Annotated in this window: 44 protein-coding genes and 2 tRNA genes (1 of these 46 running past the window's edge); 14 read left to right on the top strand and 32 right to left on the bottom strand. The window is 33.9% G+C overall.

Annotated elements, in window-relative coordinates:
* On the top strand, positions 1-295 hold the 3' portion of the coding sequence (locus VP395_RS15040) for a hypothetical protein (RefSeq protein ID WP_346242885.1). The gene continues 275 nt to the left of window position 1, outside the view; the window shows 295 of its 570 coding nt (coding positions 276-570); its start codon lies off the left edge, out of view; its stop codon occupies positions 293-295.
* 10 nt (positions 296-305) lie between these two features.
* Here the strand turns inward: VP395_RS15040 and VP395_RS15035 are convergent, their stop codons facing one another.
* Positions 306-1,346, bottom strand: a complete 1,041-nt coding sequence (locus VP395_RS15035) for a LacI family DNA-binding transcriptional regulator (protein WP_346242849.1) — start codon at positions 1,344-1,346, stop codon at positions 306-308.
* A gap of 269 nt (positions 1,347-1,615) precedes the next feature.
* Between VP395_RS15035 and VP395_RS15030 the strand changes: the two genes are divergently transcribed.
* Both VP395_RS15030 and galB read left to right on the top strand, forming a co-directional pair.
* Entirely contained in the window at positions 1,616-3,250 is a 1,635-nt protein-coding gene (locus VP395_RS15030) for a glycoside hydrolase family 43 protein (protein WP_346242848.1), read from the top strand.
* Between the two features lie 13 nt (positions 3,251-3,263).
* The gene (gene galB, locus VP395_RS15025) at positions 3,264-5,987 is read left to right on the top strand and encodes a beta-galactosidase GalB (protein ID WP_346242847.1); all 2,724 of its coding nucleotides are present in this window, start codon (positions 3,264-3,266) and stop codon (positions 5,985-5,987) included.
* Between the two features lie 364 nt (positions 5,988-6,351).
* Here galB and VP395_RS15020 read toward each other — a convergent pair.
* The 15 genes from VP395_RS15020 to mraZ all read right to left on the bottom strand — a co-directional run bounded on the left by VP395_RS15020 (position 6,352) and on the right by mraZ (position 22,761).
* Positions 6,352-6,425, bottom strand: a tRNA-Arg gene (locus tag VP395_RS15020).
* Between the two features lie 37 nt (positions 6,426-6,462).
* Positions 6,463-6,912 (bottom strand): GatB/YqeY domain-containing protein, encoded by a 450-nt coding sequence (locus VP395_RS15015; RefSeq protein ID WP_346242846.1) that lies wholly within the window; start codon positions 6,910-6,912, stop codon positions 6,463-6,465.
* A 169-nt stretch (positions 6,913-7,081) separates the two neighbouring features.
* Positions 7,082-9,082: a cell division protein FtsZ gene (gene ftsZ, locus VP395_RS15010; RefSeq protein WP_346242845.1), complete on the bottom strand. Its 2,001-nt coding sequence runs from the start codon at positions 9,080-9,082 to the stop codon at positions 7,082-7,084.
* 54 nt (positions 9,083-9,136) lie between these two features.
* Entirely contained in the window at positions 9,137-10,447 is a 1,311-nt protein-coding gene (gene ftsA / locus VP395_RS15005; RefSeq protein WP_346242844.1) for a cell division protein FtsA, read from the bottom strand.
* Between the two features lie 3 nt (positions 10,448-10,450).
* Positions 10,451-11,170 carry a cell division protein FtsQ/DivIB gene (locus tag VP395_RS15000; protein WP_346242843.1) on the bottom strand — a complete coding sequence of 240 codons (720 nt, stop codon included), beginning with the start codon at positions 11,168-11,170 and terminating at the stop codon, positions 10,451-10,453.
* Positions 11,160-12,512, bottom strand: a complete 1,353-nt coding sequence (murC, locus tag VP395_RS14995) for a UDP-N-acetylmuramate--L-alanine ligase (RefSeq protein WP_346242842.1) — start codon at positions 12,510-12,512, stop codon at positions 11,160-11,162. Before murC ends, VP395_RS15000 begins: the two co-directional genes overlap by 11 nt.
* Positions 12,509-13,609, bottom strand: a complete 1,101-nt coding sequence (gene murG, locus VP395_RS14990; protein ID WP_346242841.1) for an undecaprenyldiphospho-muramoylpentapeptide beta-N-acetylglucosaminyltransferase — start codon at positions 13,607-13,609, stop codon at positions 12,509-12,511. Before murG ends, murC begins: the two co-directional genes overlap by 4 nt.
* A complete protein-coding gene (locus tag VP395_RS14985; RefSeq protein ID WP_346242840.1) occupies positions 13,610-14,803 on the bottom strand; it encodes an FtsW/RodA/SpoVE family cell cycle protein in 1,194 nt (397 codons plus the stop codon).
* 69 nt (positions 14,804-14,872) lie between these two features.
* Positions 14,873-16,210 (bottom strand): UDP-N-acetylmuramoyl-L-alanine--D-glutamate ligase, encoded by a 1,338-nt coding sequence (gene murD / locus VP395_RS14980; RefSeq protein ID WP_346242839.1) that lies wholly within the window; start codon positions 16,208-16,210, stop codon positions 14,873-14,875.
* 49 nt (positions 16,211-16,259) lie between these two features.
* Positions 16,260-17,501, bottom strand: a complete 1,242-nt coding sequence (mraY, locus tag VP395_RS14975) for a phospho-N-acetylmuramoyl-pentapeptide-transferase (RefSeq protein ID WP_346242838.1) — start codon at positions 17,499-17,501, stop codon at positions 16,260-16,262.
* A gap of 64 nt (positions 17,502-17,565) precedes the next feature.
* A complete protein-coding gene (locus VP395_RS14970; protein WP_346242837.1) occupies positions 17,566-19,029 on the bottom strand; it encodes a UDP-N-acetylmuramoyl-L-alanyl-D-glutamate--2,6-diaminopimelate ligase in 1,464 nt (487 codons plus the stop codon).
* On the bottom strand, positions 19,026-20,987 hold the full coding sequence (locus tag VP395_RS14965) for a penicillin-binding protein (RefSeq protein ID WP_346242884.1): 1,962 nt from the start codon (positions 20,985-20,987) through the stop codon (positions 19,026-19,028). The genes VP395_RS14970 and VP395_RS14965 overlap by 4 nt, the downstream gene beginning before the upstream one ends.
* Positions 20,988-21,050: 63 nt before the next feature.
* On the bottom strand, positions 21,051-21,368 hold the full coding sequence (locus VP395_RS14960) for an FtsL-like putative cell division protein (RefSeq protein WP_346242836.1): 318 nt from the start codon (positions 21,366-21,368) through the stop codon (positions 21,051-21,053).
* A 39-nt stretch (positions 21,369-21,407) separates the two neighbouring features.
* Entirely contained in the window at positions 21,408-22,316 is a 909-nt protein-coding gene (gene rsmH, locus VP395_RS14955) for a 16S rRNA (cytosine(1402)-N(4))-methyltransferase RsmH (protein ID WP_346242835.1), read from the bottom strand.
* Positions 22,291-22,761 (bottom strand): division/cell wall cluster transcriptional repressor MraZ, encoded by a 471-nt coding sequence (gene mraZ / locus VP395_RS14950; RefSeq protein WP_346242834.1) that lies wholly within the window; start codon positions 22,759-22,761, stop codon positions 22,291-22,293. The genes rsmH and mraZ overlap by 26 nt, the downstream gene beginning before the upstream one ends.
* Positions 22,762-23,053: 292 nt before the next feature.
* Here mraZ and VP395_RS14945 point away from each other — a divergent pair, with 292 nt between their 5' ends.
* From VP395_RS14945 to VP395_RS14935, 3 genes are all read left to right on the top strand, one after another.
* Positions 23,054-23,818 carry an alpha/beta fold hydrolase gene (locus VP395_RS14945; RefSeq protein ID WP_346242833.1) on the top strand — a complete coding sequence of 255 codons (765 nt, stop codon included), beginning with the start codon at positions 23,054-23,056 and terminating at the stop codon, positions 23,816-23,818.
* A 64-nt stretch (positions 23,819-23,882) separates the two neighbouring features.
* Positions 23,883-24,494 (top strand): ribosome biogenesis GTP-binding protein YihA/YsxC, encoded by a 612-nt coding sequence (yihA, locus tag VP395_RS14940; RefSeq protein WP_346242832.1) that lies wholly within the window; start codon positions 23,883-23,885, stop codon positions 24,492-24,494.
* A gap of 61 nt (positions 24,495-24,555) precedes the next feature.
* Positions 24,556-24,984, top strand: coding sequence for a hypothetical protein (locus tag VP395_RS14935; RefSeq protein WP_346242831.1), 429 nt, complete (start codon positions 24,556-24,558; stop codon positions 24,982-24,984).
* A gap of 174 nt (positions 24,985-25,158) precedes the next feature.
* Here VP395_RS14935 and VP395_RS14930 read toward each other — a convergent pair whose 3' ends face one another.
* Positions 25,159-26,253, bottom strand: a complete 1,095-nt coding sequence (locus VP395_RS14930) for an ABC transporter permease (RefSeq protein ID WP_346242830.1) — start codon at positions 26,251-26,253, stop codon at positions 25,159-25,161.
* Between the two features lie 7 nt (positions 26,254-26,260).
* On the bottom strand, positions 26,261-28,399 hold the full coding sequence (locus VP395_RS14925) for a carboxy terminal-processing peptidase (RefSeq protein WP_346242883.1): 2,139 nt from the start codon (positions 28,397-28,399) through the stop codon (positions 26,261-26,263).
* A 176-nt stretch (positions 28,400-28,575) separates the two neighbouring features.
* Here VP395_RS14925 and surE point away from each other — a divergent pair, with 176 nt between their 5' ends.
* From surE to VP395_RS14900, 5 genes are all read left to right on the top strand, one after another.
* Positions 28,576-29,349, top strand: coding sequence for a 5'/3'-nucleotidase SurE (gene surE / locus VP395_RS14920; protein WP_346242829.1), 774 nt, complete (start codon positions 28,576-28,578; stop codon positions 29,347-29,349).
* The gene (locus VP395_RS14915) at positions 29,346-29,630 is read left to right on the top strand and encodes a hypothetical protein (protein ID WP_346242828.1); all 285 of its coding nucleotides are present in this window, start codon (positions 29,346-29,348) and stop codon (positions 29,628-29,630) included. Before surE ends, VP395_RS14915 begins: the two co-directional genes overlap by 4 nt.
* 132 nt (positions 29,631-29,762) lie before the next feature.
* On the top strand, positions 29,763-30,878 hold the full coding sequence (gene lpxB / locus VP395_RS14910; protein WP_346242827.1) for a lipid-A-disaccharide synthase: 1,116 nt from the start codon (positions 29,763-29,765) through the stop codon (positions 30,876-30,878).
* Entirely contained in the window at positions 30,875-31,462 is a 588-nt protein-coding gene (locus VP395_RS14905; RefSeq protein ID WP_346242826.1) for a C40 family peptidase, read from the top strand. Before lpxB ends, VP395_RS14905 begins: the two co-directional genes overlap by 4 nt.
* Before the next feature lie 24 nt (positions 31,463-31,486).
* Positions 31,487-33,526 (top strand): ComEC/Rec2 family competence protein, encoded by a 2,040-nt coding sequence (locus VP395_RS14900; protein ID WP_346242825.1) that lies wholly within the window; start codon positions 31,487-31,489, stop codon positions 33,524-33,526.
* Between the two features lie 121 nt (positions 33,527-33,647).
* Here VP395_RS14900 and VP395_RS14895 read toward each other — a convergent pair whose 3' ends face one another.
* The 3 genes from VP395_RS14895 to VP395_RS14885 all read right to left on the bottom strand — a co-directional run bounded on the left by VP395_RS14895 (position 33,648) and on the right by VP395_RS14885 (position 37,574).
* A complete protein-coding gene (locus tag VP395_RS14895) occupies positions 33,648-34,196 on the bottom strand; it encodes a thioredoxin family protein (RefSeq protein ID WP_346242824.1) in 549 nt (182 codons plus the stop codon).
* Between the two features lie 88 nt (positions 34,197-34,284).
* The gene (locus VP395_RS14890) at positions 34,285-36,027 is read right to left on the bottom strand and encodes a peptide MFS transporter (protein ID WP_346242823.1); all 1,743 of its coding nucleotides are present in this window, start codon (positions 36,025-36,027) and stop codon (positions 34,285-34,287) included.
* Between the two features lie 5 nt (positions 36,028-36,032).
* Complete coding sequence (locus VP395_RS14885) at positions 36,033-37,574, bottom strand: peptide MFS transporter (protein WP_346242822.1); 1,542 nt, start codon at positions 37,572-37,574, stop codon at positions 36,033-36,035.
* 214 nt (positions 37,575-37,788) lie between these two features.
* Here VP395_RS14885 and VP395_RS14880 point away from each other — a divergent pair, with 214 nt between their 5' ends.
* Together VP395_RS14880 and VP395_RS14875 are read left to right on the top strand one after the other, a co-directional pair.
* Complete coding sequence (locus VP395_RS14880) at positions 37,789-39,117, top strand: hydroxymethylglutaryl-CoA reductase, degradative (RefSeq protein WP_346242821.1); 1,329 nt, start codon at positions 37,789-37,791, stop codon at positions 39,115-39,117.
* A 3-nt stretch (positions 39,118-39,120) separates the two neighbouring features.
* Complete coding sequence (locus tag VP395_RS14875) at positions 39,121-40,059, top strand: GYDIA family GHMP kinase (protein WP_346242820.1); 939 nt, start codon at positions 39,121-39,123, stop codon at positions 40,057-40,059.
* A 290-nt stretch (positions 40,060-40,349) separates the two neighbouring features.
* On the opposite strand, the gene VP395_RS14870 is transcribed toward VP395_RS14875, so the two are convergent.
* From VP395_RS14870 to VP395_RS14825, 10 genes are all read right to left on the bottom strand, one after another.
* Positions 40,350-42,131, bottom strand: a complete 1,782-nt coding sequence (locus VP395_RS14870) for an L-fucose isomerase (protein ID WP_346242819.1) — start codon at positions 42,129-42,131, stop codon at positions 40,350-40,352.
* Positions 42,132-42,158: 27 nt separating this feature from the next.
* A complete protein-coding gene (locus tag VP395_RS14865; RefSeq protein WP_346242818.1) occupies positions 42,159-43,637 on the bottom strand; it encodes a sodium:solute symporter family protein in 1,479 nt (492 codons plus the stop codon).
* A gap of 91 nt (positions 43,638-43,728) precedes the next feature.
* Positions 43,729-44,667: a dihydrodipicolinate synthase family protein gene (locus VP395_RS14860; protein WP_346242817.1), complete on the bottom strand. Its 939-nt coding sequence runs from the start codon at positions 44,665-44,667 to the stop codon at positions 43,729-43,731.
* Between the two features lie 223 nt (positions 44,668-44,890).
* Positions 44,891-47,020, bottom strand: a complete 2,130-nt coding sequence (locus VP395_RS14855) for a peptidylprolyl isomerase (RefSeq protein ID WP_346242816.1) — start codon at positions 47,018-47,020, stop codon at positions 44,891-44,893.
* Positions 47,021-47,233: 213 nt separating this feature from the next.
* Complete coding sequence (locus tag VP395_RS14850) at positions 47,234-48,523, bottom strand: hemolysin family protein (RefSeq protein WP_346242815.1); 1,290 nt, start codon at positions 48,521-48,523, stop codon at positions 47,234-47,236.
* Positions 48,524-48,718: a hypothetical protein gene (locus VP395_RS14845; protein ID WP_346242814.1), complete on the bottom strand. Its 195-nt coding sequence runs from the start codon at positions 48,716-48,718 to the stop codon at positions 48,524-48,526.
* Between the two features lie 157 nt (positions 48,719-48,875).
* A complete protein-coding gene (gene lptC, locus VP395_RS14840) occupies positions 48,876-49,430 on the bottom strand; it encodes an LPS export ABC transporter periplasmic protein LptC (RefSeq protein ID WP_346242813.1) in 555 nt (184 codons plus the stop codon).
* Positions 49,430-50,812: a tetratricopeptide repeat protein gene (locus tag VP395_RS14835; protein ID WP_346242812.1), complete on the bottom strand. Its 1,383-nt coding sequence runs from the start codon at positions 50,810-50,812 to the stop codon at positions 49,430-49,432. The genes lptC and VP395_RS14835 overlap by 1 nt, the downstream gene beginning before the upstream one ends.
* Positions 50,813-50,830: 18 nt before the next feature.
* A complete protein-coding gene (bamG, locus tag VP395_RS14830) occupies positions 50,831-52,144 on the bottom strand; it encodes a BamG family beta-barrel-assembly machinery protein (RefSeq protein WP_346242811.1) in 1,314 nt (437 codons plus the stop codon).
* Complete coding sequence (locus VP395_RS14825) at positions 52,141-52,872, bottom strand: type III pantothenate kinase (protein WP_346242810.1); 732 nt, start codon at positions 52,870-52,872, stop codon at positions 52,141-52,143. Before VP395_RS14825 ends, bamG begins: the two co-directional genes overlap by 4 nt.
* Positions 52,873-53,054: 182 nt before the next feature.
* On the opposite strand from VP395_RS14825, the gene VP395_RS14820 reads away from it, so the two are divergent.
* A tRNA-Phe gene (locus VP395_RS14820) sits at positions 53,055-53,127 on the top strand.
* Between the two features lie 507 nt (positions 53,128-53,634).
* Here VP395_RS14820 and VP395_RS14815 read toward each other — a convergent pair.
* Positions 53,635-57,342, bottom strand: coding sequence for an Eco57I restriction-modification methylase domain-containing protein (locus tag VP395_RS14815; RefSeq protein ID WP_346242809.1), 3,708 nt, complete (start codon positions 57,340-57,342; stop codon positions 53,635-53,637).
* Between the last annotated feature and the right edge of the window lie 329 nt (positions 57,343-57,671).

Genomic DNA, 57,671 nt, shown 5'->3' with positions numbered 1-57,671 from the left:
AAGTCATTCAGAAAATATAACAGTAAAATCTGGAGAAGGGTTTAGTTTAGATGCAAGTGGCTCTACCGATCCAGATGGCGACAGTCTTTCATTTCTGTGGTTTAACTACCCAGAGGCTGGAACTTATAATAAAGAAATAAAAATTAATGGAGCAGAAAATGCTCATGGCGCATACATTACAGCGCCAGTTGTTGATAAAAAAGAAACCGCTCATTTTATTTTAAAGCTTACAGATAAAGGTACTCCTGCATTAACAAGATACAAAAGAACAATTGTTACTATTTTTCCAAAATAACAAAAAAAAGTTATTCTGTTTTATTTCTCATGGAAGACTCACGAACTAAAACCTCAGTATTTAAAAAAGTTATTTCTTTAGCATCCTCCCCTTTTTTAGGGTGCTTTAAATGTTTTAAAATAATTTCAGCAGAAGCTTGCCCCATTTTTTCTGCAGGGTGTGTGATGGTTGATAAATTGGGGTCTATAATATTTGAAATAGGATCATTATTAAAACCTATAACAGCTAATTCTTCAGGTACTTTTATACCTCTTTTTTTGGCACATTGTATAGCGCTTACACCCAAAATATCACCGGGTGCAAAAATACCATCTGGAGGGTTTTTCATATCGAGAAGCTTATTTGTTGCATTTTCAGCTTCTTCATAAGTTACGGCTTTCAACTTAATTATAAGATTTTCGTCAATTGCAAGATTTGCCTCTTTTAAAGCATCTAAGTACCCTTTCTTTCTTTCAAAATAGATACTAAATTCAGAACCCGCTGTTAAATGTGCAATTCTAGTACAACCCTGAGAAATAAGATGTTTGGTTGCCTTATAGCCTGCGGCATAATTATCAATAACCACTCGAAAAGTACTAAAATGTTTTGGAACCCTATCAACAAAAACTAATGGCGTATTACTTTCTATAAATAACTGAAAATGCGAAGTGTCTTGAGTTTCCATTGCTAATGAACAAATAATCCCACTTACCCTATTATTGTATAACGACTGTGTTAAATTCACTTCTTGCTCGTAAGAATCATGAGATTGCATAATAACCACATTATATCCTGCTTTTTGGCAAGCTATTTCTATACCACTAATTAAGGAAGAAAGGAAAGGCTGTGTAATAGTAGGCAATAAAACTCCAATAGTTTTGGTCTTTTTACTACGTAAACTGGCAGCCAAATTATTAGGTCTGTACCCCATCTCTTTAGCCGTTTGCTTAACCTTTTCAATAGTTTTTTTTCCTATACTATGATGGTCTTTTAACGCTCTTGATATTGTAGAAGTTGCAAGTCCTAGCTTTTCAGCTATGTGATAAATAGTAACTTCAGTATGATCCTTCATATACTCCAGTAATTTTTGTTACAGTTCAATTCTTGTCATTAGCATCTTTTAGTATTCAAATAGTATTCTAAAACAGAACTTAAAAACACTAAAAGCATTGTAAATAAATTCAAATATACAGTTTTAAAATAAATTATATTTTTATATTTAGACTCCAATTAAAATAAAAAAAAGACATGTCTAGTTATAATTTAAAATTTATATTTTTATTATCATTATCAATTTCTATTTCTTGTAATAAAAAAATTTCCAATAAAAAGCAACCGATTGTGTTTGAAAAATACGCTGCTTTTGATTGGTTTAACTATGAAGGAGTGGATGATGTTTTTAATAATAATTTAAAAGCAGACAATACCTATTTAAACCCTATACTATCAGGGTTTTATCCGGATCCTAGTATTTGTTCTGCAAATGATAAATTTTATTTAATAACTTCAACCTTTACCTATTTCCCTGGCATTCCTGTTTTTGAAAGCACCGATTTAGTAAATTGGAAACAAATAGGGCATGTAATTACTAGAAAAGAGCAGGCGGATTTTTCTGGGCAACCTGTTTCAGGAGGTATGTTTGCACCCACCATTCGATATAACAATGGTACTTTTTATGTTATTTGTACCAATGTAAGCGGTGGCGGAAATTTCATTGTTACTTCACAAAACCCTGCTGGCCCTTGGTCAGACCCAATAGTTATCCCTGGAGTTGACGGTATAGATCCTGACATATTCTTTGACGAAGATGGTAAAGTTTACATAACACACAATGGTCCACCACCAAACAACATTACAATACATGACGGGCATAGAGCTATTTATATGTTTGAGTACGATTTAAAAAATCGGAAAATTTCCAGTGAATCAAAACTTATAGTGAACGGTGGTACCGATATGGCTAAAAAACCAGTTTGGATAGAAGCGCCCCATATTATAAAAAAAGATGGTTATTATTATTTAATCTGTGCAGAAGGCGGAACCGCATATAATCATTCTGAAGTGGTTTTTAGAAGTAAAAATATTTATGGCCCTTATATCAGTTATGAAAACAACCCAATAATGACGCAACGTCATTTACCCCCTAATAGAAACAATGAAATTACAACCACAGGTCATGCCGATTTTGTAGAACTGGCTAATGGCGACTGGTGGGCCGTTTTTTTAGGCTGCAGACCCTATGGAGACGATTTGTACAATATAGGTCGCGAAACTTTTTTAATGCCTGTGGAATGGACAGATGGCTGGCCAACTATTGCAGGTGGAAATAATGCTATACCCGTAGTTAATAAAAAACCAAACCTTCCTATAGCAAAAGAAAATATAGAACCTACAACAGGAAATTTTATTTCGCATGATGACTTTAAAGATAATAAGCTAGACTATAAATGGAATTTCATAAGAACTCCATTAGAAAAATGGTATGAATTGGATGGAGAGTATCTATATATTAAACCCCGAAAGGAAACAATCCACACGCAAACAAACTTCTCATTTATTGGAAGAAGACAACAACATATGCAATTTGAGGCTTCAACTAAAGTTTCTTATCATTTAACCGATACCCATCAAACAGTTGGTTTAGTTGCTTTTCAGAATGAAAACCATTATTTATTAATTGGAAAGCGATTGGATTCCAAAGGAAATGATGAAGTTTTTTTAGAAGAAAACGCTTCAACCTTAAATGAAGGAAAACCAAGTATTATTGCCAGACAAACTTTAAAAGAAAACAATACCGATTTATACTTAAAAATCGAAGGCAATAAAGGATACTACAATTTTTATTATAAAACTTCAGAAAAAGCCTCTTGGGTTTTGTTAATTGATAACATTGATGCATCCATTTTAAGCACAAAAATTGCCAAAGGATTTGTTGGAACTTATTTGGCAATGTATACCTCATTGAATCATTTTTAAATTTCACTTAAACATGAAAAAAAATATAATAATTATTATTATTTTCCTTAGTATAGTATCGTGCAACAAAACACAAACTGCTCATGTAGAAACAAGTACCAGACAGCGGAATTCTATTAATAACAATTGGAAATTTTATAAATATGAAAACCAATCTGAAGCCGATAGCCTGTTTTATGATATACGTCCAGAAATAATAAATGTAGACGACACTAAAGAAGCTGATACCCCTGCTACAGAAGCTGCAAAAATTGAAGCTTCTAAAAAAGCACTTAAACATTACATTTTACCTTCATCTAACGCTTTTATAAAAGATGTATCTAAACATCATAAACGTCCAGCCGGAGAACCTGGAATAAACTTCCCTTTTGTGCAATCAAACTTTGATGACAATACTTGGGAAAACATAGATTTACCCCACGATTGGGCTATTAAGGGGCCTTTTCAAGAGGGTCCAAATGCTGAAGTTGGTGGTGGTATGGGACGTTTACCAAGTAATGGAATTGCTTGGTATCGAAGAAAAATAGACATCACAAAAACAGATAAAAACAAATCCATTTATTTAGATATTGATGGTGCCATGTCTTACTCTATCGTTTGGTTAAATGGCTATTTGGTTGGTGGGTGGCCTTACGGTTACAACTCATTCAGGTTAGATTTAACACCTTATATTAATTTTGAAGGAGAGAATCAGTTAGCTATTAGGTTGGATAACCCAAACCACTCTGCCCGTTGGTATCCTGGTGGAGGAATCTATCGGAATGTGTGGTTAACAAAAACCAACAAAATTCATGTTTCCCATTGGGGAACTAAAGTTACAACTACTAATGTTTCTATTAAATCTGCTAAAGTTAACTTTAAAGTTACAGTGGAAAACAATTCAAATTCAGATTCAGAAATTGAAACAATTACAAAAATTCATAATTTCAACTCTGGAAAAATTGGAGATAGTGTTGCTATTATTGAAAAATCCAATACTATAATTTCCGCAGGAAGTAGTAAAACCATAAATGGTTCCGTATCTATCGAAAACCCACAACTTTGGGGACCTCCTCCATCACAAACTCCCAACCTATATAAAGCAGTTACTTCCATTATGCAAAATGGTATTATTATAGACGAATATGAAACCATTTTTGGTATTCGAGACATAAAGCTAGACCCCAATCAAGGAATATTGGTAAATAACGAATTAATTAAAATAAAGGGCGTTAACGAACATCACGATTTAGGTGCTATTGGAGCTGCATTTAACGTACGTGCTGCAGAACGAAAATTGGAAATTTTAAAAGAAATGGGCGTTAATGCTATTCGAATGGCGCACAACCCTCCTGCCCCAGAATTATTGGAGCTAACTGATAAAATGGGATTTTTAGTAATTGATGAAATATTCGATTCGTGGGAACGCAAAAAAACACCACATGATTTTCATTTGATTTTCCCTGATTGGTATGAAGCCGATGCCAGAGCTATGGTACGCAGAGACAAAAACCATCCTTCCATAATTATTTGGAGTTATGGCAATGAAGTTGGAGAACAATACACCGATGAAGCAGGGGCTGCCATTGGTAAAGCACTATCTGATATTGTCAAGGAAGAAGACCCAACCAGACCTACTACCAGTGCCATGAATTGGGCTAAATCGGATATGCCTTTCCCTGAAGTTATGGATATTATCAGCTTTAATTATCAAGGTGAAGGGATTCGTCAAGATCCAATTTTTGATAATGTTAAAGATAGAATCAAAACAAAACCACAATACGAACCGTATCATAAAAAATTCCCAAACAAAGTGATTCTTAGCAGCGAAACGGCTTCTGCCGCTAGTAGTCGTGGCGTGTATTTATTTCCGGTTTCAGATTTGACAAGTTCACCAATTCGAGATGGGATGGGAGGCGATTCTAAAATAAAACAAGTTAGTTCATATGAGCTTTATGCTGTTGATTTTGGATCTAGTGCCGACAAGGTATTTGCTTCGCTTGACAAACATCCATATTCTGCTGGCGAATTTGTTTGGACAGGTTTCGATTACCTTGGCGAACCTACTCCTTATTACAATTCGCGAAGCTCCTATAATGGAATTATCGATTTAGCAGGATTCCCTAAAGACCGCTATTATTTATACCAATCTAAATGGCGTCCAAACTTTCCAATGGTTCATATTTTACCTCATTGGAATTGGCCAAATCGCATTGGAAAAATTACACCTGTACATGTATTTACCTCTGGAGATGAAGCCGAACTTTTCCTTAATGGAACCTCTTTAGGAAGAAAGAAAAAAGGCAAATTCGAATATCGTTTACGTTGGGACAATGTTAAATACCAAACAGGAGAATTAAAAGTTATTGCCTATAAAAACGGAAAAGAATGGGCTAAAAACACAGTTAAAACCACGCAAGAAGCTTCAAATATAGTAGCAAATGCAGATAGATATATGATTGATGCAGATGGTAAGGATTTATCGTATATAACAGTAAAAACAACTGATGAAGAGGGGTTGGTTGTGCCAACAGCTAATAATTTAATTGAATTTAGTATTGAAGGTCCTGGTGAGATTATTGCTACCGATAATGGAGATGCTTCAGATTTAATGGCTTTTAATTCAAAAATAAGGCATGCATTTAATGGACTATGTTTGGCTATTGTTCGACCTAAAAAAGGTGTAAAAGGAAATATTATTGTTACTATAAAATCAGCAGGTTTAAAGCAAGCCCAAGTACATATTGAAAGTAAATAATCAGCTTTTTTCATTAATAGTTTAATCATTATTTTTGATAAAAGCTTTTAAAGTTTTAAACAAACATAAAGCAAAAGTGCCAATTAATTTAAAACCATAAGTTTATCTAAACTAATAGGCCTATATATGAAGAACTAGTTCATTTACTGATTGATTAATGATTTTTCTTAAATAGCCTAAAAACCATCTTTATAAAATGTAATATTCTCATTTATTTGCGGCAGAATCACCAATGGTATTTTAAATTATTTAAAAAAATTTGTTATTTAATTGTAAAACCTAACTTGAACAAAGCATAAATAATGAATTCAAATAAAAAAAGCCTTTTAAATCACTCATAACAAGTTATTTAAAAGGCTATTCGTGACCGCGGAGGGATTCGAACCCCCAACCCTCAGAGCCGAAATCTGATATTCTATCCAATTGAACTACGCAGCCATTAATTTCTGCCAAAGCAGAAATCTAATTTGTTTTTTTAAGACAATTTAGCCTTAACAATATTCGAAATGGTTTTACCATCGGCTTTCCCTGCAAGCTCTTGACTTACAATGCCCATAACTTTCCCCATATCTTTCATACCTTCAGCCCCTATTTTTCTAATAGTATCTATAACAACTTGAGCAATGGCTTCCTCACTCATAGCTTCTGGTAAAAACCGATTAATTACCTCGGCTTCTGCTAATTCTGGTGCTGCTAAATCTTCACGCCCTTGTTCTAAATAAATGGCAGCACTGTCTTTGCGTTGTTTTACTAACTTTTGAAGTATTTTAAGCTCTTGTTCTTCTGTTAATTCTTCTTTTGCTCCAGTTTCTGTTTGTGCCAAAAGAATGGCCGATTTAACTGCTCTTAAAGCGGTTAAAGCGGTTTGGTCTTTGGCTTTCATAGCTTCCTTTAAAGCCGTCATGATATCTTCTTGTAAACTCATAGTAGTTTTTATTTGATGCGAAGATAAAAAATAGAATCCTATTTGACAGGGATTTTATTAATAGGTTTTGAGTAAAAAAAAATGATGCTTCTGCTTTCCCATAAATTAAAAAACCCGAAAAGCTGAGGGTAACTTTTCGGGTTCACAATGAAGTAAGGTTAACTGTACTTTAATCTACATTATCATGTAAAAACGAGTTATTGCTTCTTATTTGTATATCGTCATTATCATCAAATCCAACGCTAGATCTAGAAAAATCTGTTTCAGAAGAGTGTTTTGCCTCATCTAAACTAACACCTTGACGCTTGTATGCAGGTTCTCTTTCTATATCATCAATTTTTGCATTGTTGAATTTATAATTGAAGTCTTTCATTTTACGTCTGCGCTCTTCAGCACGTTCTTTCAGTAATTCTGAAATAGGACTGTTCATCGGGTCTAATTCTTCATCTGCATTTTCTTCTTTAACAGGAGCTTTAACAACTTTCTTTTCGAATACTATTTCCTGATCGAATTCTTCTATCAATTCCTTAGTTTCAACTTGTTTTTTATTCATTGAAGATTCAACTTCAATATAATCTTCTAAAGCATAGCGTACATCACCTTTTTCATTTGTTTCGTTAACTGGTATTAACTCTACATAATCATTTACAGAAATTTTCTTAATAGTATCGTCAAATTCAAACGACAACAAATCATCTTCTTCATTTTTAACTTTGTCGTTAGAAGATAATGGTAAATCAAAGGTTAATGTTATTTGTTTTTCTTCTTCAATATAATCTGAAACCACTTCTATATCGGTAATATCTTTGTCTGCTTTAGACATTCTAGTAACCGGTTTAATAATAAAATCATCATCTTCCTGAACGTTTGCACTTATCTCTTCATAAACAACTTTTATGTTTTTTATAAGTTCTGATGTTGGAATTAAATCGATATTATTTTCAACTGAAGGTTTGCTTATTTTCTCTTCTTTTGCAATTGGTTTTTCAAACTTAATAGGTTCTTCTTCTTCTTCAATATCAAAATCTAAAGTATGTTTTACAATTGTTGGCTCTTTCTTATCTTTTAACTCGATAATTGGCGCTATAATTACAGGTTCTTTTTCTTTAGATCTTAAATCTAAATCTTCACTTCCCAATGAATGTACTACCTTTTTTGCTTCTGTATTAGAGATCTCATCTTGTTGTTCAATATTGAAACCTGTAGCGATGATGGTTACGGCGATAGATTCTTCTAAGCTTTCATCTTCACCAACCCCCATAATAATATTAGCACCATGACCTGCTTCACTTTGAATATGGTCGTTAATTTCACCTATTTCATCAATAGTAATTTCGTGAGTTCCTGAAACTATTAGCAGCAATACATTTTTAGCTCCAGTAATTTTGTTATCGTTTAATAATGGTGAATCTAAGGCTTTACGGATAGCATCTTGTGCACGACTTTTGCCTGATGCCAATGCAGAGCCCATGATTGCTGTCCCACTATTACTTAATACGGTTTTAGCATCACGTAAATCGATATTTTGAGTGTAATGGTGTGTAATAACTTCGGCTATACCACGAGCAGCTGTAGATAGCACTTCATCCGCTTTTGAAAATCCTGCTTTAAAACCAAGGTTTCCATAAACTTCACGAAGTTTGTTATTATTTATTACGATTAATGAATCGACTACATTTCTTAAATTTTCGATACCAATTTGCGCTTGTTCAATACGCATTTTGCCTTCAAATTGAAATGGCATGGTTACGATACCTACCGTTAAAATATCTAAATCTTTGGCCATTTTAGCGATAATAGGTGCTGCACCTGTACCGGTACCACCACCCATACCAGCGGTAATGAAAACCATTTTAGTATTGGTGTCTAGCATATTTGAAATATCCTCGAAACTTTCTACTGCAGATTGCTCTCCAACATGTGGGTTTGCTCCTGCCCCTAAACCTTCAGTTAAATTTAAACCTAACTGAATTTTGTTTGGTACGCCACTATTTTGAAGTGCTTGTGCATCTGTATTGCAGATGTAAAAATCGACTCCTTTAATGCCTTGTTGGAACATGTGGTTAATGGCATTGCTACCTCCACCGCCAACACCAATAACTTTAATGACATTTGATTGGTTTTTAGGTAAATCAAATGCGATACTTGCGAATTCTTTTTTGCTGCTCATAAATTCTGTTTTACTGGTATTATACTTTAATTATTACTTTTATCCTTTGGATTATCACTCTGCGTTGTCTAAAAAATCTTTAACACGCTCTGTTAATTTGTCCAGAAAAGAACGACGTTCTTTTACTGGTTTTTCTTTAATTTCTTCAGTTGGTTTTTCTTCTGCCGCCTCTTGCTTTATCTCTTGTTGTTCTATTTTTTTGCGTTCGTTGCGTTTTAAACCATCTAAAACCAAACCTACAGCAGTGGCGTATAATGGGCTTGTAACATCCTCATCACTGTCACCTGCTAAATGTTCGTTCGGGTAACCTATTCTGGTGTCCATGCCAGTTATATATTCTACTAACTGTTTTAAATGTTTTAATTGACTACCACCGCCTGTTAAAACAATACCAGCAATTAATTTTTTCTTTTGCTCTTCGTGTCCGTAGTTTTTAATTTCCACATACACTTGCTCAATAATTTCAACAATACGTGCATGAATTATTTTAGAGAGATTTTTAAGGGTTATCTCTTTTGGTTCTCTGCCACGTAAACCAGGAATAGACACAATTTCATTTTCCTTATTTTCCCCTGGCCATGCAGATCCAAATTTTATCTTCAATAATTCGGCTTGTTTTTCTATAATGGAACAACCTTCTTTGATGTCTTCTGTTATCACATTCCCACCAAACGGAATAACCGCTGTGTGTCGAATGATGCCATCTCTAAAAATGGCTAAATCGGTAGTACCGCCTCCTATATCGATAAGCGCTACGCCCGCTTCTTTTTCTTCTTGACTTAAAACCGCATTAGCCGATGCTAAAGGCTCTAAAGTAATACCCTCTAAATTTAAACCGGAGCTTTGTACACAACGCCCAACGTTTCTAATAGACGACACTTGCCCAACTACCACATGAAAATTTGCTTCTAAACGCCCACCGTACATCCCCACAGGTTCTTTAATTTCACCTTGCCCATCTACTTTGTACTCTTGTGGCAATACGTGAATTATTTCTTCACCCGGAAGCATTACTAGTTTATGTACTTGGTTTATTAACTTATCAATATCCTCTTCATCGATAACCGTTTCAGAATTTGCTCTGGTTATATAATCGCTGTGCTGTAAACTACGTATGTGTTGCCCTGCAATACCAACCGTAACACCTTCAATTTTAATATCGGAAGCCACCTCTGCTTCTTGAACTGCTTGCTGTATAGATTGAATGGTTTGTGTAATATTGTTTACCACACCTCGATGCACCCCCAAGCTTTTAGATTTACCAATGCCTAAAATTTCAACTTTCCCGTACTCGTTTTTACGACCAATCATAGCCACAATTTTTGTGGTCCCTATGTCTAATCCTACTGCTAAATTATGCTCCATGGCTTATATTTTGGTACATACTACTTGGTTCTCAAACTGTAAATTGACTTTACTATAACTATCGAGCGTTTTTTCTTTTAGGTTTTTTTGATAAAACGCTTTTAGGTTGTTAATTTTTTTATCTAAAAATGTCACATTTCCTAATTGCACTAAAAATTGGCATTGTCTAAGTTTTAAATAAATAACCTTATTTATACCTTGATGAATTTCTACAACATGTTTTTTTAAAAATTCATCTTCATTAACTTTACTTGCAACTATATGAATGTTTTTTAAATCATTTTTTTCAACATAACCAGTAACTAGCGGTACTCTAGCAGAAAAATTATTAGACAATGGCATATATAAACCGTCATCATCTATATAATAAGACACATTTGTACTTACTCTTGCAATAGGTGTTTTCTGTTCAATTTCGGCATTAAGCGTACCATTTACAGTAATATACACTTCTGCCTTTTTTATCATGGGGTTAGATTTCAGGGCATTTTCTAACTCATTCAAAACTAAAGTTTCTTTAGGTATATTTTTAAGACCTCTAAAATTTTGTATTAACAATTTACTAACATTTTCATTGGTTATAAACACATTGTTTTCTCCAACAAATTCCACATTGGGTTTAGAGACCAATCTAACTGAATTTCTTGCTGATGCAAAAGCAAACAAAAAGATTACCAAGCCCAGCAATACAAACATCTTTATGTAATTCCAGTTAATTTTCAAGGCTAAATTCTTTTTTAATGTGTTTCACTTCTTCCCCAATATCGCCTGCACCAATTGTTAGCACAATTCTCGCATCACTTTCGTGTATTTTTTGCAACAAATCTGCTTTACTTATTAATTGCTTATTTTTATTAGTCATTTTATTTAATAACCATGCTGAAGTAACCCCTTCCATTGGCAATTCCCTTGCTGGATAAATATCTAATAACAGTACTTCATCAAACTGCGACAAACTTTTTGCAAAATCATCAATAAAATCGCGGGTTCTACTAAATAAGTGTGGTTGAAAAATAGCCAACACTTTTTTACGTGGATACATTTCCCTAACCGCTTGGTGCACCGCATTTATCTCTTCTGGATGATGTGCATAATCATCAATATAAACGAAATTATCTGTTTTAATTTGATAGGTAAATCGGCGCTTTACGCCTTTAAAAGACGCTAATGCTTTGGCGAGCTGCCGGTGAGGGCAACCATATTCTACAGCCATCGCCAAGGCTATTAGTGCATTAGACAGGTTATGTCTACCAGGTAGGTTAAATTGTAAATTTTCAAGCACAGTTTTTGGTGTTTTTACATCAAAAACATAAGTGCCGTTTTCTATTTTTATATTTTGAACCGAATAATCGGAATCATCTTCAATACCGTAAGTAATGCCCTGAATTGGCAAACCGCTTCTAACAAATAATTTTCCGTTGGGCTTTATTTTTTTCGAAAAATCTTCAAATGATTTTATTAATTCTGAAGCATCACCATAAATATCTAAATGGTCTGCATCCATAGAAGTAATGCAGGCTAGATTTGGTGATAAGGTTAGAAATGAACGGTCAAATTCATCAGCTTCCACCACCGAAACTTCAGTACCATTGATAATTAAATTGGAATTATAATTTTCACAAATGCCACCTAAAAAGGCAGTCATAGGCACATTACATTCATTTAACAAATGCCCTAAAATACTCGATGTAGTTGTTTTACCATGTGTACCTGCAACTGCTAAACAAAAGGTACTTTCAGTTATTAAACCTAAGATTTGAGAGCGTTTAAAGATTTGAAAATTATTAGCTTTCAAATATTCAAATTCTAAATGCCCTTGAGGGATTGCCGGCGTATAAACAATCAAAGTTTTTTCTATATTTAAACAGCTTTGAGGAATGTTTTTTACAGCATCTTCAAAATGCACTTCAACACCTAAAGCTACTAAGCTATCTGTAATATCGCTAGGTGTTTTATCATAACCAGCCACCACCTTTCCGTTGGCAACAAAATAGCGTGCCAAAGCACTCATACCAATACCACCAATACCAATAAAATAAACGTTATGTATACTGTTTAAATTCATTTTTTTATTTTTAGAAGCTTTTCAACTTCATCGGCTATTTGATTTGTAGCATTAACCAATGCTAATTTTTTTATGTTTCCACCTAATTTTTTTTGTCTCTCAACTGATGCAATAAGCTGTGAAAATTTATTTTCAAAATCGGCATCTAAATCTTCTTCTTTAATTATCATAGCTGCATCTTTATCTACAATAGCCATGGCGTTTTTAGTTTGATGATCTTCCGCTACATTTGGCGAAGGCACAAAAACAACAGGCTTACCAACAATACAAAGCTCTGAAACAGAGCTAGCTCCAGCTCTTGAAATAATAACATCGGCAGCAGCGTATGCAAAATCCATATTGTTTAAAAACTCGTAAACCTGTACGTTAAGAGTGTTGTTATAAATTTTATACTGACTATAATAAAGCTTCCCACATTGCCAAATAACTTGAACGTTTTGAGTATCTAAAAAATCCAGTTCTTTTTCAATCAACTGATTGATGCGTCTAGAACCTAAACTACCCCCCAAAACTAAAAGCGTATACTTTCCGTGTTTTAAATCGAAAAAGTTTTTGGCTTCAACTGTTTTTGTTTCAACATCCAATAAATCCTTCCGAACCGGATTACCTGTTTTTATTATTTTTTCCTTTGGAAAGAAACGTTCCAACCCATCATAAGCCACACAAATTTTTTGAGCTTTTTTGGCAAGCATTTTATTGGTAATTCCCGGATATGAATTTTGTTCTTGTATTAAATATGGAATTTTATTAGACGCTGCCACCTGTAATAAAGGCCCGCTAGCAAAACCACCTGTCCCAATAGCCACATCTGGTTTGAACGACTTTACGATTTTTCTAGCATTCCAGAGACTACTGATTAACTTAAACGGAAACATTAAGTTTTTCAAAGTTAACTGACGCTGAATTCCTGAAATCCAAAGCCCTTTAATTTCATATCCCGCTTGTGGGACTTTCTCCATTTCCATTCTATCCTTTGCTCCAACAAATAAAAACTCAGCATCTGGAAAACGCGATTTCAACTCGTTTGCAATAGCAATGGCAGGATAGATATGACCTCCCGTTCCACCACCTGATATTATAATTTTATAGTTACTCATTTATAAAGCTTCGCTTAATATTTCTAACGGATTATCTTCTATGTTTTCCTGTTCTTTCATTTCTTCCCGTTTGGCACTTACACTTAATATAATTCCTAACGCTAAACAAGTCATCCAAATAGAGGTTCCTCCACTACTAATTAAGGGCAAGGTTTGCCCAGTAACAGGAAACAGCTCTACAGCGACTGCCATATTTATTAATGCTTGAAACACAATAGGCAAGCCAACCCCCAAAACCAATAATTTCCCAAAAACAGTATCGGATTTTTGGGCTACAATAACAATTCTGAATAATAACCACATATACAGTATCATTATAAAAAAACCACCTACAATACCATACTCTTCTATAATAATGGCAAAAATAAAATCGGATGACGATTGTGGTAAAAAATTCTTCTGGATACTTTTACCTGGGCCTACCCCAAAAATATCGCCCGATGCTATAGCTATTTTAGCTTTTTCAATTTGATAATCGGCTTCGGTATCTTCACCGTTAGAATAATTTTTAATTCGGTTTTCCCAAGTTTCAACCTTCACACTTAATGGGCCATTAGTTAATTTGGCAACCATAACAAAAAGCACTAAACAAATCAACCCTAAGCCTAGAATAACTCCCATATACCGAATAGGATAACCTCCTAAAAAAACTAAGATTAACACCATTAAAAACATAATGGCTGTTGTTGAAAAGTTTGATGGCAGTATAAGTGCTAAAACCAAAAAAACAGGAATCCAAAGTGGCAAAATAGAGCTTTTAAAAGTGATGTCTTTATCTTTTATTTTCGACATGTAGCGGGCTACATACACCATTAATACTACAGAGGCAAAAGTTGATGTTTGAAATGACACACCTACTATAGGTATTTGAATCCATCTACTGGCACTTGCTCCTTCAATAGTAGTACCCTGCAACATAGTAATTCCTAACAAAACCAATACAATAGGAATCATAACTAACGATAAGCCCTTGAAATATCGGTACGGAATTTTATGAACCCCATACATAATACCAAATCCTAATGCCAAGTGCACTAAATGCTTAACAAAAAAGGCAAAAGTATTTCCGCCAACACTTTTGTAGGCCAAATTACTGGCTGCACTATAAACAGGCAAGAACGACACAATTGCTAACAATGCAACTATTGCCCAAATTAACCTATCGCCTTTTATGTTATTAAATAGTGTTTGCACGTTTCTATTTCTAATTTTCTTTTATAATGAGATGCTTCGACGAGCTCAGCATGACAAAAACATAATTTATTATAAGTTCCTTACCGCTTCTTTGAATTGACGGCCTCTATCTTCATAGTTTTCAAACAAATCAAAACTTGCACATGCTGGAGACAGCAAAACATTATCTCCCGCTTCTGCTAACTTGTAAGCTATTTTAACAGCTTCACTCATAAACTGAGTTTCTACAATAACGTCAACCATATTTCCAAAAGCATTTATAAGTTTTTCATTATCTACACCTAAACAAATAATAGCTTTCACTTTCTCGTTAACAAACGGAAATAATTCTTCGTAATTATTACCCTTATCTACACCCCCAACTATCCAAACCGTTGGTGCGTCCATACTTTCTAAGGCATAATAGGTAGCATTTACATTGGTTGCTTTAGAATCGTTTATATACTGCACTTTATTAATTTTTAGCACTTGCTCTAAACGATGTTCTACACCTTGAAAATTCTCAAGACTTTCACGAATGGTTTGCTTTCTTATTTTTAGTAAATGAGCCACAGTAGAAGCAGCCATCGCATTTTTTATATTGTGATTTCCTTCTAACGTTAGACTTGATGTTGGCATAATTATTTGATTGTTATTTATTGTTATTATTATATTTTCTTTATCTAAATACGCACCGTTTTCTATAGTTTTTACCAATGAAAATGGCAATAATGTGGATTGAACTGGATGCTTTTTTAACCAATCTGTTAGAATTTCATCATCAGCATCATAAATCAAATAATCGTCTTTCGTTTGATTTTCTGCAATTCTGAATTTTGAAGCGATATAATTTTCAAATTTGTAATCATATCTATCTAAATGATCGGGTGTAATGTTGGTTATCACTGCTATTTGCGGTTTAAAACCAACAATATCATCTAACTGAAAACTGCTAATCTCTAAAACATAATTCGGGTAATCTTTTTCCAAAATTTGTTTAGCAAAACTATCGCCAATATTACCTGCCAACCCCACTTCTAATTCTTGCTTTAAAAGATGATGCGTTAAGGTTGCTGTGGTTGTTTTACCATTACTTCCCGTAATTCCAACTATGGTTGCTATAGTATATTTCGAAGCAAATTCAATTTCAGAAACTACCAAAACTCCTTTCTGGCGAATCTGCTTTACCAAAGGCGCTTTATCTGGAATTCCAGGGCTTTTCATTACAATGTTAGCATTCAGAATTTTTGCTTCTGTATGGGTTTCATCTTCCCATTCAATCTCATTATGTATAAGAACTTGTTTGTATTTTTCTTTAATTTTTCCCTTATCGGAAACAAAAACATCGTAACCTTTTGCTTTTCCTAAAAGTGCTGTTCCCACACCACTTTCGCCTCCTCCCAATATGACTAATCTTTGTTTTGTCATTTCATTTTCATTTCATAAGATGCTTCGACTGCGCTCAGCATGACAATTTTTATCTAATTTTCAAAGTCACAATTGAAAGGATTGCCAGTAAAATGCCCACTATCCAAAAACGGGTTACAATTTTACTTTCGTGATATCCTGATTTTTGATAATGATGGTGCAATGGCGACATTTTAAAAATGCGCCGACCTTCGCCAAACCTCTTCTTGGTGTATTTAAACCAACTTACCTGCATAACTACCGATAAATTTTCAGCTAAAAAGATGCCACATAACACCGGAATTAACCATTCTTTCCGAACTGCAATAGCAATAACCGCTATAATTCCACCAATAGTCAAACTCCCCGTATCACCCATAAATACTGATGCCGGATAGGTGTTGTACCATAAAAACCCAATAAGAGCACCCACAAATGCAGCGATGTAAATAGTGATTTCTTCCACCCTCGGGATGTACATGATATTGAGATAATCGGAAAAAATGATATTACCCGACACCCATGCAAAAATACCCAAGGTAAGCACCACTATGGCAGATGTTCCTGCCGCCAAACCATCAATGCCATCGGTAAGATTTGCGCCATTTGAAACTGCTGTAATGATGAAAATTGAAATTATTATGAAAATGACCCAACCATAATCTTTTAAACTTGGGCTTATCCAAGTAATGATATCAGCATAATCAAATTCGTTTCCCTTTACAAACGGAATGGTTGTTTTAGTTGATTTTGTTTCTTCTTTAAAAAATTGTGCAGGTGCAACATTTGGATTTTCTGCCACCATTTGCTGACGTACCTCTAAAGGCAACTTCTCCTTTATTGTTGCATATGGACTAAAATACAATGTTGTGCCTACAATAATTCCCAAACCTACTTGTCCCAACACTTTAAAGCGCCCTTTTAACCCTTCTTTATCTTTTTTGAATTTTTTAATATAATCATCAATAAACCCGATGGTTCCCATCCAAAGCGTTGTAACAATTAGCAATACGATATAAACATTGCTTAACTTAGCTAATAGAAATACAGGAATTAGCGTAGCTAGAATGATAATTATACCACCCATGGTTGGTGTTCCTGCTTTTTCACTTTGTCCTTCTAATCCTAAATCCCTAATGGTTTCTCCTACTTGCTGCTTTTGCAAAAACCGAATGATACGTTTTCCGTAAATAGTAGAGATTAACAATGATAAAATCATAGCTGATGCTGCTCTAAAGGTTATAAAGCCAAAAAGAGATGCTCCAGGAATTTGGAATTGTTTTTCTAAATAATCAAATAGGTAATACAGCATTTGGTTATTGTTTATTGTTATTGTTTATTAAAACCTCTCGACTGCGCTCGAGGTGACAACTTTTTTATTTACTTAATTGGTTTAAAAAATCTTGTACTATTTTAAAATCATCAAAATCAAAACGTTCGCCTTTTATTTCTTGATAAGTCTCGTGCCCTTTTCCTGCAATCAAAATAATATCATTTGGCTGCGCCATTTGGCAGGCTGTTTTTATAGCCTGAAGTCTATCAATAATAGTTATTGTTTTTTTATAGTTTTGAGGCTCTACCCCTTTTTCAATATCTTTTAAAATTGCTTCCGGCTCTTCACTTCGTGGGTTATCACTAGTAAAAATCACTTTGGTACTTAAAGCCGTTGCTATATGTCCCATTTTAGGCCGTTTGGTTTTATCTCTATCGCCCCCACAACCTACAACTGTTATTAACTCTTCGTTTTTAGTACGGATACTGTTAATAGTTTCTAAGACATTTTGAAGAGCATCAGGCGTATGTGCATAATCAACAATAGCGGTAATTTTTTTATTTGAAATAACATACTGAAACCTTCCGCTTACACTTTCCAATTCGCTTATTAAACGCAGAATCTCTACCTTTTCAAGACCTAACAATTCCGCAGTAGCATAGATTGCCAAAATATTGTAAGCATTGAAATTCCCTACAAGTCGCGTCCATACTTCGGCATCATTTATCTTCAACAATAAACCACCAAATTGGTTTTCTAAAATTTGAGATTTATAATCTGCATAGCTTTTTAAAGCATAGTTGTATTTTCGTGCTTTGGTATTCTGCAACATAACCAAACCATTCTTATCGTCTATATTTACTAGCGCGAATGCTTTTTCTGGAAGGGCATCAAAAAATGATTTTTTTACATCACGATATTCGGCAAATGTGTTGTGATAATCTAAATGATCGTGTGTTAAATTGGTAAAAATACCACCTTCAAAACGCAAACCTTCTGTTCTAGATTGGTGAATACCATGAGAACTCACTTCCATAAAGCAAAACTCAACGCCTTCTGCGTTCATCAATTTCAAATACTTATTAATAGCTAAAGAATCGGGTGTGGTATGGGTTGCCTTATATTCTTTAGTATCAACCATAATTTTCACAGTAGACAATAAACCTACTTTATACCCTGCTTTTTTGAATAATTGATACAGCAAACTGGCAACTGTAGTTTTTCCGTTGGTTCCTGTAATACCAACCAACTTTAAATTCTCTGATGGGTTTTCATAATAATTTGAAGCCATTATTGCCAAAGCTTTACTGGTATTATCTACCTCAACATAGGTAACTCCATCACTTAATTTTTCAGGCAAGACTTCACAAACCACAGCAACCGCCCCTTGTTTTATAGCTAAATCGATAAACTTATGACCATCTGAAACACTTCCTTTAATAGCAACAAACACATAACCACTCTTAATGTTCCTAGAGTCGAAATCTATAGCAGTTACACCAACACCAGTAGAACCTGCTACAGCGTTAATAGTGACCTTATACAATATGTCCTTTAATGTTATCATGAAGCGGATAAAATGACGACTTGATTGTTCTTTAGCTTTATATTTTGTTCGATGGATTGTTTTTTAACAATACCATTTCCTTCTAATTTTACTTTAACTTTCACCTGCATATTTTCCAATAGCGCCAAAGCATCCATAGCAGGCAAACCAACCACATTTGGCATAATAGTTTTGTATGTTTGCGCGGTTTTATAAAAATTTTCATATTCTGTTTCTACCGAAGCTACCCTAACATTTAATGATTTTACCTCGTCTGTAATGGGTGTATCGGTAAATATTTTTTGAGCTATTTTTTTGAATACAGGACCCGATACATCGGCACCATAATACCCAACACTTTTATCGGGTTCATGAACTACCACAATACATGAATATTTTGGATTTTCAGCAGGAAAATAACCCGCAAACGATGAGATATAACTCAACTTATCTTTGTTGGCATAATCTTTTTGACAGGTACCTGTTTTTCCTGCCATAGAGAAGTTTTCAGAATACAACCTGTGCCCTGTTCCGTGTCTTTTGTCAACTACATTTTTAAGTAATTGTTTTACTTTTAAAACCGTTTCTTTTGAACAAATTTGCTTATTTATCACTTCCTTTTTAAATGGCACTACCACATCGTCAAACTCTTTTACCTCTCTTAAAAATTGAGGCCTTACCATTTCGCCATCATTAGCAATAGCATTATAAAACGTTAGTGTTTGAAGCGGAGTAAACGATACGCCATAACCATAAGCCATCCACTGTAAAGCAATACCACTCCAACGTCCATTTTTTATTCTTGGATCTGGAATAACAGGTTTTGGCTCACCGATAATGGGAAGATCTAAACCTTTGTTAAGATTCATAGCATACAACCTATCTACAAATTTGCTAGGTGTTTTTCCGTAGGCTTTATCAATGGCCTTTACAATAGCTGTATTTGACGATACTTCAAACGCTTTAGATACCGTAATTTTACCATAACCACCATGATGCGAATCTCGAACCGATTTTCCGTAGAATTTTATAACGCCATTTTCGGTATCAACCACATCGCTGGTATCAATAACTTTGTCTTCAATACCTGCCGTCAAAGCCATTAATTTAAATGTAGAACCAGATTCGTGCGATTCTCCAACTGCATAATTTAAACGCTCGTAATAATAGCCATCATTGTTTCTTCCTAAGTTTGAAATGGCACGAACTTCACCTGTTTTAGTTTCCATTACTATCACACAGCCATGGTCTGCTTTGTATTTTTCCAATTGCTCCAAAAGTGCGTGGTGTGCAATATCTTGAATATTCACATCAATGGTTGTATAAACATCATAGCCGTTTTTAGGATCAATTTCATTGGCATCGTTCAAGGGTTTCCATTGCCCTTTGCCAATTTGTTGTTTTTTTCGTTGCCCATCTACACCTCTTAAATATTTCACCCCAAAAGCACCGTCAATACCTGGTCTTGTTACATTGCCATTTTCATCAATACGTTCATAACCAATGGTTCGCTGAGCAATACCCCCCATAGGATGCTCACGCTTTGTGGTTTGCTCTACAATTAGCCCGCCTTTAAAAGCACCTAATTGCAATAATGGAAAATTGCGTAACCGGATATAATCAGAATAGCCTACATTTCTAGCAATTAAATAGTACCTGTTTTTATTGGCTCGCGCTTTTCTAATCTCATTCTGATAATAACTAGATGGTTTACCTGAGTATTTTGAAAGCGAATCGCTTAAAGGCCTTACATTTTTTTCAAAAGTTTTTGAACTTGACGTTATTGCATCTAACCTTATATCATATTTAGGAATGGATGTAGCCAACAAATTTCCTTTTACAGAATACACATTACCCCTATTAGCAGGAATCACAACATTTTTTATAACACGTTCGCTAGCCAAAGCTCTATATTTATCGCCTTGAAAGAATTGAACACTAACCAATTTAAACACTACGGCAAGCCCAAAGACGAACATACATCCTGCTACAAAATACAATCGGTTTAATATGCTTTTCTCGTTTATCACTAAGTTTTTGCCTTATTTTTGAGATTTTACTTTTATCTTTTTTGGCGGAATTACCGATGGCGCTATGTCTTTTTCTTTCATAACATCCATCACATTCGATTCCATTTTTAATTTCATTAGTTTGGAACGCCCATCTATAAAGGCCGAACGCATTTCGCTTACCTCATTCTTTAATCGTGCTATTTCATAAACTTTTTTATCTGCACTGTGCGAACTCGCAATCATTATTATAGCTAAAGCCGAAATAAATATGATAAACCTCCAATTTTTAAAAGAGTCATCACTTACCAAAAAAGTGCCTTTTAATATTTTATAGATGTTTGTTTTCATAGTTAAACTTCGGCTTCAACTCCGATTAGTCACTTCTAATTATATTTTTTCGGCAATTCTAAGCTTTGCACTTCTTGCCCTACTGTTTATTTTTATTTCTTCTTTTGAAGGCACTGTTAAACCATTTACTTTTTTAAGTGGCACTTCAAAATTCCCATACATATCGCGTTCTGGCTCCCCTTCAAACATGCCGTTTCTAATAAAACGTTTTACCAATCTATCTTCTAGGGAGTGATACGATATCAAACTCAATCGACCACCTTCATTTAAAATCTCTGGCGTTTGCTCTAAAAATTCTTTTAAAGCTTCAATTTCCTGATTCACTTCAATACGTATGGCCTGATAAATTTGAGCCAACACTTTGTTTTCATGTCGTGGTGGCAAAAACTTTTTCAACACAGCCTTCAATTCTTCGCTCGTAACTATGGGCTGCACCTCACGTTGTTCCACAATTAATCTTGCCATGGCAGGAGCTGCTCGCAATTCACCATATTGCAAAAACACCTGCCTCAACTGCTCTTCTTCATATTTGTTTACAACCTGAAAAGCAGATAGTGTATTTTGTTGATTCATCCGCATATCTAAATCAGCCTCAAAACGCGTTGAAAAACCACGTTCCGCCACATCAAATTGATGGGACGACACGCCAAAATCTGCCAAAACCCCATCTACTTTCTTCACACCATAAAACCTTAAAAAACGTTTTATATAACGAAAGTTTTCATTTATAAACGTAAACCTAGAATCGTCAATCGCATTTTCAAGAGCGTCCTGATCTTGATCGAAAGCAAACAGTTTTCCTTTTTCTCCAAGTCGTTTCAATATTTCTTTACTGTGCCCACCACCACCAAACGTAACATCTACATACACCCCGTCCGGTTTAATATTCAACCCATCAACGGTTTCTTTTAACAATACGGGGTTATGATATTCCATGACCTTCTTCATCTTGCCCCATGACTTCTTCAGCTAAATCTGCAAAATCTATTGCCGCATCGTCAATGGCTTGTTCATATAAATCTTTATCCCAAATTTCAATAATGTTAATGGCAGAAGCCACCACGATATCCTTTGAAATATTAGCAAACACCGTTAAATCTTTAGGAATCAATAAGCGCCCGTTCACATCTACCTCAACCATTTTAACACCCGCTGTAAACCGACGAATAAAATCATTGTTCTTTTTATTGAACCTGTTCAGCTTATTCATTTTCTGCATAAGTACTTGCCATTCGCTCATGGGATACAACTCCAAACACTTTTGAAACACCGAACGACGCAACACAAACCCATCTGGTAAAACCGAAGACAGTTGCTTTTTTAGCGGAGAAGGCATCATCAACCTACCTTTAGCATCCACTTTACAATCGTATGTTCCTGTTAATAAGTCCAATGTGCTTTGTGAGCTTTTTTGCGTTTAAGTTTCAAATATATTGAAAATTTTACCACTTTTTACCACTTTATACCACTTTGTTAATAATTTTTCGACTAAACACAATTTATTAATGCTTTTAAACAGCAACTATACCCACTACCACTTAGTATCAATAGGTTAAACATCACTTTTTAACAACACAGCAATTGTTAACATCTTCATTTTGAAATATTATTTTTGAAAATCAATAAAATGATTGAAATATGAATGAAATAACTATATTTGTTTTTAAAGCAATGACAACTGATTAATGACGCATCGTTTAAAAAAAGAAAAAAATTACAGCTACATTGAAGCTGGTGAAGGCACCCCAATTATAGTATTACACGGACTAATGGGCGGTTTAAGTAATTTTGATTCGGTAATTAAATACTTTAGCCAAAAAGGGTATAAAGTTATCATTCCCGAGCTGCCAATTTACACCATGTCTTTACTAAAAACCAACGTAAAAAGTTTCGCCAAATACTTATACGATTTTATAGAATTCAAGGGTTACGATGAAGTTATTTTATTAGGAAATTCGTTAGGCGGTCACATTGGTTTATATCATACAAAACAATACCCCACCAAAATAAAAGCATTAATTATAACTGGTAGTTCTGGTCTTTATGAAAGTGCCATGGGTGGCGGCTATACCAAACGTAGTGATTATGAAGTTATCAAAAAGAAAGCACAAGATGTTTTTTACGACCCGTCTGTTGCTACTAAAGCTATTGTAGATGAAGTTTACGAAACCGTAAACGACCGCAACAAGCTTATAAAAACATTGGCCATTGCTAAAAGTGCCATTCGGCATAATATGGCGAAAGATTTACCAAAAATGAACCTTCCCACCTGTATTATTTGGGGAAGAAATGACAATGTAACACCTCCAGAGGTTGCTGTAGAATTTGACAGCCTTTTACCCGATTCTGAACTGTTTTGGATTGACAAATGTGGGCATGCCGCTATGATGGAACACCCAGACGAGTTTAACCAAATTCTTGACACTTGGTTACAAAAAAGAAATCTTTAATTAAATTCTAAAATCCTAACGGCTCTAAGAATCTAATATATCTAAAAAACATAAACCTAAGTAGATGCACATAAAATCGGCTGAATTTGTAATGAGCAATTCCGATGTGACTAAATGTCCCAAAGGATTACTGCCCGAATACGCATTTATAGGCAGAAGTAACGTAGGTAAATCGTCGCTTATAAACATGCTAACCAGCCGAAAAAGCTTAGCAAAAACATCAGGTAGACCTGGAAAAACACAACTTATCAATCATTTTTTAATTAATAAAAATTGGCACCTGGTAGATTTACCGGGTTACGGTTATGCACGTGTTTCTAAAAACGCCAAAAAAACGTTTCAAAAATTTATTACACAATATTTTGGTTTGAGGGAGCAGCTCGTAACCGCTTTTGTTTTAGTTGACATTAGACACGACCCACAACCCATCGACTTAGAGTTTATGCAATGGTTGGGCGAAAACGGCATCCCATTTTCTATTATTTTCACGAAAGCTGACAAACTAAAACCCAATGCCATTTTAAGAGATGTTGAAGCCTACAAAAACGTGCTTTTAGAAACTTGGGAAACTATGCCCAATTACTTTATTACATCATCGAGCAACGAAACTGGAAAAGATGAGGTTTTAAATTATATTGATGAGTTAAATGACAATATGCAATTGGATTCAATTTAAAATTTTCATCCTCTAATGATTTTGTTTAAAAAAAAAAAATCAATAACAAAAATTAACAAAAATGAAAACCTCAAATTTTAAACTACTTACAATTTTTACTGCAATGGTAATATTTATTGGAACATTTTCATCTTGTTCAGATGACGATGGACCAACTGCGAATATAACTGTTAACGAAGGTCCATCTGGAGATATTGGTGGTGATTTTACTGGGAACGGTGGAAATGCGTCCCGAACAATTAATTGGACTAACAATTTGGCAACGGCTGACTATAATGCTGACATAACTGCTACCGCAACTGGAACATTTAATATTGTAGTTACTGATTCTGAAGGAACTGTAGTACTTGACAAAACTCTGAACGGAGGAACTGAACCTGACAGTATTGACGGAGTTACTCAATCTGGAGAACCTGGAAATTGGACTGTTACTATTACGATTACTTCATTCAATGGAGATGGAAGTTATTCTTTAAGCGCTGGAAACTAATAGCAACTTGACAAATAAATTATTGGAAAGGCTGTCTGACATTGATAGCCTTTTCTGTTTAAAAATAAATAAAAACTAAAGGTAACACAGGCCCTATGAAAAGCACTAACCTAGTTCTCCAAAGTTAATATTTATTTTTTAATATCTCATAATGTTAGCTAATAACAAAACACACTACCCCTTCACATCCAAGGCATCTCGCAACGCATTACCAATAAGCATAAAAGCCATTACTAAACTCATAATGCAAAGTCCCGGTATGATGGCTAAATAAGATTTTCCAAGAATGATGTAATTGTAGTGGTCTTTTATCATAGCGCCCCAACTTGCCATAGGTGGCTGTGCACCAATCCCCAAGAAACTAAGTCCGCTTTCAATTAAAATAGCCGCAGCAAAATTAGCGGCCGAAATTACAATAACAGGCGCCATAATATTGGGCAAAATATGTTTGGTAATTATTCTAAAATCGTTATACCCCAAAGCACGTGCCGCTGTTACGTATTGCATTTCTTTGGCGCTTATTATTTGCCCACGAACTACTCTCGCTACCTCAACCCACATGGTAAGCCCCACTGCAATAAATACTTGCCAGAAACCTTTACCTAAAGCCAAAGTAATGGCAATTACCAATAATAAAGTTGGAATAGACCACGTTACGTTTATAACCCACATAATTATGGCATCTACTTTACCTCCAAAATACCCAGCAACACTACCCATAAATACACCAATAATCAAGGATATAAAAACCGCCACAAATCCAATAAAAAATGATATTCTGGCACCTACTAAAACACGACTCAACAAATCACGACCATATTTATCGGTACCAAAAAGAAATGTTTTTTCTTTAACAAAAGTTTCAACTGAATTATTTGGGAACTCAGTTATTTGTATTGATTTTTCAACACCTTCCAACCCATCGGATGCGTATTCTTTATAGGTTAATGTGTTGCCTTCAACTTTATATTCAGAAATAGGAATCTCTGTATCGGCATTTTTCTTCCCAAAAAACAATTTATCAAAACTACTTTGATTGGTTTCTAACTGCGATGGCATAGTAAGCATACTTACTTGAAACCCCGGCCTTTTGGAATGAATAGCCAAATGCATTTGATTCGCATGTTGCGAACTGTCGGGTGCAAAAACATAAGCAAACACCGAAATTAACCCAACAAGCATTACAAAACAAAAACTAAAAACGCCCCAAAAGTTCCTTTTAAACTTTTGGAGCGCCAATTGTTTTAATGAGTTTGATTTATGACTCATACAGCACTTAACTTTTTGTTGTAGATGCTACTTTTTTAATAGGATACGCTGTTTTTAAATCTTCCAAAACGTTGATAGCCTCTTCAATATATATATCATGACTTAAACTTTCGTGCCAACGGGTACGTTTTTCCTTTAAATCGGTGGTATCATTATTAAAAAGCGATTTTTCGTATTTTGTAGAATCGAAGGTTAAATTGGTTTTATAATTAGTTAAGGCATCAAATCGTTTTGCTTCCTCTTCATTCAACTCCAACCCTGCTTTATATTTTTTATAATTTAATGACACAATCGTTTCATCAATTTTACTTTTTACCCATTTAGCATTATCTTCAATAAGTTTTAACTGTTGGTTTTGGTTCATGCGCACTTTACTTTTCTTAATGGTTGCATCATAATCAAAATAGTTTTCCCATGGCGTATAGTCCGCTGCATCAATTTCATCCCACGGTAACGGGTTTTCTTTGTCTTTTTCACCAACTTCAATAAAACTAAAACGCCCCGGTACATTCACGTCACTTTTAACACCTTCTAACTGTACAGATCCACCATTAATTCTATAATACTTTTGGGTGGTTAATGCCAAGGCTCCTAAATCGCCACTGGTATTATTTCTAAGCATATTGTTAAGATTGATAACATTTTGTACTGTACCTTTTCCATAGGTTTGCTTGCCACCAATAATTATGGCACGCTTATAATCTTGCATGGCAGCAGCCATAATTTCGGAAGCAGAAGCCGATATTTCGTTTACCAAAACAACCAATGGGCCATCCCAAGAGATTGATTTATCTTTATCCCGTAACACTTCTTTAGCTTCACCTGTAGAACGTACTTGTACGATAGGTCCCTCTTTAATAAACAAACCTGCCATATCTACTACTGTTGGCAAAGACCCTCCTCCATTATTTCGCAAATCTAATATTAAACCTTGGATACCATCTGCTTTTAAACGCTCAATTTCCGCTTTAACATCTTTAGCTGCATTTATATTTTTATAGTCTTGAAAATCAACATAAAACGACGGCAAATCAATTATTCCAAAAGTCATATTATCCTTTTTAACAACCGATGATTTAGCGTAAGTTTCCTCTAATTCGACCACATCTCTGGTTATAACCACATCTCTAATAGTACCGTCAACCTTTTTAATTGTCAATGTTACTTTGGTGCCTTTTGGTCCTTTAATGTATTTTATGGCATCATTAATACGCATCCCAACAATATTTACTGGAAATGCTTCGTCTTCTTGTTTTACTTTTAAAATAACATCTTCAACTTCTAATTCTTTACTTCTCCAAGCAGGGCCTCCTGAAATTAATTCCACAATTTTTATATAGTCCATTCTTTTTTGTAGTCTAGCTCCAATACCTTCTAACTTACCAGACATACGCTGGTCGAAATCTTCCTTATTTCTTGGTGCTAAATAATACGTATGTGGGTCGAACTCTTCTACAATGGTGTTTACATAAATAGCAAACCAATCTTCACGTTCTAAATCATCAATATTATCATTGAAATACACATTAATCGATTTTAAAGTAGATTCACGGGCTTCCTTTTCAATCTCTTTATCGGTTTTCATAACATATGAAGGGTCATTTTTTTTAGCCAACTCTTCTTGTGCTAACAAATCATCGTAGTTTGAAAGTGTAGAAAACTTAAGTTGTAGTCTCCAACGTTCTTTTAGTTCTTTTCTGTTTTTTACAAAGCCACTATTCTCGTAATCGGTATTGAAAGTTTCATCCGTTGAATAATCAAAAGGCTCCGATAGCACTTCTTTATAAATCTCTTTAGCTTCTTCAATACGTTTTAGCATACGTTCGTGCACCACATTAAAAAAGGTGATATCGGTTGCTTTAAGCTGGTCGTCTATTGTTAATTTATATTTTTCAAAATCCTTATAATCAGATTCATAGAAATAGCGTTTCACTGGATCTATTATTTCTAAATAATCTTTAAATAATTCTGCCGAAAACGTATCATCTAAAACAATCGGATCAAAATGTCCTTGTTCTAATACAAATGTAATTACCTGAATTAGCAATTTATCTTTATCTGGATTGCTGAATTTTTTGGTTGTAAAACTGCACGATGCAAAGGCTAGCAATAATGATAATAATAGTACTTTATAATTCCTTTTCATAATTGTTCTCATTCGGTTAATATTCAATGGCTCAAACAATGCCCTTCATTTTTTTACTAAAATAAAGAAAAAACCATGCCAATACTGGCAATCGCTACTAATTTTTTGTTAAACTGAATAAATAACCCATTTCCTTAGGAATTTATGTATTTTAGCGATACTTTTTTTAGTAAGAAATGACAAAAAAACCACTTATATTAGTTACTAACGACGATGGCATAAACGCACCGGGTATTAGAACTTTAATTACTATAATGAATACCATTGGTGATGTAGTAGTGGTGGCACCCGATAGTCCACAAAGCGGCATGGGGCACGCCATTACATTAGATTCAACACTGTATGTTGAACAGGTTTTTATTGACGATGGCCCACAAACAGAATACAGTTGCTCGGGTACCCCTGCCGATTGTGTGAAATTGGCCATTAGAGAAAAACTTTCTAGAAAACCAGATATTTGTGTGTCGGGAATCAACCATGGTTCTAATTCATCTATAAACGTGATATATTCTGGCACGATGAGTGCCGCAATTGAAGCGGGTATTGAAGGAATTCCTGCTGTCGGCTTTTCACTATTAGATTATACTTGGAGCGCTAATTTTGAAGCTACTAAAGACTTTGTTAAAACCATTGCAGAAAATGTTCTAAGACAAGGAATACCTAATGGCATTGTACTAAATGTTAACATTCCAAACATTTCAAAAGAACAGATTAAAGGCATAAAAATTTGCAGGCAAGCCAAAGCAAATTGGGTGGAAGAATTCGACAAACGTAAAACACCACAAGGACGCGATTATTATTGGCTTACAGGAAAATTTGTTAATTTAGATGGTGGTGAAGACACAGACGAGTGGGCTTTGGAAAATGGCTATGTCTCTGTTGTGCCTATTCAGTTTGATTTAACGGCACATCATTACATTCAAACTTTAAATACTTGGAATTTAAAATGATTAAAAAAGATATTTTTATAGGCATGCTTATCGGCTTAGTTGCAAATGGCATTGGCTTATTTGCAATCGCCACACTTTTAGGACAAGGTGATGACTTTATAACCGTAACAAAAGCAGCTGCTAGCGAAGGTTTTTTAGGCAAGCTTATTAGTTTAGGTGCTGTTTTAAATTTAGTTGCCTTTTTTGTTTTTATTAGAAAGCGACAAGATTATCGTGCGCGTGGGGTTTTATTAATAACCATTTTTATAGCTATTTTTACCTTTGTATTTAAGTTGTTTTAATTATTACTTGTCTCCTCGAGCATTATCGGAAATAAAAATATATTTTATTTGAGGATAAAAGCGCAGCTTGCGAGAGGTTTTTTAGTGCGTTTTAAAAATAAGTCTCGACTGCGCCCGAACTAACAATAAAAAATGAAATACTACATTATAGCTGGAGAAGCATCTGGTGATTTACATGGCTCGAACCTAATGAAAGCATTACTAAATGAAGATGTACATGCTAATTTTAGGTTTTGGGGAGGAGACCTCATGCAAGCTATTGGCGGCACTTTAGTAAAACATTACAAAGAGCGGGCTTTTATGGGTTTTGCAGAAGTAATCATGAACCTATCTGCAATTTTTAAAGATATTTCATTATGTAAAAACGACATTCAAGCCTTTCAACCCGATGTTATTATTTTTATTGACAATTCAGGATTTAATTTACGCATAGCGAAATGGGCAAAACAAGCAGGTTTTACAACTAATTATTATATCTCACCACAAGTTTGGGCATCAAGAGCTGCTAGGGTAAAGGCCATAAAACGCGATATTGATGCTATGTATGTGATATTGCCTTTTGTTGAAGCTTTTTATAAAAAATACGATTACAAAGTAACATTTGTTGGACATCCATTAATTGATGCTATTGCCAACAGAACGCAAGTTGGCCTATATAAATTTAGGGAAGAAAACGGACTAACCGACAAACCCATTATTGCCTTGCTGCCCGGTAGCCGAAAACAAGAAATAAAGAACATGCTTTCTGTAATGCTTAGTTTGGTTGATGATTTTCCCAATTATCAGTTTGTAATTGCAGGTGCGCCTAGTCAAGATTACAGTTTTTACGAGCCTTTTATAAAATCAAATAACGTAAAATTTATTTCAAACAAAACGTACGATTTATTGAGTATTTCGTATGCTGCCTTAGTAACCTCGGGAACCGCCACTTTAGAAACTGCCTTATTTAAAATACCGCAAGTGGTTTGCTATAAAGGAAGTGCCATCTCATACCAAATTGCAAAACGTATTGTAACTTTGAAGTTTATTTCGTTGGTTAATTTAATTATGGACAAAGAAGTTGTTACAGAACTTATTCAAAATAATTTCAATAAAAAACGATTAAAAAAAGAACTCAAAATAATTTTAGATGAAAAAGAGCGTTCCAAAATCTTTATCAATTATTACGAATTGGAAAAAGCTCTTGGCGGTAAAGGAGCCAGCGAAAAAACGGCCAAATTAATTTATAAATCTATTAGCACTTCATGATGTTTTTAAAAAACACAACAACCATATTACTTATAATAACGATTTGTTTTACCAGTTGCAAATCTTCAAAAGGCATTGTAGTAAAAAAAGGAACGTCTTCTAAAACCATTATACCCAAACGGACAATGAGTGACGCCACTCATGCTGAACCTAAAAATTCAAACATAAAAACGGAAGCTAACGAAAATCACTCCAACAACTCAAAAGCATTTGATATTATAGACTACGCAAAACAATTTAGTGGAGTAAAATACAAATTTGGTGGTGCTACTAGAGACGGAATGGATTGTTCTGGATTGGTTTTTGAATCATTCAGAGCCTTCGATATTATTTTACCAAGGATTTCAAGAGATATGGCAAAACAAGGCGAAAAAATCTCCTTAAAAAACACTCAAGAAGGCGATTTGCTTTTTTTCAGAACCATTAACAGAAGAAACGATATTAGCCATGTTGGGTTAGTAGTTACATCTGAAAATGGTGAAATTGAATTTATTCATTCAACTACAAACGCTGGTGTTATTATCTCTAAACTATCAGAAAGATACTGGGACAATGCCTTTGTTGAGGCACGTAGAATATTATAAGATATTTTATATATTAGAGTAGTTATGCAACTACTCAATTTCACCATAATAAAACTAAGCATTTGTCTTATTACAGGCATTATTATTGGCTATTTTTTCAGTATATCTTTACATCTAATTTTGTTTTTAACAGGTTTAAGTTTGGTGTTTTTACTGATGCTTTACTTAGTTTCCAGAAAACAATTCATTAAAACTGTTTGGTTTGGTGTTTTCAGTTTTATTACGATGATTTTTGTTGGAATACTTGTAACCAATCTTCACAACGAAAAAAATCACTTTAAGCATTATACCCATCAACTTTCAAGAGAAAAAGACTCTTTAAAAACCATCACATTTAGAATTCGGGAGGTTTTAAAACCAGGCACTTACTACGACAAATACATTATTGATTTATTAGAAGCTAACAGCACTAAAGTTTCAGGAAAATCGCTTTTGAACATTCAAAAAGACTCGTTCACAAAACCTTTAAACGTAGACGCTATTTTTATTAGCAAAACAGCATTTAAAGATTTAATAAATCCGTTAAATCCAAATCAATTCAACTATAAAACCTATTTAGAAAAAAAATTTATCTATCATCAAATATTTACTTCGGAAACATCTCTTTTCAAAGTAAAATCAGATAAAACAACTCTATTTGGAATAGCTAACAACATCCGAAATCACATTAATGAAAAGCTAAAAAACCACCATTTTAAACCAGATGTATTAGCCATTATAAATGCACTTTTATTGGGGCAACGACAAGATATTAGCGAAGAAGTTTACACAAGCTATACGAATGCTGGCGCTATACATATTTTAGCCATTTCGGGCTTACATATTGGTATAATTTTATTGATTTTACAATATGTTTTAAAACCAATAGAACGTATTAAATATGGTATTCTTATTAAAACCATTCTACTTGTAATGATTTTGTGGAGTTTTGCCATTATCGCAGGTCTAACTGCTTCGGTAACCAGAGCCGTAACCATGTTTAGCATTGTAGCCATTGCGTTGAACTTAAAAAGACCAACAAACATTTATAACACGCTATTTATATCTATGCTTGTTATCCTGCTTTTTAAACCTATGTTTTTGTTCGATGTGGGGTTTCAATTAAGTTATTTAGCAGTTTTTGCTATTGTTGCTATCGACCCATTATTGTACAAATTATGGAACCCTAAAAATAGAATTATAAAATTTTATTGGCATACACTAACTGTAACTGTTTCGGCGCAATTTGGTATTATTCCTCTTAGTTTATATTATTTTCATCAATTTCCTAGTTTGTTTTTTCTATCGAACTTGGTTATCATACCACTTTTAGGAATTATTTTAGGCTATGGAATAGCAATAATGCTTTTATCTGTTCTAAATATTTTGCCTCAATTTTTAGCAACCATTTACGGATACATTATCAGTTTTATGAATGCTTTTGTGGGATGGGTTTCTAAACAGGAATCGTTTCTATTTAAAGATATCCCGTTTAGTATTTTATACGTTTTTGTTTCTTACCTATTTATTATAGCACTGATTAGATTTTATATGAAACGAAATTATGCTTCGCTAAAATTATTTTTAATCACCATTTTAATTGGACAATGCCTTATTATTTACACCACTTATGAAAGACCAAAAAATGAATTTATTGTATTTCATAAAAGTAGATATTCTCTTTTGGGAAATACTTCAAATAATAAAATTACTATTGCCTCTGATTTTGACAGTATAACTGAATCAAAAAATAAAATAGTTAAAGATTACACCGTTGGAAACCATATTAAAATCATTAAAAAAGACGTGTTTAAATCCGCCTACTTACTCAATAACAAAAAGGTTTTAGTAGTGGATAGTTTAGGTGTTTACAACATAAAATCGTTTCAACCAGATTATGTTTTATTAAGACAATCTCCCAAAATTAATTTGAATCGTTTAATAGATTCCATCCAACCAAAGCACATTATTGCTGATGGTAGTAATTATAAGTCGTACATAGAACATTGGGAAGCTATTTGCAAAAAAAGAAAGCTCCCATTTCACCAAACGAGCAAAAAGGGAGCTTTTGTTATTGAGTATTGATTTAAAATTCAGGTTTCAACTTTAGCTTACCATGAGCATTGCTTCAAAACAAAATACATTTTGTTTTGAAGGTAGTGAGCGAAGCTCAACGAAAGGCTCAACCTAATATCTTAGAATATATTTAGCCCTTAAACTCTGGTTTAAAAGCTGTGTAATAAGCGTTAAATTTTTCTTGTGTATCTAAACTTGTGTGCTCATTTGCTTTAAACATTTTTAAATACAATTCTAATTGTGTTGGTGTTTGATACCCTCTTATAGGGGCAATAACATCTCCTTTTTCATCCATAAAAACAATGGTTGGAAATGCTTGAATTTGTAGATAGCGAGACAGTTCGTGTGAAGAATTACGTCTATTAGCTAATTCTGGCTTATATCCTGGATTAGAAAATGTTTTACCCTTATAAGCAACATTGTCATTTCCTTCAGCATTAAACTTAACAGCATAATAATTTGCGTTTACATATTTCGCCACATCTGGATTTTGAAATGTATTTTTATCTAACATTTTACACGGTCCACACCAACTGGTGTAAACATCCATCATTATTTTTTTAGGATTTTTCTTTTGAAGTTCCATCGCTTTTTCAAGCGTCACCCAATTTATCTCTTGTGCTACACTACTAACAGATGCTAAAACAGCAAACATTAATACATATAAAATTCTCTTCATAATTCACTTTTTGCAAAAACTAATATCGAACTTACAAAAAATGCGCCAAAAACGGCGCATTTTGAATATTTTTTAACTTTTTATTCGACTAACGAACTCCGTGCATTAATTTTTTAATGATAGGTTGAAATAAAATGGCTACTACTCCAGCAATAACAGATATAATTGTCAATATCCAGAAAAAATAACTGATACCATTTTCATTGGCAATTTTATCAACATTTTCACCAAATACGCCAGCTCCTTTCATTCCAATAGCAATAGCTAAATACCAAACGCCAAACATAAATGCAATCATTCTCGCTGGCACTAATTTACTAACATAAGACAACCCTACTGGTGAGATACATAGTTCTCCCATAGTATGGAATAAATACACCAAAATCAACCAAATAATACTTACGGAAGCTGTTTTGGCACCAGGTTCTATGCCCATAGCCCCAAAAGCAACACATGCCATTCCTAATGCAAGTAAAAACATACCAATACCATACTTTCCGTTTGCAGAAGGATTATATTTACTCTCCCACCATTTTGAAAACAAAGGAGCTAATGTTATTATAAACAAGGAATTTAAAACACTAAACCAAGACGCTGGAATTTCAAGCTCTTTATCATTTAATTGATCTAATAACATCCAAATAGCAATACCCCAAACGATTACAAAACTTAGACTTAAAACCAAATTCGCCCATCTATATTTGACAAATGTTTGCTTAAAAAGCAAGAACAAAACCCAAGTAATAATTCCAAGAGGGATAATAGTCATGCACGCATTTACAATTCTAAATATAGTAGCTGAAGACCCATCTAAAGTTCTATCGGTATAATCTCTAGCAAAAATGGTTAAAGTTCCTGGTGACTGTTCAAAAATAGCCCAAAAGAAAACCGACAGGAGCGCAAAAAAAGTAACGGCAATTAATTTCTCTCTTGTTATTTTTGAATATTGCGTAAATCTATAAATTAGCAGTATTAGAAATAAAACAAGAGCAGTTACTATTGCTATATTATTTCCATTTTTACCTAAAAATGAAAACACATTAACCTCTCCATTAGAAATTGTTGTTGTTGGTGCATTTAAAATCCATAACAATCCTAAAACCACCATTAGAACAATCAATCCTAATTGCCACGAAGTAAATGGAACTCTTTTATCAGTATCTTTTGATTCAATTGAGTTTTTATCCTCTTTTATAGGTTTCAATCCTATATCACCAAAAATATTTTGAGCTAGCCAAAACTGGATTAATCCAAAAAACATAAATATACCCGCTAATCCAAATCCTATACTCCAACCTACGCGCTCACCTAAATAACCACAAAGCAAAATTCCTAAAAATGCTCCTGCATTAACTCCCATGTAAAAAATGGTATAAGCCCCATCCTTTTTCTCTTGTCTATGTTTATACATTTCTGAAACAATAGATGTCATGTTGGGTTTAAAAAAGCCGTTACCTATTACCAATAACCCTAACCCTAAGTAAATTGACCATTGAGTTTCAACAGCCATAGAGGCATGACCCAAGGTCATTAATAATGCTCCAACTACTACTGCCCAACGAAATCCAATTATTTTATCTGCAAAATAACCACCCATCATCGTTGATAGATACACTAACCCCACATAAGAACCAAATAATGCCATGGCATGTTCACGTGGCCATCCCCAACCTTCATCTAATAATGAAGCTGTTAAAAACAACACTAATAATGCACGCATTCCATAATAGGAAAAACGTTCCCACATTTCGGTAAAAAACAATACAAATAAACCTGCTGGATGTCCTAAAACGGTACTTTTAAAAAATTGATCGGTTGAATTCTCAGTCATAATATCTAGTTATTTAATTCTTTATCTACGCCATGCATCAACTTTTTGATTATTGGTGAAAGTATTAAAAGTAATGCCCCAAAACCTAACCCTGTATAGAATAAATATTCAAAAAGTTTAAGATAACTCTGTTTTGCTATACTTAAATCTGGTGCTTGACCATTCGTGGTGTCAACAGATGCTATATTAGCTAAAATAGATGCAATAAATTCAGAACTAGCTGTGGCTAAAAACCAAACACCCATCATAAATCCAACAATTTTGACTGGTGATAATTTTGTTACTGCCGATAATCCTACAGGTGATAAACAAAGTTCTCCACAGGTATGTAAAAAATACGTTATTACTAACCAGTAAATAGCCACCTTACCCATTTCAGAAGCATTTATTCCCATCACCAATGAGCCAAAACCTAAACCTACCAGCATTAATGCCAAAGAAAATTTTACTGCTGTATTTGGATTATATTTCCCAAGTTTTACCCATAACCAAGCAAAAACTGGTGCTAGCAAAATAATAAATAAAGCATTTAGGCTTAAGAAAGTTCCAGCTGCTATTTCTCCTCTATCTAAAATGCGGTCTGCAAATAAGTTTAATGATGTATAAGCCTGTTCAAATAAAGCCCAAAAAATAACAGTAAAAACAATCAAAATAGTTAAAGCTATTAATCGCTCTCTTGCCACTTTATCTAACTGTGTTACTGCATAGTAAACAATATAAACAAACGAAGCAGCACCTGATATTATCAATAAATTTTGAACCACACTATGACTCTGCACCATTTGCCAAACAACTAAAGTTGCCAACACGCTTAAGCCATAGATAAGCCATTCGTTTTTAATACCTATCGTTTTTTTATTTAGTAATTCTGGCACATTAGACTCTCCTTTACCCAACAAATGTTTCTTACCTGATATAAACGTTAACAATCCAAAAAACATACCAACACCAGCTGCACCAAACCCATAACTCCAACCATAGGCTTCTCCTAACCAAACACAAATGATGGTAGCCAAAAATGACCCAAGATTTATTCCCATGTAAAATATAGTGAATCCAGAATCTCTACGTTTATCACCTTCATGATACAATTCTCCTACTAAAGACGATATATTAGCTTTTAAAAAGCCTACCCCCAAGATGATAAAAGCTAAGGATAAATAAAATACTTGAAGCGCAAAATTATCTCTTACAATTTCACCTGTAACCGATTGTGTAGCTGCATTGCCTTCATAAGCCATACCAGCATGCCCTAAAACTAGCATAATACCCCCAAAAACTATAGCTTTTCTAAAACCCAAATATTTATCAGCCAAAAAACCACCAACCACAGGAATTGCGTAAACTAAAGCAGCATAACTTCCTATTAATAAATTACCATCAACATCTGTAAATAAATGATACTTAGTTAAATAAAAAATCAAAAGAGCTTTCATTCCATAAAATGAAAATCGCTCCCACATTTCAGTAAAAAACAAGATAAATAACCCTTTCGGATGTCCAAATATTTGTTGCTGTTCTGGTTTACTTATAGTAGAATCTGACATATAATTGTTATTAATTAAAGCTTATAGCCTAAAAAACAAAACCTTATTGCATTAAAATAATCTTGCTAATTTCAATCAATCGTTGCGGTTTTGTTAAAAGTTTTCAAGTTTACTAAAAATTCTTTAAAAAACACTAAACATTAACAAATAAAAACAACTAGATTCTTATAAAAAAAGGATGTAGTATCTTTGTCTAATAATTAAACCTAAACTCATGTGCGCCTCTATTTCTGGTTTTTCTAAACTATCAAAATCCAAAAAAATTGATTGGATGGTTGAAACCTACTTTTCTAATGCTGAAGAAACAAAAAATGTTTTAAAACAGTACTGGAATACCAACGAAAAGCTTCAACAATTACACGACGAGTTTATTGAAAACACCATTACCAATTATTATTTACCACTTGGCGTTGCGCCTAATTTTTTAATAAACGGAAAATTGTATACCATACCAATGGCTATTGAAGAAAGTTCGGTAGTTGCCGCAGCCAGTAAAGCAGCCAAATTTTGGATGGATAGAGGCGGATTTAAAACCCAAGTAATCTCTACCAACAAAATAGGGCAAGTACATTTTATGTATTATGGAAATCCTGAAACACTCAAAAATTATTTCAACCACATTAAATCCCAACTTATTGCCGATGCTAAACCCATTACCAAAAACATGGAAAAGCGCGGTGGTGGTATTTTAGATATTGAATTACGTGACAAAACTCAAGACATAAAAGGTTATTACCAACTGCATGCATCGTTTGAAACTTTAGATGCCATGGGTGCGAATTTTATAAATTCCTGTTTAGAACAATTTGCAAAAACTTTTAAAACGGAAGCTTTAAGTTTTAATGCATTTTCAGCTGAGGAAAAAATCATTCAAATAGTAATGAGCATACTTTCCAACTATGTTCCAGATTGTTTAGTCCGTGCCGAAGTAAGTTGTAAGGTTGAAGATTTAAATGAAGATAAAACTATTTCTGCTAAAGAATTTGCGACAAAATTTATACAAGCTGTAAATATTGCAGAAGTTGAACCCTACAGAGCCGTTACCCATAATAAAGGTATTATGAATGGTATTGATGCCGTAGTTTTAGCTACCGGTAACGATTTTAGAGCAATTGAAGCCGGTGTGCATGCCTACGCTTCAAGACATGGCAAATACAGTAGCTTATCTCATGCTAAAGTTGAAAATGGCATATTCACTTTTTGGATGGAAATTCCATTGGCATTAGGAACTGTGGGAGGACTTACAGGATTACATCCTTTGGTAAAATTATCATTAGAATTATTGCACCACCCAACAGCCAAAGAACTCATGCAAATTGTTGCCGTTGCAGGTTTAGCACAGAACTTTGCCGCTTTACGCTCACTTACAACTACAGGTATTCAACAAGGGCATATGAAAATGCACTTAATGAATATTTTAAATCAGTTTAACGCCACAGATACTGAAAAAGAAACCCTAACCGAATATTTTAAATTGAATTCTGTAACGCACAGTGCTGTTTTTGAAGCTATTGAGAATTTACGAATGAAGATTAACGATTAACGAATGCAGAAGTTTTATAGTAACGGAAAACTTTTAATTACAGGTGAATATGTAGTGCTTGATGGTGCTTCATCACTCGCATTACCTACAAAATTTGGGCAATCCCTAAAAATTGAAACGATAACCGAATCTAAAATTGTTTGGCAAAGTTTTGATGAAAAAGGAAATATTTGGTTTGAAGACAGATTTTCTTTTGATGAGATTGCTTCGGGTTTTAAAAACCCTCGCAATGACGTTTCAAAAAGAATCATTCAAATTTTAGAGGCTGTAAAAACATTGAATCCAGATTTTTTAAACTCAAAAAACGGTTTTAAAATTTCAACACATTTAACGTTTCCTAGAAATTGGGGATTGGGAACTTCTTCAACCTTAATAAATAATATAGCGAATTGGGCATATGTTGATGCTAACAAATTATTAGAAAAAACTTTTGGTGGTAGTGGATATGATATTGCTTGTGCACAAAACAATTTCCCAATAACGTATCAATTACTTAATAATGTGATTTCTCGCGAAGCTCGAAATGACAAAAAGAGAATTATTGAAAAAGTAAATTTCAATCCAAGTTTTAAAGAACACATCTATTTTGTCTATTTAAACAAAAAGCAAAACAGTCGTGATGGTATTGCGAATTATAAATTGAATAAAGGTAATATTGCTTCTTCAATTTCTGAAATTAATAATATTACCAACAAAATTATTGAATGTTCTAGTTTGATGGATTTTGATTATTTAATGAATCAACATGAAACTATTATTTCAAAAATCATCAAGCAGCAAACAGTTAAATCTCTTTTATTTAATGATTTTAATGGAAGTATAAAAAGTCTTGGTGCTTGGGGTGGCGATTTTATTTTAGCAACTTCGGCAGAAAATCCAATTGCTTATTTTAAAGAAAAAGGGTTTGACATTGTGATTCCTTATGATGGCATGGTTTTGTGATTTTTTATAAATTCTATTTAGCCCAAAAAGAGACTGTCTAAAAAGTCAAAATAAGTTGTCATTACTTAACCTTTACAATTACGAACGTAATAAAGCAATCTGTTTATTGATTTTCAATAACTTAAAGATTGCTTCGTACCTCGCAATGACATAAAATAATACTTTTTAGACAGTCTCTTTTTTTGGTCGCGTTAGGGATTGCAGTGGAAAGCCCGCAGCGACCCCGACGCTTCGGGGGAGCGAGGACTTGTAACGTAAAGCCCGCCCCTTGTGGTAACGCCCAAAATATATTATCCGTAAAGTGCTTTATAGGTTGCGCATGCCCTATAATCGGACGATTCTTTGTCCATACCAAACGATGCCCATGCACTAGGACGGAAAATTTTATCTTCATCAATATTATGCATATTCACGGGAATTCGTAACATAGATGCCAGTGTAATTAAATCGGCGCCAATGTGCCCATATGTGAACGCACCATGATTCGCTCCCCAATTTGCCATAACACTATACACATCTTTAAATGCACCTTTACCAGTTAAATTTGGCACAAACCAAGTGGTAGGCCATGTGGGATTGGTACGCTCGTTAATGGTATTATGAACATCTTCTGGAAGTTCTATGGTTTTGCCTTCGGCTATTTGTAGTACCGGTCCGACACCTTTTACAATGTTAATACGACACATGGTAACGGGCATATCGCCTTTGGTTTTAAAGGTTGATGAGTAACCGCCACCTCTAAAATACTCTAACATGCCTGGTCCCCAAGTAGTGTTTTCTAAACATTTTTCGACTTCATTTTCGGTGATATCCCACCAAGGTTTCATGGCTGGTTTGCCATTTATGGTTTGTTGCCCCGTACCATCTAAAGCAGAGGCTCCTGAATTTATAAGGTGAATAAAGCCATTTGCAGCATCTCCTGTTAAAGTGTGTCCTGTTACGCGCTTTACGGCTTCTGGACTCCAATAGGTACGCACATCACTAAAAATTTGCGCTGCACCTGTTAGTAAATGTCCAAATAACATGGAAATTCCATTTAAACTATCGTTTTCGGTAGCAAACATAAAGGGTTGGCGGATGCCATTCCAATCAAAAGACGAGGCTAAAATGGCTTCCATAAAATCGCCATTCGGGAAATGGTCTGTCCATTGGCGCTGCCCTTGGAAACCTCCTGAAATGGCATTTCTACCTAAAGCTTCTTCGGCATAACCTATGTCTTTTAATTTAGGATTGCCAATCATTAAATCGCGACCTATTATTGCCATTTTCACAACAAATTCCCAATCTTTGTCTAAGGCTTCACGCGATTTTAATTTTTCTGATGGATTGTAATTTTTGCCTTCTTTACATTTTTCTTTTGCCCAAGCTAAGGCTTTTCCATATTCTTCTTTATCATAAATTTCTTGTTCAATTCTACGAATGAATTCAGACATATCGATGTTTTCACAACGCATGCCTAAGTAACTTTCGAAGAAATTAGGGTCTAAAATAGAACCCGCAATTCCCATAGACACTGAACCCATTGATAAATACGACTTACCTTTCATAGTAGCTACTGCTAACCCCGCTTTTCCAAAAAGCAATAGTTTTTCTTGAACATCTTCAGGAATACTCGTGTCGTTGCTATCCTGAACATCTCGACCATAAATACCAAATGCAGGAATGCCTTTCTGGTTGTGTCCTGCCAAAGCTGCCGCTAAATACACAGCACCAGGGCGTTCAGTACCATTAAAACCCCAAATGGCTTTTGGAAGTGTTGCATCCATATCGATGGTTTCGCTACCATAGCACCAACAAGGTGTTACCGTTAAACTAACACCAACCCCTTCTCTTGAAAATTTATCGGCAGAAGCTGCTGCCTCGGCAACACCTCCTATACAGGTGTCGGAAATAACACATTCTACAGGACTGCCATCGGCATGTCTTAAATTTTTAGACAAGAAATCGGCTGCTATTTTTGCCATATTCATCGTAGAAACCTCTAACGATTCTCTCACACCGTCCAATCTGCCATCAATTACAGGACGAATGCCTATTTTAGGTAGATGCCCTATTAAGTTTTTAAAATTCATCTTTATATAGTTTATTCAATATTAAAATTAAGAGAGTTGATTTTTAGGCTGCATAAGCATCGACACAAAAAAGCCAACTAGAAAAATGGCAATGGTTCCAAATACTATGGTTAAATAAGTGTGAAATGATGCCCCTATTGCATCTTTTCCAAAAATGGTTTCAGAAAAAGTTAACCAAAGAATAACTAATATACCCGAAATCATACCAACAATAGCGCCTTTCACATATTTGGTTTTAGTAAATATGCCTAAAAGAAACAACCCTAACATACCACCACTAAAAATTGAAGATAATTTCCACCAAGCATCTAAGGCGCTTTTTACATTAATCATGGCAATTCCAATACCTATTCCTATAACACTTATTATTAATGATGATGTATAAAGCACTTTCATACGTTGTTTATCACTTGCGTCTTGCTTAAAATATTTATTGTAATAATCGGTTAGAAATACAGTAGCGGAACTATTGAAACTTGTAGAAATGGTACTCATACCTGCCGCGAAAATAGACGCAATCATTAAGCCGGTAACTCCAGCAGGAAGCGCACTCACAATAAAATGAGGAAATACTCTATCGGCTTTACTAATATCTTGCAATGTTTCGGGAAGCACTTCTGCCGAATTATAATATGCAAAAAGAGCCGTTCCAATAAAGAGAAATAATGCCGAAATTGGCAAATAAATTAACCCTCCAATTAACGCTGAACGCTGTGCTTCCTTATCCGATTTTAAAACCATGTAACGCTGTACATAATTTTGATCGATTCCAAAATTTTGAAGATTTATAAAAACCCCATAAACCAAAACCACCCAAAACGTTGGTTTACTTAAATCTAAATCGAAACTTCCTAAACTAAACTTATTATTCTCAGTAGCTATACTGAATATTTGCAAAGGCCCTTCGGGCATACTGAAAAACATAAAACCAATACAAACCAAAGCTCCTACTATTAAAATAATACCCTGAATAGCATCTGTCCATAACACCGCAGTAATACCGCCTAGCATGGAATAAACTGCCACAATTAAGCCAGTAAATACTATAATAGTGGCAATGTCCCAACCTGTTATAGCATTCAAGGTTAGTGCCAGCAAATACAAAATAGTACCGATACGCATCAATTGGGTTAATAAATAACAAACTGAAACATAAATACGTGCCCAAGGCCCAAAACGCTGTTCCATAAAGGTATAAGCTGAAGGACTATTAATTTTTCGGTACAATGGCACAAAATATTTAACCGCGATAAGCGTTGCTATAGGCAGCGATAAACTAAAAACCAAGGCATTCCAGTTAGACTGAAATGCATTTCCGGGCAACGCCAAATAACTAATGCTACTTACAAAAGTTGCGAAAATAGACATGGTTACAACCCAGCTAGGTATATCGTTATTACCAGTGGTATATGATGAAGATGTTCGGTTTTTATTAAAAAAAGAACCCCCAAAAAGTGCTATACCACCTATATAAACAAAAAAAACGATGAGATCAATAGTATTCATTAATTCAATTTTACTTAGTTATGTAGGCAGGTATTATATAGAAATCGGCTTTTTAAATAGTTTAAATTGGTTAGTTTTAAACTGCAAATAATTATAACACTTTGTTCAATTCTATTTCAATTCTTTTGATGTTTTTAACAACTTCATTCATCTCCTTTTCATCAAAACAACTAAATGGCGGGGCGATATGAGATTGTATAATCCCTAAAGCAGACAAAGCTCCTTTAACACCTTTAAGATAACTAGAGCCATAAGACCCTAACGTATAAATACTAGTTGTAATATCCATTACTAAAGCTTGTAATTCTTCAATACGTTTTAAATCTTTAGCTATGGCAGCATTGTATAAAGCTACATAAAGTTTGGGAAACATATTAGCACCACCATTAACACCCCCTTTTCCTCCCATTAATATGGTTTCGGCTGTAATTTCCTCAGGCCCAACAATTAGCGAGAAACCTGGTTTGGATTTCAATAAAAAACATAAGTTTTGAAAATAAACCGTATTTGCAGAACTATCTTTTAAACCCACAATATTGGAATGTTCAGACAAACGAACTACTGTTTTTGCATCAATATTTATTTTTGTATGCGATGGCATGTTATACAGAAAAAGTGGCAAAGGAAGTGAGGATGCAAGTCTCCAATAGTATTTATATAATTCCTCCTGACCTAAACCATAATAATATGGTGGTGCTGCCACTACGTATGAAGCACCTGCTTTTTTTGCAATGGATGCTAATTGTATACTTTCTTCAATAGATGTATCTGTAATGCCTACAAAAACAGGAATTCTGCCATTAACAATCTTACAACTTTCATTAATAAGCTTTTCTCTTGTTTTATAACTCAAGCTTGTTGACTCTCCTGTAGTTCCTAAAACAAACACCCCATGTACGCCACCAGCAATTATATGTTCTAGTAGGTTATTCACCCCTTTTGAATCTAATGAAAGATTGTCGGATAATAAGGGTGTTACCATGGGCGGTATGATACCTCCCACTGCTGTGTTGTTAGTTTTTATTGACATTATACTTATTATTTTTAAAATCTAATAAGTAGCTAAGGTTTATAATTTAATAACAAAACAGTGTTATTTTTAATCGATGGTCAATTTTATAAACCTATTAGTTTTTTATAATCTTTTCTAGACATTGCCCTAAAATTTTAAGCGAAACTTTATCCAAACAAAAAGGAGCAAACTTAATTTGCTCCTTTTTAAATATTTTAAAAATTTTCTACTTGAAAAAGTCTTATTGAATTTGATTTTTAGCTCTGTTATCTTCAATGTCAGCAGTTTCTTTTAATGCATTATAAAGTTTTGAAGAAACTACATTCAATTTTTGTTGTTCTACTCTATTTGCTACTGCTTGATAGCTATCTAATTTAACTGCTGGTGTTACTTTTACAACTTTAACCATAAAAACACCATTAGCACCATCTATTAATTTAGAAGTTTTCCCTTCTTTTAATCCGAAGGCAGCACCTACTACTAAAGGCTCTCTTCCCGCACCTGTAATCATTGGGTTTTTCATGTTAACAGCCAATGCTGTTTGCACGGTAGTATTTTGAGCTTTAGCCAACGCTTCTAATGTAGTTGCAGACACTTTACTTCTAATTAATGCCGCTTTCTTTTCTTTAAGAACAATTGGCATAACCGTAGCTTTTGCATCTTCAACAGACATTAAACCTTCTTCATGCTTTGCAACCAATTGGGCAATAACGTACCCATTAGGTATGTTAAAACGTTTAATATCGCCAACTTTAGCACCATCTTCAAAAGCCCAACGAACAATAGGTCTTTGGCTTCCAACTCCAGGTATGTTTTCATCTAAAATTTTCATACCATTTACAGGTCGTACTTCGTACTTTTTCTCTTTAGCAGCCGCTTCAAAATCCTTTTTCTCAACAGCAATTTCAAAATTAGAAGCTTCTCTAAATATTTTATCAACAGTTGCCTCAGACGGCTCTATTTTTCTGGCAAGTGTTGCAACTTGTACCGCTCTTTTTTTATCTTTTTGTCCTTCAATTTCTATAATATGAAAACCGAAAACTGTTTTTACTACACCTAAATCACCTACGCTACCTTCAAATTCGAAATCATTAAATTCTGGCACCATAGAATTGTAAGCATGCCAATCGTAACGCCCTTCGTTTTGAACACTTCCTTGATCAGATGAAAATGCTGTTACCAATTCTGGAAACTTACTACGGTCTCCTTTTAAAACCGCTAATAAACTATCGGCAGTGACTTTAGCTTGCGCTTCAGTTTGCTTAACTTCTGGAGTTGCACTTTGAGAACCAATAAATGGAATTAAAATATGTCTTACTTTTGCAGAATCTGGTATTTGTTTAACAGCTACTACTTTAGAAATTTTATAGTACCCACTTTCTTTATATGGCCCGTAAGTTTGGCCTTCACTTAAATTGAAAATACTATCGGCAATTGCTGATGCCATTGCAGATTTAAACACAAAACGCTTATCGAATTTAATGTCTGAATTGTTATTAACAAAACTTTCGTTGTTGGTAGTGTTTAAGAAACCAATAATTGTTTCGTTCGCTTTTGAAACATCGTTATACTCTACTTTGTCTTTTAAAAGCCCTTTTAAGTTTGCTTTTATAGTATTTTCGTCTACCTCTGAAGCGACTTCATTAAATTGAACAAACTTGATATCTCTAGACTCTTTTACTTCAAATTGCTTTTTGTGTTTGTTTATATAATCTGAAATATCAGAAGTTGAAACTTTTACTTTGCTATCTTCAATTGAAGAATAAGGAATTTGAACAAATTGAATATCAACTTTATTACCTTCCAATTTATGCTCTAATTCACCCTCTTTAAGTGTTGCTGTTAAACCCGCTCTAACCATGTTAAAGTAGTTTTGTTGCAAAGTGTTTGCAGCGATAGATTTTTCGTAGTTTATCCAAGCTTGGTAACCTTCCGCAGAGGTTTCTTTTAAGTTGGCGATATATTCGTTTAATTTATTTTCATCAAACACTCCTGCTTCATTTAAAAACTCAGGACTGGTACCTAATGCCGATTTTAAAGCATCTCTCATTTGGTCTTTTTCAATAGAAATACCTAGTTTTTCAAACTGGTTTTCCATAATGGCTTGTCTAACTTCCTGTTCAAAAACCTGGTTAATAATTTGCGTATTAGAGGCACTTGGTCCTGCTTGACGTTGTGCTGCTTCAACTTTCTGCATAAAGTCTTCACGGGTAATGTCTTTACCGTTTATGGTTGCAACTACATTTTGAGAACTTGATGAAAACGAACTACCGCTTTTAAATAAATCTGCTAATACAAAAGAAAATAACGCTAACGCTATTACAATGATTAAGAATAGGGAACGTTGTCTTATTTTATTTAAAACTGCCATTTGAAATTATTTTTTAAAAAAATCTGTTGTTAAGTTGGTTGCCAATTGTTACTTGACAAAATATCGTGGGCGAAAATACTATTTTCTATTTAATAATAAAAGCGTTATTCTTTATTTATGAATTACGATTTTAGAATTATGGTTTTTAGAAAAATTAATAACTTGAGACTTTAAAATTCGTAAATCAAAAATCAGTAAATCGTAAATCAAAAATTAATTTTCATCTAAAATCCTCATCTCCACAAGGTCTATTTTAGTATTAGATACCTCTAAAATCGTAAAACCAAACGTATCGATTTTTACCACATCGTTTTGTGCAGGAATTTCTTCGGTATGGTTTACAATTAACCCCCCTAAAGTTTCATAATTCTCGCTTTCTGGAAGGTTAAGCTTATAGGTTTCATTAATATAATCAACTTCCAATCGTGCTGAAAATGTGTAGGTTCCATCTTCCAGTTTCTCTTCTATTAAATCAACTGTATCATGTTCATCTTCAATCTCACCAAACAGCTCTTCAACAATATCCTCAACCGTCATAATACCAGAAGTACCTCCGTATTCATCTAAAACCACAGCTATACTTTTTCTTTTTTTAATAAGTACATTAAGTACATCTTTTATAAGAACTGTTTCAGGAACGTATTCTACTGGAAGCATCATTGCTTTAATGTTTTTAGGTTTTCTAAACAGCTCAAAAGAATGTACATAGCCTAAAATATCGTCAATAGTATCTTTATAAATTAAAATTTTGGTAAAACCTGTTTCTGTAAACAGCGTATTGAGCGATTTAATGGAATCGTTAATTTCTATAGCTGTTATTTCGGTACGGGGCACCATAACTTCACGGGCTTTAACTTCAGAGAACTCTAAAGCATTTTGAAAAATCTGTATTTCAGAATCTACATAATCATGTGCTTCTACCGATTCCATTTGCTCGCTAATGTAATTGCCCAATTCCACCTTAGTAAATGCCAGTTGTATTTGGTCACCTTCCGTTTTAAAGATATGTTTCAACACAAAATCTGAAATCCAAATAACAAAATCTGAGATAAAAGTAAATAGCATATAAAACCCATAAGCAGGAATTGCCAGTGCTTTAATTAGGTAATTGGCATATATTTGAAAAAATACTTTAGGAAAAAATTCGGCAGTAATCAAAATAACAAGTGTAGAAATTACGGTTTGGGACAACAAACTAAAGTCGGTTAACATTAAGTCTAAAAAACCATATGATGTTGGTACCATAGATTGAAACCAATCAACCAACAAATCGCCCATAAAAAACCCATAAATAACCAGTGCTATATTGTTTCCAATAAGCATGGTTGCGATAAATTTTGAGGGTTTTGCGGTAAGCTTGGTTAAAACTTTTGATAGGATACCTTCTTGTTTTTTCTCAATTTCAATATGAATTCTGTTTGAAGACACATAAGCAATCTCCATACCCGAAAAGAAGGCAGATAGAATTAATGATACAATAATGATGATGACACCAATACTCATTTATTTTGATTTATTAGTATTATCGTATCTTTTAGCAAATTTTCTTCTAAAGAAATACATAAAAACAGCTAATGCAGCCAACCCAAGTGAAACATAAGCACTATTAGTGCCGTCATTCCATTTTGTAACGCCATCATAAATAAATAGTGCAGCAAAAACCAAATAGGCGTATTGAAAAATTTTAGAATATTTCATGTGTTTTTTATTTGTTTTTTAATGGTCACACGGTACATCCTAGCATAATTATTCCCTTGGGAAGCAAAAACTTGCCTTGGATGTTTCATGTGTTTATTTTATTTGTAAAGATAATTAAAATTGAAGAATGGGGGTTTTTAAATTAATTTGAATAAAATTAATCTCCTACAGTAATGATACCGGTAACCTCTAGCACTTCTGCATTGGTAAATTTAGAATTAGAATCAAAACCATTACCATTTATAATATCGGTTTCGGTTTTAAATGTCACCGGCTTATTGGTAAACAACCATTCCTTTTTCTGATCGTAATATAATTGTTCGGTTTTTAAAACCCTATTATCCGCAGTTGTAATAATAACATTTCCTTGCAAGTCTAAAAGATCTGTTTGGTCATAAACAATAGCATAATTGGCAACCACAACACTTTTTTTATTTTGTTCGTCAAATAAATTTAAGGTAATACCTTCTGGGAACTCGTTATAAGGAAAGTCTCTATTAGTGAAATCCAGCATTTTAGGGCTTAACAAATTGGCGGTAACCCTACCGGAATCGGTATGTTTTAAGTTAATATTTTCGGCTATACCAATGGGTTCATTTTCGGAAACACCTATTTTTTGAACCTGGTCAAAACTGTCGTTACATGAAAAAAACATAGTCATCACAAAAAGGATGACTATGTTTAATATATTATATAAACTTATGTTTTTCATTAAATTTTTGGCACAGTAACCGAAGCGCCTATCCAACAACCAATTTTAATTACTTGACCTGAACAACCACAGGTAAAAATATCAGATTTTGATGGTGCTTTTGATAAATAGTTTGCTGCAGATTGTGCCGATGCACCCGATAATTTTGAATCTACACGTGCTGCTTTTTGAGCTTCATCAGCCGCTAACCAGTACACAGCTCTTTTATTAAAATTAGTGTCTCCACAATCGTTAGCACTTGCTGCATACATAGCTGCAATAGACAGATAAGGGCGTCCGTTTGATGGATTTAACCTTAATGCTTCTCTAAAGAACGTTCTTGCTTGTGAATAGCTTCCTTTAGATTTAAGTTTTAAAGCAATTCTATTATTAAGACTTGACTTTTTAAAGTTATCGGTTTCTAACTCTATAGCTTGTTTGTAAAAAGCAATTGCTTCGTTAGATTTATTTTCTTTATCTTTTAAAATCCCTAAGTAAAATGCCGAATTAGCCGATGGACTTAACTCATGGTAAGCATTTACTAACTTAAAGAATAATGGATCGTCTGTACATTCTTTTTCAGACATTTTTCCCGCAGCTCTTTGTAACCAAACAGCATTCCCTTTATTCTCTTCAAAATTCTTTTGGTATAACGGAATTAATATACCACAGTTTGCTCTGGTACCCATTTTTTCGTCTATACCCGCAGAAATTTGATCGTAAGCCGCCAAATAACTTTCGTAATACGCTTTATATTGAGACTCTTTACTAGTTAACTCTGTACCTGCAGTTTCTTTTTCAATAAGTACGTTAAGACTTTCAGAGTAGTTTTTAACTTCTTCTTCTACTTTCTCAACTATATCATCATATTTATTAAATAAATCTTCAGCAGGTTTCTTACCAGCATCAAACAAATCAACCATTAAAGAAAAATAAGTATACAAACTTTGTGGGTTCGTAAATGTTTTTTTGTCCAATTTGTATGCGGTATCAAAAGCAGCATACAACTCTTCATTCGTTTTTTTTAATAGCGCTCTATTGTCGTACATTAATTGCCCCGTTTGTGCACCATACTCACCTTTTGGGGTTTTACTAGCAAAATGCTCGCCTCTTTCTGCCCAAAGCTTTATTAAATCATTAATATAGGTTGCTTTATCTGCACCTGTAGCTTTTTCAATTTTATCTGTTAAAATTTTCTCACCATCAACATATATGGCATTATTAAACTTAGGGCATTTACTTCTTACGTCCATCCAAGGTTGGTAAGCTGCATCGTAATTTTTAGCCTTCACATATTCATGGAATATAGAAAGTTTTGTCATACACTCTTCATCTTGCTGTGCAAACCCTATATTTAAACCAATAAATAATGCTGCTAGTAATATTGTAATTCTTGTTTTCATGATAATAATGTTACGCTGTTAGTCATATTTTCTTTTCTGAAACCATCTATCGTTCAAAGATAAACTTATTTGGAAATTTATAAAATTCTCTTGTATTAAATTACTGTTTGTTGTCCCTCTTTTTCCTAGTTCTAAACCTAAGTTGGCATTAGAGAAAAAACTACCAACCGGTAATCCTACACCAAAAGACATGCCAAACTCGTTTATCGATTCATTTTCTATATTTAAACCTGTGTTTTCAAAATGTATACCCGCTCTATAAACGGCACGTTTAAAATAACTTGTAAATGAATTGTATTGAGGAATGTAAAACCCTCCTATAGATACCGATGTTGCATTTTCATATTTAACAGCTGTACTTGTATATAAATCATTTGAAAAATCGCTAGTTTTTTGATATTCAGATTCCACACCAACAAACCATTTTCTTGGTTTACCAATACCTGCTCCTATCGAGAATTTAGATGGTAACACCAAATCAGTTTCTAATAATCCTAACGCCTCTAAATCTGTTCCAACAGTATTGTAAACGGTCTCTGTTCCTGTAGATGAAACTATCACTGTTGAAATAGATCTTTCGTTTTTTGAAGCAAGATTACTTTTAGGAGTATATGTTAACCCAGAAACCAATTCTAAATTATCGCTTACCATGGTTTTGTATGACAATCCTAAATCTACATTCAATCCACTTAAATCAGACCTATTATTTTCCCTAGTTTGATATTGTGTAAAATTGCCATCATCATCGTAAGAGAAGGCTATACTGCTGTTTTGAATATTCCCAAAATTGTACTGCGCATCAATACCAACGCTTAGTCCATCTGTAATTTGATACCCTAAGCCTAAAAATGCCTTGTTTAGCCCGCCTTCACCTTTAAACCTGTTTGATATTCTTCCATCATTATAATTAGCATCCAAAGATTCTAGTTTATAACCCACTGCCGAGTAAGGCAATAAACCAAAACCAAAACCAAATTTCCCTATTGGTACAGATAGTGCTAAATAATCAAACGTGGTTGAACTCGCTTTTGCAGTTCCTGAATTACTTTTTAAATTCACATCAGAATAAGTGCCTCCTACAGTAAACTTTACGGGCCTGCTTTCCCCCCCCAACATATCAAGGTTTTTTCCGGCATACCCTGCAGGGTTCCTTAAATTAATATGTATACTATCTGTATAAATACTTAACCCCCCCATACTTCGGTTCTCGACTGTACCTTTAAATTTCAAACTACCAATACCGTAAAAAGAGTAAGGTGAGGCAGTCCCCTGTTGTGCGTAACTATTAACTGCAAAAACTGCAATAAAAACCAATACAAGTTTTTTAATCATTCGTTTGAATTAAATTGTAAAATAAAGTTCAGTCCTTCTAAAAGAAAATTAGAAGTGGCAAATATGCTACTTTTTAATTGTTTAGACAAGAAATTACTATCGCCTCCTGTTAAAATAACTGTTAAATCTGAATATTTTTCTTTGTACTCCTCTATAACTCCGTCCATTTCTTTTAAAACACCATGAACTATGCCCGAATGTATGGATGATTTAGTTGAATTTCCAATAATACTATTTGGTAATTCCGTATTTAATAACGGTAAATTTGCCGTTAAATTATGCAGCGATTTGTAACGCATACGCAAGCCAGGAGAAATAGAGCCACCAAGGTATTCGTTTCTATTGTTTATAAAATCGTAGGTAATACAAGTTCCTGCATCAATAATAAGTACATTATTATTGGGATAGTTTTTAACAGAAGCACTTACAAGGGCTATTCTATCAACCCCTAATGTTTTGGGTGTTTTATAAAGACTCGTATAAGGCAGTTTTGTATTAGAATTCAAAATTAATAAATTAAAGTACAAACCAATAACTTTAATATCTGTTTCACTTAATGCACCAACGGATGAAACAATGGTTTTCTTAATAGTATTAAATGTGCTTTTAATAGCTTTAATACGCTCTAAAATTAAATTCAGCTCAACTATTTCTGTGTGCTTAATCTTGCCGCCATCAAAAACGGCTAATTTCACAAAAGAATTTCCTACGTCAATAATTAAATTCATAATACTTATAAAAGTCCAAATTTACAAAACGATAAATAATATCTATTCGCATTTAACTTATTATATTGATAATAAAACACATGTGCCCAACAAAATAAAAAAACTTAAAATAAGATACATTTTTTGTAAATTTATCTTGCTGAATAACAAAAATCAATATATATTTGCAACCGCTTTGGCGAGGTACCTTAGCTCAGTTGGTAGAGCAAAGGACTGAAAATCCTTGTGTCCCTGGTTCGATTCCTGGAGGTACCACAAAAAAATCCCGAAACTTTTAAGTTTACGGGATTTTTTGTTTTATAACAATTTTTAAGAATTATTATGGCAAGTTTTTATGAAAAATAAAAACCGCGCTATCCGTTAAATCTTTTTATTACGTATTACCAAAACCAAACCATATACTAATCTGCTATTTAATAGACTTAACTCAAACAAAGTTTTCTTTTTAAACCATAAAAAGGATATCACTTCTATCGCTCTTGCAAACTCTAATCAACAAAAATTGAGAAGTTTTGGTGTACTGTGTTTTTTTGTTTTAATAAAGTTTCTTTAAAAAATGCTATTAAACGTGAGTTCGATATAAAATTTATTGATATCATAGAAAAAGCCAATAAATTCAACGTATGTCACCTTAAGCGCAGTCGAAAGGTTTATGATAATAGTAAATTTCTTAGGTCTCGACTGCGCTCGACCTGACAAAAAACAATTTAAGTTTCTTATAATCGAATAAAAAACAGTTCATGTTATACCGAACTTACGTTATTAACTATTTTCTACAATTTGTATTTCATCATCAGTTAAACCATATAATTGATAAACCATTGTGTCTATTTCTTTTTCGGTTTGGGTAATTTGGGTTTGCAACGTTTGGGCTTTTTTCTTGTTATCCTCAAAAAGTTCTAACCATTCAAACTCGTCTTTTTTAGTTAGTGCTGTACCGCCTTCTTTTTTAATGGCTTTATTGAGTTCGTTTATAAAGTCTGAAAAGTCTAATTCGTGCCAGTTTTCGAGTTTTTTATTAGTTGAAAGATTCGAGACTTGTGATTCAAGGTACTTTACAAATTGTTTTATACTTTGATTAAATAGAAAAAACTTATCTTGAATTTTGTCAACAGAATTCTCAAGTTCTACAGAATTCAAAGACGCTGGGATTGGGAACTCCTTTAACCAATGTAATCTTATTTGAGGAAATGTTTCTTTCCTTGAAAACGCATTTTCCCTTAATAAGAAATTGGCGAGTTTTGAATTTAAAATTGCTAAAAGCGAATTTAATTGAAATTTATCATCTTCGATACCAAAGCTAAAGAGACTTTGTTCGTGGAAATAATTACTTCTATCTAAAGTAGCTACGATTTGGTTACCTGTTTTTCGAATCAGAATTTTAGGTCTTAAGAACATTGATTCTTCTCTTAATCTAATATCAGTGGCTTTATGACTCTCAATTTTGGCCTTATCTCTACAACAATACAAACCACTCCATTCTAAAATGTAACGGTCTATATCTTTCCCTAAAAGCATTGGACTAAATGATTCATCAACTTTAATATTTTGAAAAGCAAATAATTTTGCAGGACCAACTACTTTCACTCCATCACTCCATTTCCCAATAGATTCTAAAGTTATACTATCTGTGTTTGCCTTTAAAACAACTTTTGTAGAATCTTTATCACTACTTATTGGAACCGTAAATGTCTTTTTTTCTATTTTATCATAGTCTATTTTTAAAATATTCGTGCTTTCATTTAGCAAAGCCCTTGATAGTAAAAAATCTATGTTCTTATTACTTATTCCAAGGCTAATTATAAAAACAATTGAATCAACTGACGCATCTTCAAAAACATTTTTTCCCAAAAAAACAATCTCCGATAATTCATTATTAGAAAGAACCAATTTTCTTAATTTTGTCGCTTGGATTATTGATAGCCAAGTTTGTGGAGTAATAAGTGCAATATAACTATTCTTCGGTTTTGCCAGTGATAAACATTTTTCTATAAATAATTGATATAATTCAAATTTACCTTCAGAAGTTGAATACATTTGCTTTACATACTTTTTTTCAATTTCGTTTATGGAAGAACTTCTTCCAGCATAAGGTGGATTCCCAATCACCACATCAAAACCACCTTTACTTTGGTCTTTAAAGGCATCATCAAGTGTGGTACAAAAGCCATCAATAATATCGTTTATAGCTCTAGAATGTTGAGGGAGTTCATGTTTGCTTCGGTTGTGTTCTATATAGGCAATTGCCGTTGCCAAATGTGCTTGGGTCTCAACTGGTTTGGTATAATACTTTTGAGACCAAAAAGGTTTGTGCTTTTCATTTTGTGTAGTTTCCCCTATTTCAATGGGCTCAATCTCCTTGGAAAGTGGTGTTTTATCCTCAATCCCAAGGGGCTTAAGCCCCTTGGGTACTTCCATTGAACGCCCTACCACAAAAGATGTTCTGCCTTTAACCTTTTGCATAATACCAGGTATTTCTGCCTCTTCACATACCAATAACAGATGTATATGGTCTGCACAAATATTATAAGCCAGTACTTTTAATGAATCTTCTTTAACAATTTCCGCTATGGTTTGGGTAATTAATAAATCACCTTCTGGTGTAAAATAAATAACATTCGGATAAGGATTAGTTCCATTATCTCTGCGCTCTCTGGCTTTATACTTAACCATCCGTTCCGATGTTCTGCTATCGTGTATAGATGTTGTAATATGAAACGCCCTCGTATCTTTTGCTTTAAACACTTTAGGAAACTCCGTTTCCCAATTAAAGGCTTTATCGCCCGCAACCGCTTTACTGTCTATTAGCGAGTTGCCACATTTTATGTTGCTGCTTAAATCGTTCAATTTTCGGCGTGGTTGTGCAGTGCGTAGCCACAGCGAAAGTTTAGCAATTTCTACACTTTCCTCGTTTAAGTCTACACCATAAATATTGTTTTCTAAAATGGTGTTTTCAATATCGCTTAAAATAAGGCCTCCGCCCAATACTTTAGCTTTAAGTTCGTCTATGTAGCGGTGTTCTTTTATTAAAAAATCCAACGCTTGGTTTAAAAATGCCCCAGAACCACATGCTGGGTCGCAAATGGTTATTTGCAAAAGCCATGCTCTATAGGTATCCAACACGTCCAACAGTTGTATTTTGGTGTTTTGGTGTGTGCCTTTTTTAAGCTCGAAATAGGCTTCTTCTTTAAAACCTAATGCTTCTTTTTTCTCTTGGCAGAGTTTACCAACAGTATTTTCTACTATGTATTTGGTAATGTATTTTGGGGTATAGAATACGCCATCTTTTTTACGTTTGCTTTTTTGTTTATCGAACGCGCCACCTTCAATTTCGGCATTAACGCTTTCAATTTCATTCAACGAGTTTTCAAAAATATGTCCTAAAATATTAACATCTACCTGACTGCTAAAATCGTATTTAGCCAGTTTATAGGTGTGTTTGTAAAGCAATGCATCATCAATTTCCAAATCATCTAAAATGTTGTCTGGTTTAAATAAGCCACCGTTGTACGCGTAAATCTCAGCTCTAGAGGCAGTGCCTTTTCTTCCTTCATCTAAAAAATAAAAGTATTGTTTAAAAAGGTTGTATAGTGGGCGTTCATCACCAAAATCGATGTCGGCTTTCCACTTGTCTAAAATTTGTATGGTACTGTTTGGTGGTAATAAGTCTCTATCTTCTGCAAAGAAAATAAACAGAAAACGGTCTATTAACTTTTGAGATTTTTTAAAAAGAGAAAGCTTAACGTTCTTTTCGAGTGCTTTAAGTTCATCTGTATCATCTACCGTACCTGAACCGGCAACGTTTTGTTTTAAGCGTTTGGCATTACGTTTTACCAAATCTCTATAAAGTTCGCGCTTAAATACCGAATAGTCATTATAAAATTGTTTGGTAATTTTATCTTCTTCTACCAAAGAAGCTTCTTTTATTGTAAGTGGTAAATTATTTAAAATGTTATCTTTTTGCAAGCACAGGTATAATAACGCAAATTCCTCTGGAGCTAATTGAAACAGGTTGAACTCCAAAAACTCGGTAGCATCGTTAATATAAAAACGCAGCTTTTCAAAGTTAGAAGTAACCACATATACACAGCCTTTTTGGTTGGCTTTATAATCGAACGCTTGTTTACGTATACTTTCTAAATCTTTGGTATTGGTGCCTTTTAATTCTATAACACCAACAGCGGTATTATTTTTTAAAATAGCGCCATCTGCTTTACCCGCTCCTTTTTGGTTTTTAAATTCGGTGGTAATATTAAAGTTTGGCTTTGGGTTTAAAGTGTAATCTAGAATATTTACAAAAAGTTCGTCTAAAAATTTAGCTTGATACTGTTCTTCTTTAGAGTTTTTAATATTCTCTTGAATAACAGGATTATGAAAATACTTGATATACTTTTTATAAGCCCGTTCTATTAAAGAATGATCTTGTTGTGACAGATATGTTTTTAATACAGAAGTTTGGAATAAAGCCATAAATTTAATTACCAATAATGTGGTGGCTTAAAAGTAAGAAATCTCATGGAAAATAGATGAAACAAATGCTGAATATAATAGCAGTAATTAGGTTTTTAGTTTATTGGATAGAATCGTTTTTAAACTCGCGTAATTGACAACCCTATAAAAACAAAAAAACCCTTCATTTTTCCATATTTGAAATTAAAAGGAGGACAGCCAGTGGCTGTCAGGTATTTTAGCATCCATAAGGTTTACCACAAAAAAAATCCTCAACAAATAAATGTTGAGGATTAAAAAAGGCAACGACCTACTCTCCCACAATGCAGTACCATCGGCGCTAACGGGCT

The sequence above is a fragment of the Mariniflexile soesokkakense genome, from assembly GCF_039650365.1.
GTDB classification, from domain to species: Bacteria; Bacteroidota; Bacteroidia; order Flavobacteriales; family Flavobacteriaceae; genus Mariniflexile; species Mariniflexile soesokkakense.
Note: the sequence above shows the minus strand (reverse complement) of the source record. Positions and strands in the feature narration are given on the sequence as shown.

Bases quoted from the DNA above. Each gene is read 5' to 3' on its own strand.
- VP395_RS14925 (WP_346242883.1), bottom strand. From the start codon at position 28,399: ATGAAAAGGAATTATAAAGTACTATTATTATCATTATTGCTAGCCTTT.
- yihA (WP_346242832.1), top strand. From the start codon at position 23,883: ATGCACATAAAATCGGCTGAATTTGTAATGAGCAATTCCGATGTGACT.
- VP395_RS14845 (WP_346242814.1), bottom strand. From the start codon at position 48,718: ATGAAATATTCTAAAATTTTTCAATACGCCTATTTGGTTTTTGCTGCA.
- VP395_RS14905 (WP_346242826.1), top strand. From the start codon at position 30,875: ATGATGTTTTTAAAAAACACAACAACCATATTACTTATAATAACGATT.
- surE (WP_346242829.1), top strand. From the start codon at position 28,576: ATGACAAAAAAACCACTTATATTAGTTACTAACGACGATGGCATAAAC.
- VP395_RS14865 (WP_346242818.1), bottom strand. From the start codon at position 43,637: ATGAATACTATTGATCTCATCGTTTTTTTTGTTTATATAGGTGGTATA.
- VP395_RS14860 (WP_346242817.1), bottom strand. From the start codon at position 44,667: ATGTCAATAAAAACTAACAACACAGCAGTGGGAGGTATCATACCGCCC.
- VP395_RS14815 (WP_346242809.1), bottom strand. From the start codon at position 57,342: ATGGCTTTATTCCAAACTTCTGTATTAAAAACATATCTGTCACAACAA.
- rsmH (WP_346242835.1), bottom strand. From the start codon at position 22,316: ATGAAGAAGGTCATGGAATATCATAACCCCGTATTGTTAAAAGAAACC.
- lptC (WP_346242813.1), bottom strand. From the start codon at position 49,430: ATGAAAAACATAAGTTTATATAATATATTAAACATAGTCATCCTTTTT.
- VP395_RS14835 (WP_346242812.1), bottom strand. From the start codon at position 50,812: ATGAAAACAAGAATTACAATATTACTAGCAGCATTATTTATTGGTTTA.
- VP395_RS14915 (WP_346242828.1), top strand. From the start codon at position 29,346: ATGATTAAAAAAGATATTTTTATAGGCATGCTTATCGGCTTAGTTGCA.
- VP395_RS14875 (WP_346242820.1), top strand. From the start codon at position 39,121: ATGCAGAAGTTTTATAGTAACGGAAAACTTTTAATTACAGGTGAATAT.
- VP395_RS14945 (WP_346242833.1), top strand. From the start codon at position 23,054: ATGACGCATCGTTTAAAAAAAGAAAAAAATTACAGCTACATTGAAGCT.
- lpxB (WP_346242827.1), top strand. From the start codon at position 29,763: ATGAAATACTACATTATAGCTGGAGAAGCATCTGGTGATTTACATGGC.
- VP395_RS14825 (WP_346242810.1), bottom strand. From the start codon at position 52,872: ATGAATTTAATTATTGACGTAGGAAATTCTTTTGTGAAATTAGCCGTT.
- VP395_RS14965 (WP_346242884.1), bottom strand. From the start codon at position 20,987: ATGTTCGTCTTTGGGCTTGCCGTAGTGTTTAAATTGGTTAGTGTTCAA.
- VP395_RS14935 (WP_346242831.1), top strand. From the start codon at position 24,556: ATGAAAACCTCAAATTTTAAACTACTTACAATTTTTACTGCAATGGTA.
- VP395_RS14960 (WP_346242836.1), bottom strand. From the start codon at position 21,368: ATGAAAACAAACATCTATAAAATATTAAAAGGCACTTTTTTGGTAAGT.
- VP395_RS14930 (WP_346242830.1), bottom strand. From the start codon at position 26,253: ATGAGTCATAAATCAAACTCATTAAAACAATTGGCGCTCCAAAAGTTT.
- murG (WP_346242841.1), bottom strand. From the start codon at position 13,609: ATGAGTAACTATAAAATTATAATATCAGGTGGTGGAACGGGAGGTCAT.
- mraY (WP_346242838.1), bottom strand. From the start codon at position 17,501: ATGCTGTATTACCTATTTGATTATTTAGAAAAACAATTCCAAATTCCT.
- VP395_RS14900 (WP_346242825.1), top strand. From the start codon at position 31,487: ATGCAACTACTCAATTTCACCATAATAAAACTAAGCATTTGTCTTATT.
- murD (WP_346242839.1), bottom strand. From the start codon at position 16,210: ATGACAAAACAAAGATTAGTCATATTGGGAGGAGGCGAAAGTGGTGTG.
- VP395_RS14885 (WP_346242822.1), bottom strand. From the start codon at position 37,574: ATGTCAGATTCTACTATAAGTAAACCAGAACAGCAACAAATATTTGGA.
- ftsZ (WP_346242845.1), bottom strand. From the start codon at position 9,082: ATGAGCAGCAAAAAAGAATTCGCAAGTATCGCATTTGATTTACCTAAA.
- VP395_RS14890 (WP_346242823.1), bottom strand. From the start codon at position 36,027: ATGACTGAGAATTCAACCGATCAATTTTTTAAAAGTACCGTTTTAGGA.
- VP395_RS14970 (WP_346242837.1), bottom strand. From the start codon at position 19,029: ATGATAACATTAAAGGACATATTGTATAAGGTCACTATTAACGCTGTA.
- galB (WP_346242847.1), top strand. From the start codon at position 3,264: ATGAAAAAAAATATAATAATTATTATTATTTTCCTTAGTATAGTATCG.
- VP395_RS14880 (WP_346242821.1), top strand. From the start codon at position 37,789: ATGTGCGCCTCTATTTCTGGTTTTTCTAAACTATCAAAATCCAAAAAA.
- ftsA (WP_346242844.1), bottom strand. From the start codon at position 10,447: ATGGAGCATAATTTAGCAGTAGGATTAGACATAGGGACCACAAAAATT.
- VP395_RS15035 (WP_346242849.1), bottom strand. From the start codon at position 1,346: ATGAAGGATCATACTGAAGTTACTATTTATCACATAGCTGAAAAGCTA.
- VP395_RS14855 (WP_346242816.1), bottom strand. From the start codon at position 47,020: ATGGCAGTTTTAAATAAAATAAGACAACGTTCCCTATTCTTAATCATT.
- VP395_RS14870 (WP_346242819.1), bottom strand. From the start codon at position 42,131: ATGAATTTTAAAAACTTAATAGGGCATCTACCTAAAATAGGCATTCGT.
- VP395_RS14850 (WP_346242815.1), bottom strand. From the start codon at position 48,523: ATGAGTATTGGTGTCATCATCATTATTGTATCATTAATTCTATCTGCC.
- bamG (WP_346242811.1), bottom strand. From the start codon at position 52,144: ATGATTAAAAAACTTGTATTGGTTTTTATTGCAGTTTTTGCAGTTAAT.
- murC (WP_346242842.1), bottom strand. From the start codon at position 12,512: ATGAATTTAAACAGTATACATAACGTTTATTTTATTGGTATTGGTGGT.
- VP395_RS15015 (WP_346242846.1), bottom strand. From the start codon at position 6,912: ATGAGTTTACAAGAAGATATCATGACGGCTTTAAAGGAAGCTATGAAA.
- VP395_RS14895 (WP_346242824.1), bottom strand. From the start codon at position 34,196: ATGAAGAGAATTTTATATGTATTAATGTTTGCTGTTTTAGCATCTGTT.